The organism is Aquipseudomonas guryensis, assembly GCF_014164785.1.
GTDB classification, from domain to species: Bacteria; Pseudomonadota; Gammaproteobacteria; order Pseudomonadales; family Pseudomonadaceae; genus Aquipseudomonas; species Aquipseudomonas guryensis.
Genome location: NZ_JACJFN010000005.1, coordinates 1 through 57,671 on the forward strand (window position 1 = coordinate 1; position 57,671 = coordinate 57,671).

General features: G+C 62.6%; 38 protein-coding genes (1 of these 38 running past the window's edge). 19 read left to right on the forward strand and 19 right to left on the reverse strand.

The window, feature by feature from the left end; translation table 11 throughout:
* A partial coding sequence (locus H3H45_RS17645; RefSeq protein WP_182835017.1) for a tandem-95 repeat protein occupies positions 1 to 6,223 on the forward strand: 6,223 nt, incomplete at its 5' end.
* Between the two features lie 228 nt (positions 6,224 to 6,451).
* Here H3H45_RS17645 and H3H45_RS17650 read toward each other — a convergent pair.
* On the reverse strand, positions 6,452 to 7,477 hold the full coding sequence (locus H3H45_RS17650) for a glycosyltransferase family 4 protein (protein ID WP_182835018.1): 1,026 nt from the start codon (positions 7,475 to 7,477) through the stop codon (positions 6,452 to 6,454).
* Positions 7,474 to 8,280: a UDP-2,3-diacylglucosamine diphosphatase gene (locus tag H3H45_RS17655; RefSeq protein WP_182835019.1), complete on the reverse strand. Its 807-nt coding sequence runs from the start codon at positions 8,278 to 8,280 to the stop codon at positions 7,474 to 7,476. Before H3H45_RS17655 ends, H3H45_RS17650 begins: the two co-directional genes overlap by 4 nt.
* A 216-nt stretch (positions 8,281 to 8,496) precedes the next feature.
* Here H3H45_RS17655 and H3H45_RS17660 point away from each other — a divergent pair, with 216 nt between their 5' ends.
* From H3H45_RS17660 to H3H45_RS17670, 3 genes are read left to right on the forward strand one after another with little or no spacing between them, the layout of a single operon-like run.
* On the forward strand, positions 8,497 to 9,258 hold the full coding sequence (locus tag H3H45_RS17660) for a helix-turn-helix transcriptional regulator (protein WP_182835020.1): 762 nt from the start codon (positions 8,497 to 8,499) through the stop codon (positions 9,256 to 9,258).
* A gap of 58 nt (positions 9,259 to 9,316) precedes the next feature.
* Positions 9,317 to 9,652: a tRNA-binding protein gene (locus H3H45_RS17665; protein ID WP_182835021.1), complete on the forward strand. Its 336-nt coding sequence runs from the start codon at positions 9,317 to 9,319 to the stop codon at positions 9,650 to 9,652.
* Positions 9,649 to 10,515: a DMT family transporter gene (locus H3H45_RS17670; RefSeq protein WP_182835022.1), complete on the forward strand. Its 867-nt coding sequence runs from the start codon at positions 9,649 to 9,651 to the stop codon at positions 10,513 to 10,515. Before H3H45_RS17665 ends, H3H45_RS17670 begins: the two co-directional genes overlap by 4 nt.
* 18 nt (positions 10,516 to 10,533) lie before the next feature.
* On the opposite strand, the gene H3H45_RS17675 is transcribed toward H3H45_RS17670, so the two are convergent.
* The 6 genes from H3H45_RS17675 to recQ all read right to left on the reverse strand — a co-directional run bounded on the left by H3H45_RS17675 (position 10,534) and on the right by recQ (position 18,876).
* A complete protein-coding gene (locus H3H45_RS17675; RefSeq protein WP_182835023.1) occupies positions 10,534 to 10,812 on the reverse strand; it encodes a SelT/SelW/SelH family protein in 279 nt (92 codons plus the stop codon).
* Positions 10,813 to 10,908: 96 nt separating this feature from the next.
* Positions 10,909 to 13,053 (reverse strand): FimV/HubP-related protein, encoded by a 2,145-nt coding sequence (locus H3H45_RS17680; RefSeq protein WP_235983802.1) that lies wholly within the window; start codon positions 13,051 to 13,053, stop codon positions 10,909 to 10,911.
* A gap of 381 nt (positions 13,054 to 13,434) precedes the next feature.
* Positions 13,435 to 13,869 (reverse strand): MarR family transcriptional regulator, encoded by a 435-nt coding sequence (locus H3H45_RS17685; RefSeq protein ID WP_182835024.1) that lies wholly within the window; start codon positions 13,867 to 13,869, stop codon positions 13,435 to 13,437.
* A gap of 132 nt (positions 13,870 to 14,001) precedes the next feature.
* On the reverse strand, positions 14,002 to 15,018 hold the full coding sequence (locus H3H45_RS17690; RefSeq protein ID WP_182835025.1) for a DUF2804 domain-containing protein: 1,017 nt from the start codon (positions 15,016 to 15,018) through the stop codon (positions 14,002 to 14,004).
* Positions 15,019 to 15,252: 234 nt separating this feature from the next.
* Positions 15,253 to 16,413: a GGDEF domain-containing protein gene (locus H3H45_RS17695; RefSeq protein WP_182835026.1), complete on the reverse strand. Its 1,161-nt coding sequence runs from the start codon at positions 16,411 to 16,413 to the stop codon at positions 15,253 to 15,255.
* A gap of 339 nt (positions 16,414 to 16,752) precedes the next feature.
* Positions 16,753 to 18,876, reverse strand: a complete 2,124-nt coding sequence (recQ, locus tag H3H45_RS17700) for a DNA helicase RecQ (RefSeq protein WP_407926705.1) — start codon at positions 18,874 to 18,876, stop codon at positions 16,753 to 16,755.
* Positions 18,877 to 19,021: 145 nt separating this feature from the next.
* Between recQ and H3H45_RS17705 the strand changes: the two genes are divergently transcribed.
* The 4 genes from H3H45_RS17705 (at position 19,022) to lapD (ending at position 22,901) form a co-directional block, all read left to right on the forward strand.
* Positions 19,022 to 19,609, forward strand: coding sequence for a UPF0149 family protein (locus H3H45_RS17705; protein ID WP_182835028.1), 588 nt, complete (start codon positions 19,022 to 19,024; stop codon positions 19,607 to 19,609).
* Between the two features lie 154 nt (positions 19,610 to 19,763).
* Entirely contained in the window at positions 19,764 to 20,165 is a 402-nt protein-coding gene (locus tag H3H45_RS17710) for a YbaN family protein (protein ID WP_182835029.1), read from the forward strand.
* 81 nt (positions 20,166 to 20,246) lie between these two features.
* A complete protein-coding gene (lapG, locus tag H3H45_RS17715; protein ID WP_182835030.1) occupies positions 20,247 to 20,945 on the forward strand; it encodes a cysteine protease LapG in 699 nt (232 codons plus the stop codon).
* Positions 20,946 to 20,954: 9 nt separating this feature from the next.
* Complete coding sequence (gene lapD, locus H3H45_RS17720) at positions 20,955 to 22,901, forward strand: cyclic di-GMP receptor LapD (RefSeq protein WP_182835031.1); 1,947 nt, start codon at positions 20,955 to 20,957, stop codon at positions 22,899 to 22,901.
* A 167-nt stretch (positions 22,902 to 23,068) separates the two neighbouring features.
* Here lapD and H3H45_RS17725 read toward each other — a convergent pair whose 3' ends face one another.
* Together H3H45_RS17725 and H3H45_RS17730 are read right to left on the reverse strand one after the other, a co-directional pair.
* Positions 23,069 to 23,410, reverse strand: coding sequence for a tryptophan synthase subunit beta (locus H3H45_RS17725; protein ID WP_182835032.1), 342 nt, complete (start codon positions 23,408 to 23,410; stop codon positions 23,069 to 23,071).
* A gap of 144 nt (positions 23,411 to 23,554) precedes the next feature.
* Complete coding sequence (locus H3H45_RS17730) at positions 23,555 to 34,192, reverse strand: retention module-containing protein (protein WP_182835033.1); 10,638 nt, start codon at positions 34,190 to 34,192, stop codon at positions 23,555 to 23,557.
* A gap of 456 nt (positions 34,193 to 34,648) precedes the next feature.
* Here H3H45_RS17730 and H3H45_RS17735 point away from each other — a divergent pair, with 456 nt between their 5' ends.
* The 3 genes from H3H45_RS17735 to H3H45_RS17745 all read left to right on the forward strand — a co-directional run bounded on the left by H3H45_RS17735 (position 34,649) and on the right by H3H45_RS17745 (position 39,615).
* Positions 34,649 to 36,004, forward strand: coding sequence for a TolC family outer membrane protein (locus H3H45_RS17735; RefSeq protein WP_182835034.1), 1,356 nt, complete (start codon positions 34,649 to 34,651; stop codon positions 36,002 to 36,004).
* A gap of 78 nt (positions 36,005 to 36,082) precedes the next feature.
* On the forward strand, positions 36,083 to 38,230 hold the full coding sequence (locus H3H45_RS17740) for a type I secretion system permease/ATPase (protein WP_407926707.1): 2,148 nt from the start codon (positions 36,083 to 36,085) through the stop codon (positions 38,228 to 38,230).
* Positions 38,231 to 38,256: 26 nt separating this feature from the next.
* Positions 38,257 to 39,615 (forward strand): HlyD family type I secretion periplasmic adaptor subunit, encoded by a 1,359-nt coding sequence (locus tag H3H45_RS17745; protein WP_182835036.1) that lies wholly within the window; start codon positions 38,257 to 38,259, stop codon positions 39,613 to 39,615.
* Positions 39,616 to 39,686: 71 nt separating this feature from the next.
* Here H3H45_RS17745 and H3H45_RS17750 read toward each other — a convergent pair whose 3' ends face one another.
* The 5 genes from H3H45_RS17750 to H3H45_RS17765 all read right to left on the reverse strand — a co-directional run bounded on the left by H3H45_RS17750 (position 39,687) and on the right by H3H45_RS17765 (position 46,374).
* Positions 39,687 to 40,286 (reverse strand): tRNA-uridine aminocarboxypropyltransferase, encoded by a 600-nt coding sequence (locus H3H45_RS17750; protein WP_182835037.1) that lies wholly within the window; start codon positions 40,284 to 40,286, stop codon positions 39,687 to 39,689.
* Positions 40,287 to 40,515: 229 nt separating this feature from the next.
* Entirely contained in the window at positions 40,516 to 42,081 is a 1,566-nt protein-coding gene (locus tag H3H45_RS17755) for a methyl-accepting chemotaxis protein (protein WP_182835038.1), read from the reverse strand.
* Between the two features lie 211 nt (positions 42,082 to 42,292).
* The gene (locus H3H45_RS20310; protein ID WP_268939376.1) at positions 42,293 to 42,427 is read right to left on the reverse strand and encodes a PA1414 family protein; all 135 of its coding nucleotides are present in this window, start codon (positions 42,425 to 42,427) and stop codon (positions 42,293 to 42,295) included.
* Positions 42,428 to 42,541: 114 nt separating this feature from the next.
* A complete protein-coding gene (aceK, locus tag H3H45_RS17760; RefSeq protein ID WP_182835039.1) occupies positions 42,542 to 44,275 on the reverse strand; it encodes a bifunctional isocitrate dehydrogenase kinase/phosphatase in 1,734 nt (577 codons plus the stop codon).
* 803 nt (positions 44,276 to 45,078) lie between these two features.
* Positions 45,079 to 46,374, reverse strand: coding sequence for a dicarboxylate/amino acid:cation symporter (locus tag H3H45_RS17765; protein ID WP_182835040.1), 1,296 nt, complete (start codon positions 46,372 to 46,374; stop codon positions 45,079 to 45,081).
* A 346-nt stretch (positions 46,375 to 46,720) separates the two neighbouring features.
* On the opposite strand from H3H45_RS17765, the gene H3H45_RS17770 reads away from it, so the two are divergent.
* The 4 genes from H3H45_RS17770 (at position 46,721) to arsJ (ending at position 50,271) form a co-directional block, all read left to right on the forward strand.
* Positions 46,721 to 47,077, forward strand: a complete 357-nt coding sequence (locus H3H45_RS17770; protein WP_182835041.1) for a metalloregulator ArsR/SmtB family transcription factor — start codon at positions 46,721 to 46,723, stop codon at positions 47,075 to 47,077.
* 30 nt (positions 47,078 to 47,107) lie between these two features.
* The gene (gene arsH / locus H3H45_RS17775; RefSeq protein WP_182835042.1) at positions 47,108 to 47,821 is read left to right on the forward strand and encodes an arsenical resistance protein ArsH; all 714 of its coding nucleotides are present in this window, start codon (positions 47,108 to 47,110) and stop codon (positions 47,819 to 47,821) included.
* A gap of 9 nt (positions 47,822 to 47,830) precedes the next feature.
* Entirely contained in the window at positions 47,831 to 48,835 is a 1,005-nt protein-coding gene (locus tag H3H45_RS17780) for an ArsJ-associated glyceraldehyde-3-phosphate dehydrogenase (RefSeq protein WP_182835043.1), read from the forward strand.
* A 209-nt stretch (positions 48,836 to 49,044) separates the two neighbouring features.
* The gene (arsJ, locus tag H3H45_RS17785) at positions 49,045 to 50,271 is read left to right on the forward strand and encodes an organoarsenical effux MFS transporter ArsJ (protein ID WP_182835044.1); all 1,227 of its coding nucleotides are present in this window, start codon (positions 49,045 to 49,047) and stop codon (positions 50,269 to 50,271) included.
* A 198-nt stretch (positions 50,272 to 50,469) separates the two neighbouring features.
* Here arsJ and H3H45_RS17790 read toward each other — a convergent pair whose 3' ends face one another.
* The 4 genes from H3H45_RS17790 to H3H45_RS17805 form a co-directional block, all read right to left on the reverse strand.
* The gene (locus tag H3H45_RS17790; RefSeq protein ID WP_182835045.1) at positions 50,470 to 50,781 is read right to left on the reverse strand and encodes a chaperone modulator CbpM; all 312 of its coding nucleotides are present in this window, start codon (positions 50,779 to 50,781) and stop codon (positions 50,470 to 50,472) included.
* Positions 50,782 to 50,784: 3 nt separating this feature from the next.
* Positions 50,785 to 51,729: a DnaJ C-terminal domain-containing protein gene (locus tag H3H45_RS17795; RefSeq protein WP_182835046.1), complete on the reverse strand. Its 945-nt coding sequence runs from the start codon at positions 51,727 to 51,729 to the stop codon at positions 50,785 to 50,787.
* A gap of 62 nt (positions 51,730 to 51,791) precedes the next feature.
* A complete protein-coding gene (locus tag H3H45_RS17800; RefSeq protein ID WP_182835047.1) occupies positions 51,792 to 52,028 on the reverse strand; it encodes a thioredoxin family protein in 237 nt (78 codons plus the stop codon).
* 18 nt (positions 52,029 to 52,046) lie between these two features.
* Positions 52,047 to 53,051, reverse strand: coding sequence for a permease (locus tag H3H45_RS17805; RefSeq protein WP_182835048.1), 1,005 nt, complete (start codon positions 53,049 to 53,051; stop codon positions 52,047 to 52,049).
* Between the two features lie 586 nt (positions 53,052 to 53,637).
* On the opposite strand from H3H45_RS17805, the gene nirB reads away from it, so the two are divergent.
* The 4 genes from nirB to modB all read left to right on the forward strand — a co-directional run.
* Entirely contained in the window at positions 53,638 to 56,193 is a 2,556-nt protein-coding gene (gene nirB, locus H3H45_RS17810; protein WP_182835049.1) for a nitrite reductase large subunit NirB, read from the forward strand.
* Positions 56,193 to 56,570, forward strand: coding sequence for a nitrite reductase small subunit NirD (gene nirD, locus H3H45_RS17815; protein ID WP_182835050.1), 378 nt, complete (start codon positions 56,193 to 56,195; stop codon positions 56,568 to 56,570). Before nirB ends, nirD begins: the two co-directional genes overlap by 1 nt.
* Before the next feature lie 163 nt (positions 56,571 to 56,733).
* Positions 56,734 to 57,498 (forward strand): molybdate ABC transporter substrate-binding protein, encoded by a 765-nt coding sequence (gene modA, locus H3H45_RS17820; protein ID WP_182835051.1) that lies wholly within the window; start codon positions 56,734 to 56,736, stop codon positions 57,496 to 57,498.
* A gap of 90 nt (positions 57,499 to 57,588) precedes the next feature.
* Positions 57,589 to 57,671, forward strand: partial view of a molybdate ABC transporter permease subunit gene (gene modB / locus H3H45_RS17825; protein ID WP_182835052.1) — the beginning only. 598 nt of this gene lie beyond the right edge of the window; 83 of the gene's 681 nt are visible here — the first part of the coding sequence; it begins with the start codon at positions 57,589 to 57,591; its stop codon lies off the right edge, out of view.

Here is a 57,671-nt window from a genome sequence, read left to right on the forward strand (position 1 = left end):
GGCCGGTAACGACACCGACAGCGACGACGGCATCGACCCGAGCAGCATCGTCATCACCGGTAATCCGGCCAATGGCACCGTCACCGTCAACGCCGACGGCACCGTCAGCTACCAGCACAACGGTTCCGAAACCACCGGCGACAGCTTCACCTACACCATCAAGGACGCCAGCGGCCAGACCTCCAACCCGGTCACCGTCACTGTCGGGGTCACCCCGAGCAACGACGCGCCGGCCGCCGTCGCTGATGCCGCCACCGTCGCCGAAGGCGGCAGCGTGCTGATCGACCTGGCCGGTAACGACACCGACAGCGACGACGGCATCGACCCGAGCAGCATCGTCATCACCGGTAACCCGGCCAATGGCACTGTCACCGTCAACGCCGACGGCACCGTTAGCTATCAGCACAACGGTTCCGAAACCGCCGGTGACAGCTTCACCTACACCATCAAGGACGCCAGCGGCCAGGTCTCCAACCCAGTCACCGTCACCGTCGGGGTCACCCCGGGCAACGACGCGCCGTTGATCCGTGTACCGGATGCGCAGACCACGGCAGAAGACACCAGCAAGACCTTCTCCCTGCTGACGCAAAATGCCCTGGGTGTATTCGACCCCGAACAGGCCAACCTGAGCGTCACTCTCAGCGTCGAGCATGGCGTCCTCAATATCGGTCTCAACCTGCTCGGCGCCAGCCACACGGGCAGCGGCACAGCCACGCTTACCATTACCGGTAGCGCGGCCGCCATCAACAACGCCATGGCCCAGCTTACCTACGTCCCAGAGGCCAACTACTTCGGCCCGGACAATCTGCAAGTCAGCGCCAGCGATGGCCAGACAACGGTTAACGACGCGGTAGCCATCACCGTAACGCCGGTCAACGATACGCCAGTGGCCAGCCCGGACAGCGCGGACGTTTTCGAAGGCGGTGCCAGCATCAGCGGCCAGATTGTCGCGAGCGATATCGATCAAGCGCCCGGCGTAGCCCTGCAATTCAGCACCTCGGCCAGTGTCGCCGGCCTGACCTTCAACCCCAATGGCAGCTGGAGTTTCGACCCTAGCAACCCGGCCTATGACTACCTGGCCGACGGCCAGGAGCTGGTAATCAGTGTTCCGTTCACCGTCACTGACGACCAGAACGCCAGCACGGCCAACAGCCTGACCATTACCGTGACGGGCACCAATGACGGCCCGGTGGTTGACGTCGCCGGCTCCGACACCAGCGCTGCCTTGAACGAAACCAATGCACCGCTCAGCGTCAGTGGCACCCTGCTGTTCAGCGATGTCGACAGCGGCGACACGCCGGCCACCACGCAAACCGCCAGCACCATCAGCGCCACTGGCATCGCCCTCAGCGCCGCCCAGCAAACTGCCATCACCGATGCCTTCATCATCGATGCCGACGGCAACTGGAGCTTCAACCTGGCTTCGCCGGACTACCTCGCCGACGGTGATGTGGTCACCGCCGTGTTCACCGTTACCGTCACCGATGACAACGGCGAAACCACCATCCAGGACGTGACTCTGACCATCACCGGCAGCAACGACGCGCCCGTGATCGACGTCGCCGGTTCCGACACCAGCGCCGCCCTGAATGAAACCAATGCGCCGCTCAGCGCCAGCGGTACTGTGCTGTTCAGCGATATCGACAGCGGTGACACGCCGGCCACCAGCCTCACCGCCAGCACCATCAGCGCCACCGGCATCGCCCTCAGCGCCGCCCAGCAAACTGCCATCGCCGATGCCTTCAGCATCGATGCCGACGGCAACTGGACGTTCAACCTGGCCTCGCCGGACTACCTCGCCGCCGGTGATGTGGTCACCGCCGTGTTTACCGTTACCGTCACCGACGACAGCGGCGCAACCGCCACCCAGGACGTGACCCTGACCATCACCGGCAGCAACGACGCCCCCACTGTCGACGCCAGCCTGGCAACCGTTACCGGTGTAGAAGACACGGCCATTACCCTGACCTGGACGAACTTCGGCATCAGCGATGTCGATTCGCTGGACAGCGACCTGGGCGTAATCATCAATCAGCTCCCAGCCGCCGGCAGCCTGAGTTTCGAGCAAAGCCCGGGCAACTGGGTCGCCGTTACCCCGGATCAGCTCATCAGCAAAGCCGATATCGAAGCGGGCAAGCTGCGCTTTGAACCGGCGGCGCATGAGTCGGGGCACGACGGCTTTGCCGGCAGCGGCCTGGGCAACCTGCAGGCCGACTATGCACAGATCGGCTTCACGCCCTTCGATGGTACGGATGCGGGCACCGCCAGCAGCCTGAGCCTCGATATCAGTCCGGATGCGGACGCCCCCAGCCTGATTCTGAACGGCACGTCAGTCGCTGCCGCAACCGACTTCCAGAGTGCGCCACTGAATGGCGCCAGCTGGTCAGCCAACATCAACGCTTCCAGCCTGAACACCGGACTGGGCAGCACCTGGAACACCAGCAACCCGGGAGGCCTGCTGGAGATCGGCACCCAGAACACTTACCTCGGCGGCGGCAGCACCAACCAGGTGATCGAGCTTGAACGCGTCAGCGGGGATGCGGCCAACCTGTTCACCGACATTACCGCCAAGGCAGGCAGCTCTTACTCGCTCGACTTCGACTACTCGCCACGCGCCGGCCAGACCAGCAACTCCGCAATCCAGGTGTTCTGGGGCGGCAATCTGATCGCCACCCTCAATGCCTCGAGCGTGGGCTTCCAGCACTTCCACTTCGACCTGCCGGCAGACGCAGACGGCACCTATCGTCTCGAGTTCAGGGCTAGCGACAGCAATAGCCTGGGTGGCGTGCTGGACAACATTCAACTGCTGGATGTGCGCAATACCGGCAACGAGGACAGCTGGATTCGTCTGTCCAGTATCGATGCCCAGCTGGTTGACGGCGACAGCTCGGAAACGCTTGCGATCAGCATCGACAATATCCCTGTTGGCGCAACGCTGAAGGACAACCAAGGCAACAGCTTTACCGCTGCGCCTGGCAGCACGCAGACGGATGTGACCGGCTGGGATCTGTCGACCCTGTCGATTCTTCCCCCGAGCAACTACAACGGCAGCTTCAACCTCGAGATCAAGGCCACCTCGACCGAAACCAGCAATCTGGATTCCGCCGAGACCACCCAGAGCCTGACCGTGATCGTCCTGCCCGTGAACGATGCTCCGGTCGCCGTAGCCGATGCTGCGACTGTCGCCGAAGGCGGCAGCGTGCTGATCAACCTGGCCGGTAACGACACCGACAGCGACGACAGCCTCAATCTGGCCAGTATCGTCATCACCGCCAATCCGGCCAACGGCAGCATCACCGTCAACGCTGACGGCACCGTCAGCTACCAGCACAACGGCTCCGGAACCACTGGCGACAGTTTCACCTACACCATCAAGGACGCCAGCGGCCAGGTCTCCAACCCGGTCACCGTCACCGTCGGCGTTACCCCGGTCAACAATGCACCGGTCGCCGTCGCCGACAACATCACGGTTGCTGAAGGCGGTACCGCGACCATCCTGCTGGGCGGCGCTAGCAGTGTTCTAGCAAACGACAGCGATGCCGAAAGCAATCCATTGAGCGCGATTCTGGTCACTGGCCCCGCCAACGGTACCTTGACGCTCAACGCCAACGGCACGTTCAGCTACACCCACAATGGCAGCGAAACCACTACCGACAGCTTCACCTACAAGGTCAACGACGGCACCACCGACGGCAACACCGTGACCGTCAATATTGGTGTAACACCCATCAACGACGCCCCCGTCGCCGTGGCCGACAGCGCCAGCGTCGCCGAAGGCGGCAGCATGCTGATCGACCTGGCCGGCAACGACAGTGACAGCGATGACGGCCTCGATCTGAGCAGCCTGGTCATCACCAGTGGCCCGGCTAACGGCAGCGTCACCGTCAATGCCGACGGCACCGTCAGCTACCAGCACAACGGCAGCGAGACCACGGGCGACAGCTTCACCTACACCATCAAGGACGCCAGCGGCCAGACCTCCAACCCGATCACCGTCACCGTCGGCGTTACCCCGGTCAACGATGCCACCGTCGTTGCCAACGACAACGTGACCACCAACGAAGACAGCGCCGTCATCATCAACGTGCTGGCCAACGACAGCGATGTCGACAGCACCAAGAGCCCGGTGACCGGCGTCACCCAAGGCGCCCACGGCACGGTTGCGATCAACGGCGACGGCACCCTCGCCTACACCCCGACGGCCAACTTCAACGGCAGCGACAGCTTCACCTACACCAACGCCGAGGGCGCCAGCGCCACCGTCAACGTCACCGTCAATGCGGTCAATGACGCCCCCGCTGGCGCCAACAAGACCCTCACCACCCTGGAAGACACCGCCTACACCCTCACGGCAGGCGACTTCGGCTTCAGCGACAGCGAGGGCGACGACTTCGCCGGCGTGCTCCTGCAGGCGCCGAGCCTGGGTAGCCTGACCCTGGATGGCGTGGCCCTGACCGGCCCGACCAGCGTATCGGCAGCGGATATCAGCGCTGGCAAACTGGTTTACACACCCGCGAGCAACGCCAGCGGCACGGGCTATGCCAGCTTGAGCTTCCAGGTGCAGGATGACGGCGGCACCGCCAATGGCGGCGTGAATACCGATCCCACGGCGAATACCCTCACGTTCAACGTCACGCCGGTGGCCGATCCGCTGACGGCGCCGGGCGGGATTACCGTGGTAGTGGGGCCGTCTTTTGACTTCAACCTGCCTAGCGGCGAAAACGGCCAGTCGTATACCGACCCGCTGACGGGCATTACGGTCAGCGTCCCGAACGGTATGACCCTGGGTGGAAACGGCGGCCTGGGCGTTGGCGTAGACACCACGACCGCCGGCGGCGGCGAAGAAGCCAACCGCATCGATCCGGGCGAAAGCCTGAACTTCAGCTTCCCTGCCGGACTCGACGTGCAGAGCATCTCGATGGCCGTGAAGAACACCAGGAACGAGACGGTGGAAATCACCAGCAAGCTGGACGCCAGCGGGGTAAACGCCGGCAGCATCTCGCTCAGCGGCAGCCTGCTGGACAGCGGTGCGGCCCTGCAAAATCTTGCCCATGCGCGTATCGAACTCACCGTCACCAGCACAACAGGCAGCCTCACTTCCCTCCCGGCCACGCTGAATGCCAATGGCACTTGGTCGATCAGTGGATTCGATGCCAGCAGTGTCGGCACCATCACCGGCATGACGCTGAAAACCAGCATCGACGGCGATGCATTCAGCAATGGCGGAGACTTCCTGAGCCTCACGGTCAACCGCAACATCAGCACCATGACCGTCGCCAATGGCACGGCATTCGGCAACTCCGACGGCTATCAGGTGGAGTTCCTCTCGTTCGCACCGACCAACAGTGTGGGCTTCAGCCACCCAATCGATATCAACGCGGCACTGCATGACGTCGACGGCAGCGAGACCCTGACCAGCCTCTCCCTGAGTGGCTTCCCCAGCGGCTCGACCCTGACCCTGCTCAACAGCGCGACAGGCCAGCTGACCACGCTGAGCAGCAGCGGCACAGACGCAGACGGCAAGCCGCTGTTCAGCCTGGACACCGCCCTGCTGCAAAACGCCTTCAGCAGCGGCAGCTTCAATGACCAGCTGTATGTCAGCAATGCCACGGAGCTGCCCAGCGGATTCGCACCGACCCTGAGCATCACGACGCAGGATGCCAATGGCAGCATAGCCATCAGTACCCTGGGCGGCAGCGGCAACAACAGCATCAATGGCGGCAGCGGCAACGACTACCTGAATGGCGGCGCCGGCACTGACACGCTGAACGGCGGGGCCGGCGGCGACATCCTGGACGGCGGCAGTGGCATCGACAGCCTGCTGGGTGGCGAGGGCGACGACCTTCTCATCGGCGGCACCGGCAACGACACGCTGTGGGGTAACGCAGGACGCGACACTTTTGTCTGGAAGAGCGGCGACACCGGTACTGATGTGATCAAGGACTTCAATCTGGCGCAGGACAAGATCGACCTCAGCGACCTGCTGCAGGGCGAAGAGCATGCCAGTGATATCGGTAGCTACCTCAAGCTCAGCGCCAGCGGCGATACCCTGCTGGTGAGCAGCACCGGCGTGCTCAATGCCACCGGCAGCAATGCCGATGTCAGCATCCAGCTGGAAGGGGTCAACCTCAGCGATACAAGCCTGAGTCTGGGTGCCACCCCGGCCGCGATCATCAACTCGCTGATCGCTGGCTCCGACCCGACCGTGAAGCTGGACCACTGACCCGCCCATCCGGGCAGCAAGGCCAGTGCTAAAACAAAGCCGGCCTGCCAAATGGCAGGCCGGCTTTTTCATGGCCATTTACCCGTTCACTGCTGCACCACACACAAGTCTTTTTGGCAGCAGACTCCCATGCAAAGGTACCTGGCCATCAAACTTTATTTAGAGGCGCCGGCTGACCTGCAGGGGCGCCGTGCGCACGGGCCCTGTCAGGCGATGCCGCGGCGCAACCTAGGCTCCGGCAAACTGCTCGACCACTACCAGCTCGCCATCAAGCAACGGCTGCTGGGCCAGGAACTCCAGCGCCGAGGTACGCCAGGACTGGCGCGCCGCCCGTGCGGCACATTGCCCGCGATCCAGTTGCAAGGCGTCCAGGCAGGCCTGGCGCAGATCCTCGCTCATCACCCCGGTCAGCCCTTGCTCCAGCACATCCAGTGGCCCCGCTACCGGAAAAGCCGCCACCGGCGTGCCACAGGCCAGCGCCTCGAGCATCACCAGACCATAGGTATCGGTGCGCGAGGGGAACACCAATACGCTGGCCGTGGCGAAGGAGTGCGCCAGCTCGGCGCCCTGCTGGTAACCGAGAAAGCGCGCCTGCGGATAGACCGCCTGCAACTCGGCGCGCTGCGGTCCATCGCCAACCACGCGCTTCTCTCCCGGCAGGTCCAGGTCGAGAAAGGCGCGCAAGTTCTTCTCCGCCGCCAGGCGCCCGACATAGAGAAACACCGGTTCACCTGGCACATCGTCCCGCGATTGGAACAGCCGGCAGTCCACGCCCTTGCGCCACAATTGCAAGCGGCGCAGCCCCTGGGCCACAAATTCCTCGCGCATGCGCTCGGTACTCACCAGCACGGCCTGGCTGGGGCGGTGGAAGCGACGCAGGTAGGCGTAGCCCCAGCTCAAGGGAATCCGCGGCCAGCGGCTATGCACATACTCTGGGAAGCGCGTGTGAATGGCGCTGGAGAAGGCCAGCCCACGCTGGACCAGCCAGCGCCGGGCAGCCCAACCAAGCGGGCCCTCGGTGGCGAGGTGCACGCAGTCTGGGCGGAACTCGCGGATCGCCGGGCCGACCTTCCATAGATTCCAGGCCAGCGGGATCTCCGGGTAACTGGGACAGGGCACCGCGCGGAAATCGACCGGTGACAGCAGCTTGACCAGATGGCCCAGGCCGCGCAGTTCACTGACCAGCGCCTGCAGGCTGGTGACCACGCCATTGACCTGCGGCAGCCAGGCATCGCTGACGATAAGAATCCTCATGCCACCTGCCCGATGGCCAGCTCGGCCTCGCGCGCCTGCGCCTCGGCCAGGCGGTACAGCTCGATGCTGCCGTCCAGGTGTTCGATCAGCGCCGTGCACGACTCCACCCAGTCGCCACAGTTGAGGTACTCCACCTCGCCGACCTTGCGGATCTCGGCGTGGTGGATGTGCCCGCAGACCACGCCGTCGAAGCCGCGTTTGACGCACTCGTGGGCGATGGCTTCCTCGAAGTCGCTGATAAAGCTCACCGCCGTCTTGACCTTGTGCTTGAGGTAGGCCGACAGCGACCAGTAGCCGTAGCCGTAACGCTCGCGCCAGTGGTTGAGCCAGCGATTGAGGGTCAGGGTGAACTCGTAGGCGCTGTCGCCGAGAAAGGCCAACCAGCGGTGGTAACGGGTGATCACGTCGAACTGGTCGCCGTGGATCACCAGCAATTTGCGCCCGTCGGCGGTGACGTGCTCGGCCTCGTCGACCAGCTGGATATTGCCGAGGATCAGCGTCGAGTAACGACGGAGGAATTCATCATGGTTACCGGTGACGTAGATCACCTCGGTGCCGCGCTTGCTCATGGTCAACAGGCGGCGGATCACGTTGGTATGAGCCTGTGGCCAGTAGATACCGCTGCGCAGCTTCCAGCCGTCGATGATGTCGCCGACCAGGTAGACCTTGTCCGCCTGGTAGCGCTTGAGAAACTCGGCCAGGCGTTCGGCCTGGCAGTCGCGCGTGCCCAGGTGCACATCGGAAATCCACAGAGTGCGGACTCGTTGCTTGCGGCTGGGTGTGCTGCGCTCGGCGATGCTCATCGGCGTTCTCCGCTGGGTTTAGCGCGAGCGTGCACGCCAGCGGTGAAGGCACTGTGACAGCCCGATGGCAATGCGGTGACAAGTGCCAGGGCGCGAGCACGGTGTAGACTGCGCCCTTGTTTCAGAACCTGCTTAGGATCTTTTGAGCTAGAGCCCAACTTCAATGCAGCCTGGCCGACGATCAAGAGATCCTCAGCAGGTTCTCAGGAGCCTGCAATGCACCCGATTTTATCCCTGCGCCATTACCGCCACGAACAGATCGCCCACAGCCACGAGCATGCGCAGCTGGTGTTCGGCCTGAGCGGCTGCCTGGATTTCGAAGTGGCCGGCCAAGGTTGCCAGGTGCTCAGCCACAGCCTGGCCGTGGTACCGCGCACGGCCCACCATGCCTGCGCCAGCCCGGCGAGCAGCCAGTGTCTGGTGCTCGATGTGCCGGCCGATGGCTGGCTGCAACAGCGCCTGGGCCGGCATGCCGACGCGAGCCGGCGCCTGCTCGACCGCCCCGGCCGCCTGCTGCTCAACCCGGCGCAGAGCCAGCTGGTCAACTGGCTGGCAGCCAGTCCGATCAACGATGATGTGATCGCTCAGCAAGGCGCGGCGCTGCTGCTCGCCAGCCTGAGCAGTAGCGAGCCCTTACCCAGCCATGGCCTGCCGCTGGCAGTCATCGACGCGCATATCGAGCGCCACTGCGCCCACCCGCTACAGGTTGCTGATCTGGCGCGGCTGTGCGGCCTGTCGGCAGCGCGCTTCCATGCGCGCTTTCTCGCCGAAACGGGGCACACGCCGATGGAGCATGTGCGCAATCGCCGCCTGCAGCTGGGCCGTGAGCTGCTACTGAGCAGCAACCTGGCCGTCGGCGAGATCGCCGCACGGGTTGGCTACGCCTCGCAGAGCGCCTTCACTGCGGCCCTCGCGCGCCAATTGGGCAGTACGCCGCGCCAGTTGCGCCGCGAGTGGCGCGATAAAAGCCGCGACTAGCGCGACAGACTGACGGCGCCGCGCCTGCCTAGACTCTGCGCATCGTCAGGGAGTTTTTATGCACACCATCGAATGGCAGGATTTTGAGCGCGTGGAACTGCGCGTCGGCACCCTGCTCAGCGCAAGGCTCAACGAAAAAGCTCTTAAACCCGCCTACATCCTGGAAGTCGATCTCGGTGAATGGGGGATCAAGACCTCCAGCGCCCAGCTCACCGCCCACTACGCCACCGAACAGCTGATTGGCCGCCAAGTGCTCTGCGTGTGTAACTTCGCGCCCAAACGCATCGCCGGCATTCGCTCGGAGGTGCTGGTCACCGGCGTCTATGACGCGGACGGCAAGGTGGTGCTGGCCAGCTTCGAGCATCCCCTGCCTAATGGCGCACGCCTGGCATGAACCGGCGCAAGGCACTCCTGGCCCTGCACCTGGGCGCATTGCTGTTCGGCCTTTCCGGTATTTTCGGCAAGCTAGCCCTGGCCGCTCCGGTGGTCATCGTGTTTGGTCGCGCACTGTTCGCCGTACTCGCCCTCACCCCCTTCGCCCGCTCCGGCGCGGCACGGCCCAGCCATAGGCGCCTACTGGCCCTGGCCGGTGCAGGCCTGCTGCTGGGCGGGCACTGGTGGAGTTTCTTCATTGCGATCAAGGTGGCTGGCGTGGCGGTGGCGACCCTGGGCTTCGCCAGCTTTCCGGCCTTCACCGTGCTGCTCGAAGGGCTGCTGTTCAAGGAGCGGGTACGGCGCAGCGAATGGGCGGTGGTCGGCCTGGTGTGCATCGGTCTGATCCTGGTGACCCCGCACTTCGACTTCGCCAGCGAAGCCACCCTGGGCCTGTGCTGGGCCGTGCTGTCCGGGCTGTTGTTCGCCCTGGTGTCGGTAAGCAACCGGGCCACCACCCGCGGCCTCAACCCGGCCCAAGCGGCACTGTGGCAGAACATCGGCATCCTGTTGTGCAGCCTGCCCTTTGCCTGGAGCCTGCTGCCTGAGGTACGGGCGCTGGACTGGCTGTGGATCGGCCTGCTTGGCGTGCTCTGTACAGCCCTGGCGCACAGCTTGTTCGTCGCCAGCCTGCGCACGCTCAACGCCCGCAGTGCATCGGTGGTGTTTGCCCTGGAGCCGGTCTACGGCATCGTCTTCGCCTGGTGGCTGTTCCACGAGCAACCGGGGCTACGCATGCTCTGTGGCGGCGCGCTGATCGTTCTGGCCACGCTGATCTCGGCACGCATGAGCAAGCATGCTCCCAGCGTGGAAGACCTCGGCTGAGGCGCTACTGCCTAGGGCTTAGCGGTCGTTATGGCCCAGATCGCGCGCGGGATCGATCAGATCACGCAGGCGCTGCTTGAGCACCTTGGCTTCGGGAAAGCCGCCATCAGCCTTGCGCTCCCACAACTGAACGCCGTCGCAGGCAATCCGGAACACGCCTCCCGTGCCGGGTTCCAGGCTGACCTTGCCCAGCTCGTCGCTGAAGGTGCTGAGCAGTTCCTGCGCCAGCCAGGCGGCGCGCAGCAGCCACTGGCACTGGGTGCAGTAGGTGATGGTGACTTCGGGTTTGCCGGACATGCCGCGGGCTCCGTTACGCAAAAGGCGCCATGATAGCGCCGCCCAAACGACAGCGCCGCGAAGTCTCCTGCGCGGCGCCGTGGTTTGGGCAGTAACTCAGGCGATCTGGGCCAGCAGCTCCCGCGCCCGCGCCTTCTCCTGATCATCGCCCTCGTCGATTAGTGCATTGAGGATGTTGCAGGCCGCACCCAGGTTGCCCTGCTCGATATAGGCCAGGGCCATGTTCAACTGGGCCAGGTGCTCACGGTTACCCGCCAGATGCTCGAGGTTGGACTCCAGGGGCTTGTCGGCACGCCCCTGCGGTTCACGGGAGAACGCATCGACGAACTCCTCATGCAAGACCTCATCAGCGGTGCTCTCAGGCAGAGGCATGTCGCCGAAAGGACTGAGGCTGTCCTTGTCGACGGTCATTTCGAACACTTCGGGCAGCTCGCGCAGGTCCGAGCGGAAGGAAGGATCGAGCGCATCCGCGCTGGCAGCCTTGGCTCGCAGGGGGGCTTCATTTTTGAACGGGCTGACCAGATCCCAGTCGGCATCCAGTGACAGGTCATCGAGATTGAGCTGGAAGTCATCCGCCGCCGGCTGAGCGGCGGGTAGCGGCTCTGGCACCTCGTCGAGGGGCAGCACGGCGACCAGTTCATCTGCCTGTGTCGGGCGTTGCAGGTTGGCATAACGCACGCGGATCTGATCGACCTGCACATGGCTGGCCCCCATATCCAGCAACTGCTGCTCCTGGGCAAAGAAACCGTTGGCGTCACCCAGCTCGCCCAGCACCGCGAACAGGCGCAGGCGCAGGTCGATGCGCTGCGGCTCCTGTTCGACAGCCCTGCGCAACACGGCAAGGGCTTCACCAAAGTGGCCATAGGCGATGTAGATATTGGCGCCCTCGATCGGGTCAGCCGGCACACTCGGCATACGTACCGGCGCCACGGGCTTGGCCTGCACTGGTTCAGCGGGGCGTACCTGCTGGGTCGGCACCTTGACAGCCGGGCGTACCTGCACCTGAGGCCGCCGGTAGGGTTCGGGCTCGTGACTCTCCACCTTGCGCCGCAACAGCCATATACCGCCGATAAGCACCAGGCAGAGGCCACCCGCACTCAGCCAGAGAGGCCAGGCAGAAGATTCCTGAGCCACTGGCAAGTCACCGGTTGGTGCAGCCGGGGCGCTCTGCAGCACAGGTGCCGGGCCGTCTGCCGGCGCAGGCTGGCGCTGCTGCGCCAGCTCGGCGCGAATGGTCTGTAGCTGCCGATCCTTCTCCGCCATCTGCGTCTGCAACTGCGCCAACTGGGCTTGCAGATCCACGATAGCCGTCTGCAGCTGCTGATTTTCTGCGGTCTGGCTGGCCAGCTCGCCATCCACCTGCAGTTGCGCCGCCTCGATCTGTTGCAGCTCGGCGGCTGCCTCGGCAATCGGAGCAGACTCTGCCGCGGGTGTCGGCTCTGCCGCGGGCGCCAGGGCCAGCGACGCGGCGACCGGTGGATCGACAGCAACGGGGGCCTGCGGCTGACTGGGTGCTATCCACTGCGGCACGGCGCTATCCGGCAACAACAGATCAGCGGCAAGGCGCAGTCGATCGCGGTCACCGGCGATGAACGCGCCGGGGTTCAGTCTGTGGATATCGCTCATCAATACCGAACGCGATGCTTCGCTGCCGGCCTCACGCAGGCGACCGGCAATGCTCCACAGGCTGTCACCAGGCTGTACGCGATAACGCTGGCCCTGGGTGGCCGGCGGCATTGGCGTCTGCGCTTGTGCCTGCTGCGGGGTGGCTGCCCGGGCTGGCGGGGGCGCTGCAGCGTAACGCGGCTCATCCAGCGTACTGGCCACGGGGCGGTAGGCAGAAGACCCGGGCGGGTCGATCAGCAAGGTGTACTCACGCAGCAGGCTGCCGCCGGGGCGCACCACTTCGACGATGAAATTGAGGTAGGGCTCGCGCACCGGTTTGTTCGACACCACGCGGATCATGCTCTGGCCGCCGCGCAAAACCGGGGTGAAGCGCAAGTCATTGAGGAAGACGAAACGGTCGACGCCGGAGCGACTGAAGTCTTCGGCCGAGGCCAGGCGCACCTTGATCTCGTCGGCGTTCAGATCACCAATCTGCAGCAACTCGATCTCGGCTTCCAGCGGCTGATTAAGCGCCGAGTGCAGGCTGATTTCACCCAGGCCGAGAGCTGGCACCATGCCGGAATAGAGCGCTGAGCCCGATGCCAGGGTCAATAGAAGTTGACGTACCCGAGCCATACACCCTCCACGGATTTCCAGCTCGCACGCTGCCCTCAGTAGCCTCCTGAATCCCTGGCTAGCGGGCAACGCAACGCTGTTTTGTGTCGGGAGGGCGTCCCTGTCACCCGGCTTCGCAATGCCTCGACAGACCAACGGGTAGCAAAAGTACCAACTGATCACATCGCCCAAGGCATAGAGCCAGCATAGGAAATAGGTACCTAAAAATGCCAACTATCTCTCATTCTGTATTGAGATAAGTCGGCTACAGCTAACAACTAAATTGACTAGAGAGGGTCTGGGGAAACCCGTCCGGTACGCAGGCTGCCCCTGCTAACCAAAGGGTTACAGGGGCGTTATCTGGGGCAATCTTGACTGCGAACTGCAGCTGACTGAAGCGTCTCAGCCCTTCTCCAGATTGGCCAGAACCTGGGCATGCACCCGCTGGCAGAGCTGCATGTCTTCCTCACTGACGCCGGCGAACAACTCTTTGCGCAGCCCCAGGGCGATGCTTTCGATCTGTTCGATCAGGGGCCGGGCCTGCGGGCTCAGGACAATCTTCTTTGCCCGCCGATCTTCCGGTACGGCATGGCGCTGCACCAGGCCCTGGGCCTCCAGGCCATCGAGCAGACGGGCCAGGGTCGGGCCCTCGACGCCCACCGTCTTGGCCAGTTCGCGCTGGGTCGGTGGCTCTTCCAGCAGGGCCAGATGCAACAACACCAGCCAGCGGGCCTGGGACAAACCGAGGCCGGAGAGCCGTCGATCCAGTTCAGCGCGCCAGGCGCGGGATAGCTGAGCCAACTGCATGCCGAAACTGTGTTGCGCAAAGGTGTGCATAGCGATTCGCGGACCGTGTCATGGCGGTTTTTGCCCCTGCCTGCACGCCCCTACACTGCGCAGACAGCAGAAAAACCTAATTATTAGTCGCCTAACCATAACCCCGTGGCGCGCCCGTCGCCAAGTCCGTTTTCACCATTTGACGTACTGGTCTTCGACGAAGCCCCAGAGGTTGTCGATCACCAGCGGAGCCCGGCCCGGTGGGCGCAAGGTGCCCTGAAAACAGCCGAATACCTGCTTGAAGTTGCTCGCCAGAAAACCCAGATTGAGCCGCTCACGGTGCAGGCCATGGCCACGGAAATTCAGCTCGACCTGGCCATCGGCAGAGAGGATCCGCCAGGGTTGCAGCGGCTCATCGCGGTTGAACTGGAAATGCACGCCGCTGACCGGCAGCAGCTCGCCATCCAGCCAGTAGCAATTCTCGCTGAAGCTGGTCTCGTTGACCCCACAGGATAGGTTGAGACCGACCCGCGTACCGGCCACTTCGCCGGACAGGCAGGCCCAGTTCCAGAAGGTTTCCGGGCGCATGTAGCCGGCCGACCAGTCGTGGTGGGCGAAGGCGTCGATCTGCGTCAGATCGAAGTCGCCCAGGGCACTCTGCACCGAGCCCTGGCAGCGTACCCCGGCGACCTTCTGCGCATAGACCCAGCCATTTACCGCCGTGGGCGTGCAGATGCACATCGGCTGGAAGGCCGGCTGCTGCTCGGAGAAGTGCGCCTCGATGCGCGTGCCATCGTCCAGCTCCACCAGCAGGCGTTTCTCCCTGGACTGCGCGCTGTTCTCCAGGCGTAGCAGGTTGCCGCCACTGCGCAGCTCACAGATGCCGCTATCTGGCTGCTGCGAGAAGCTGCTGCCAAAGCCCAAGGGCAGACGGAACTGGCGCTCGATCATGCGCCCGCTGGGCGGATGGAACAGGTAGACGAAGCCGATACCGAGCAGACTCAGGTTGCCCAATGCACAGCCGCCGATCAGCTCGCGACTGACCAGGCCGAAATACTGGAACTGGTGAAAGCGCCGCCATTTGGCCAACGCACCGAGTCGACGGCCCATCGGTGAGCGGAAGTCGAAATCGCGGTAGTTCACCTCGCCCGGTGGCGCAGGGAAGATGCCGTAATGGGGCTGGCCGTTGGCCTGGATCAGTCGTTCCATCGTTACTGCTCGGCGGGAAAGCGCTGATCCTAGCAGCCGGCTCTCAGCGTTGAAGCGACGATTCGCGCCAGTGCAGCGGACAACTGACGCCTCAGAATCTGTTCACGATCTTTTGGACTAGAGCCAGACAAGGCAAAAACAGGCGAGGAAGCGGAGTTTACGAGCTGTAAATGAGCATTCCGAGCCTGTTTTTAACGCGGTATGGCTGACGGAGAGGAGATCGTGGACAGATTCTCAGGTCACTACCTGGTTGCGGCCAAAGGCCTTGGCCTCGTACAAAGCCCGGTCGGCATGCTCGAACAGCAGATCGAGCGCCATTCCGTCTTGCGGGCGCAGGCAGGCCACCCCGACGGAGATGGTCAACACCGCCGCGGTCGACGAACCGGCGTGGGCCAGCTGTTGATCCTGTACGGCCTGGCGCAGCGCTTCGCCGCGTTGGCGCGCCTCGGCGGCGCCGATGCCATACAGCAACACGGCAAATTCCTCGCCGCCCAGACGTACCGCCATGTCCAGCGGCCGCCGGGCCGAGTCGGAGAGCAGCGCACTGACCCGCTGCAACGCACGGTCACCCGCCTGGTGGCCGTAGTGGTCGTTGTACGCCTTGAAATGGTCGACATCGCACAGCAGCAAAGCCAGCTCGACCCCTTCGCGCTGCGCCTGACGCCACAGTCGAGCCAGCTGGCGATTGAAACTGCGTCGGTTGTGTAGGCCCGTCAGGCTGTCGTGATCGGCCAGCACACGCATCAGTCGGCTGACCAGGAAATGCTCGCGCGACTTGAACTCGAGCAAATAACAGCCCACCGCACCGATCAGGTTGCCGAACAGCAGGAACAACAGATTGTTGAACAGGCGCTCCGCCGGTAAACCGCCGAGCCATTCGAACAGGCCGTAGGCAAACAGCACCAGAAAGGAAATGGCCAGCGCCTCGACCAGGCGCAGCCCTACCAGGAAGTAGGCGGCAATGCAGACCAGCAACAGGCCTTCATAGGGGAAAAATGGATTCTGTCCATGGCCGATGGCGATGATAGCGGCGGCCCCCAAGCCCATTGCCCCGATGCAGGCGAGGCTCAGGGGCACCATCAGGCGTGGCTGGCGGTTCAGCAGGATCAGGCGGCCACAGGCAATCAGCAACACCGCCACACCCAGGCGAATGGCCAGCAGCGTGTAGAGCAACGGCGCATTGATCATCCATACGTCCACCACCAGGAAGGCCATCCAGACGATCAGGGCAAACACCACGGAAACGCGCTTCAGTACAACACTGTCACGCTGCGCATAGGAGCGGTATTCCTGCTCCAGCGACTTACTGAAGCGCAGCCGACGATAGCCCTGGGCAAGCTGGTCGGCGTAGGGATTGGGACGTACATCGTCAAGCCAGGCGAGATGGGATGACACCAGAACCTCGATAATGGGCGGTACGGCGCCACCATAGCGATTTGTGACATGCGTCACAAGTTTGTCACCCACCCGCGCCGATAGTTTGGCGCGCAAAGCCACACCGTCCGTCGCTCTAGCAGGCTGTTGAAAACGTAGGCGAGGCAGCCAGCGCAAGGCGCAACGTTAGTAACAGCCTCCGGCTGGTCAAAACGGCGAAAAAGCGCAGTTTACGAGTTGTAAATGAGCATTTGATTCGCTGCGCTCACCCCTTCGGGGCCGTGCTTAAGCACGTTCAGCCGTTAGCTGTGAGCTGTTTTTAACGCCGCGATGGCAACGCAGGTAGTTTTCAACAGCTTGCTAAACCTCGAACTCCGCCTGCAGGGCCGCCCGCACGCAATACAGCACGCCCTCGGGCACCCGCCCGGCGAACTGCTCGGCGATGGCCGCCACCGCTGGCAGCTCGCCTTCGCCATCGAGGAAGGCATCCTGGATCTCGCCGAGCAGGTCGTCCGGCAGGTCCAGCGCCTGCTCCAGGCTCAGTTGCTGGCGGCCGATGGCTTCGGCTAACAGGCTGTAGACGTTCTTCTCGGTGCACTTGAGCTGGGCGGCGATCTGCAGCGGGGTCATCCCGGCGCGCGCCAGGCTGACCAGCTCATGGCGCAGGTCGACCACCACCTGCGGCGCTTCGGCGGCGCCATTGAGCACTTCGAGGAATGCCTCGCCGTAGCGCTCCAGCTTGCGCGCGCCAACGCCACTGACCTGCGCCATGTCGCTCAGCGAGGCCGGCTTGCTGCGCAGCATCTCCAGCAGGGTGGAGTCGGGGAAGATCACATAAGGCGGCACGCTGTGCTCTTCGGCCAGCTTGCGACGCAGGCTGCGCAGGGCCTCCCACTGTTCGCGCTCCTCAATGCGCACCAGCTGGCTGGCGCTGCTGCCGGAGGCCTTGGCCGCCTGCTGCGGCTTGAGGTCACGACGCAGTTGCAGAGTCACCTCGCCGCGCAGCAGCGGCCGGCAGCTGTCGGACAGGCGCAGGCCGCCATAGCCATCGAGGTCGACATCGGCCAGACCTCGGGCCACCAGCTGACGGAACAGAGTGCGCCACTCGCCTTCGTTGAGCGCCTTGCCCATGCCGAACACCGTCAGGTGCTGGTGGCCGGGAGCGCGAATCTTCTCGTTTTCGCGACCGAGGAGGATATCCACCAGATGGCCGACGCCATAACGCTGGCCGCTGCGGTAGATGGCCGACAGCGCTTGGCGTGCCGGTTCGGTGGCATCCCAGGTCTGTACGCCGTCGATGCAGTTGTCGCAATGCCCGCAGGGCTGCGGCAGCTCCTCGTCGAAGTAGGCCAGCAGCGCCTGGCGGCGGCAGCGGGTTTCCTCGCAGAGGGCGAGCATGGCATCCAGTTTGTGCTGCTCGACACGCTTGTGCCGCTCGTCACCCTCGGAGTTGCTGAGCATCTGCTTGAGGAAGATCACGTCCTGCAGGCCGTAGGCCATCCACGCATCGGCCGGCAGGCCGTCCCGCCCGGCGCGGCCGGTTTCCTGGTAATAGGCTTCCAGCGACTTGGGCAGATCGAGGTGGGCGACGAAGCGCACGTTGGGTTTGTCGATACCCATGCCGAAGGCGATGGTGGCGACCATGATCAGGCCTTCCTCGTTGAGGAAGCGCTTCTGGTTGTAGGCGCGAAGTTCATTGGGCAGACCGGCGTGATACGGCAGCGCCGGGTAGCCCTGACCACTGAGAAACTCGGCAACCTCCTCGACCTTCTTGCGCGACAGGCAATAGACGATGCCGGCATCGCCCTTGCGCGCAGTGAGAAAGGCCAGCAACTGCTTGCGCGGCTGATCCTTGGGCAGGATGCGATAGAAGATGTTCGGTCGGTCGAAGCTGGAGAGGAAGCGCTCGGCGTTCTCCAGGTGCAGGCGCTGAACGATCTCCTCGCGGGTACGCATGTCTGCCGTGGCGGTCAGGGCGATGCGCGGCACATGGGGAAACAGTTCGGCGAGCTGGCCCAACTGCAGGTATTCCGGACGGAAATCATGGCCCCATTGCGACACGCAATGCGCTTCGTCGATGGCGAACAGGCCGATCTGCAGCCCCTGCAGAAAGGCCAGCATGCGCGGCTGAACCAGGCGCTCGGGGGCCACATAAAGGAACTTGATCTCACCGCGACGAATGCGCTCGGCGATATCGCGCTGCTCATCGTTGCTCAGGGTGGAATTCAGCGCCACGGCTGCCACACCTAGCTCGTCGAGGGTGGAGACCTGATCTTCCATCAGCGCAATCAGCGGCGATACCACCACCGCCAGGCCTTCGCGCAGCAATCCCGGCACTTGGAAGCACAGCGACTTGCCGCCGCCGGTAGGCATCAGTACCAGCGCATCACCGCCTGCCGCCACGCGTTCGATGATCGCCGCCTGCTTGCCGCGGAAGGCGTCATAACCGAAGACATCTTTGAGAATGCGGAGGGCGGCGGACATGAGTGGCGGGATCATCCGAAGACTGAAGAAGCGGGCGCGCAGTATACGCGAGCCAGCCAGCTGCGGCGCCCTCGCCCGTCGGCCGTGCTTTTGCCGGCCCGGGCGGCTAGAATCCCGGTGTTTACTCACTCAAGGTAGTGCCACGATGTCCTTCGCCGAGCAATTGTCCCGCCTGCAAGCCTTCCTCGATGCCGATGAACTGCACGAGGAGGCCCTGGACTACGTGGCCGCCCACGGCTACCTGACTGCCCTGTCGATCTGCCCCGACCAGGTGCCGGAGCGCGAATGGATCGACGCCCTGTTCGCCGAGCCGCCGCACTACCGCAGCGACGCCGAGCGCGTGGACATCGAAGCCACCCTGCAACAGCTCAAGGCCCATATTGGCCGTCAGCTGGCCAGTGACGATGACCCGGAATTCCCCTGCGACGTTGACCTCGGCGAAGACCCGGACGACTCCGACCTGCGCGGCTGGTGCATCGGGTTCATGGAAGGCGTGTTCCTGCGTGAATCGGTGTGGTTCGAAGACGCCGAAGACGAAGTCAGCGAACTGCTGCTGCCGATCATGGTGGCCTCCGGCCTCTTCGACGAACAACCCGAGTTCGCCGAAATCGCCCGTGACCGCGACCTGGTGGACAGCATGGTCGACCAGATCCCTGAACTGCTCACCGCACTGTTCCTGCTCTGCCATGCGCCGGAAGAGAAGCCGGCACTGCTCAAGCCCCGCCACCACTAACTTCTAAACGATAAGTGCCTGCACTCGATCATGCGTCGTTAAAAAGCGGTTCGGAATGCTCATTTACTACTCGTAAACTGCGCTTCCTCACCGCTTTTTGCCTCGCCTGCTCTTCGCTCGGCGACTTCTCGTTTAGAAGCAAGGCCACCCGTTAATGCCGCACCGCGACATCCCGCAAAGCCGCCACCGTAGCGTACGTTATGTATTGCTGGCGGTCGGCTGGCTGAGCGTGGTGCTGGGGGTGATCGGCATCTTCGTGCCGGTGCTGCCGACTACGCCTTTCCTGCTTCTGGCAGCTGCCTGTTTCGTACGCAGCTCACGGCGTTTCTACCAGTGGCTGGTCAATCACCAGCACCTCGGGCCGTGGATTCGCGACTACCTGGAAGGCAATGGCATTCCGCTCAAGGGCAAGGTCTACGCCATCGGCCTGATGTGGCTGAGCATCGGCCTGTCCTGCTACCTGGTGCCGCTACCCTGGGCCCGCGCCTTCATGCTCACCAGCGCGGTGCTGGTCAGCGTCTACATCCTCAAACAGAAGACTCTTCCGGTTCGCTGAACCCGGTGGGGCGGTAAAGAAAAGCGGCAAAAGTGTGACGCAGCACCTAAACTTTTGGCACTTTCAGCACAGAGACAGTCCATGCATTTTCGGTCGAGCATTCAAGGACGAGCGCAGCGCCGGCCGGTGGCCTGGCTGGCGCTCGGCCTGTTGCTGGGCTTGTTGCTGGGCGTAGCTGCCAAGGCCAACTGGGACTTTGGCCTGGTCATCCAGAATGCCGAGCAGCGCTATGGCAAGCTGGGGGTCGCCAAGGGCCGTATCGAGGCCTGGGACGAACTGATCCAGGCCAGCGCCAACCTCTCCGAAAGTGAAAAGCTCGCCACGGTAAATCGCTTCTTCAACCGCCAGTTCCGTTTCTCCGATGACATCCGCAACTGGCGCCAGGAGGACTACTGGGCCACCCCGGTAGAAGCGCTGGTGAAAGGCGCCGGGGATTGCGAGGACTACTCCATTGCCAAGTATTTCACCCTGCGCCGCCTCGGCGTGCCCAGCGACAAGCTGCGCATCACTTACGTCAAGGCCCTGAAATACAACCAGGCACACATGGTACTGACCTACTACTCAAGCCCTGGCGCCGAACCGCTGGTGCTGGACAACCTGATTGGCGAAATCCGCCCGGCGTCCCAGCGCAAGGATCTGCTGCCAGTCTACGCCTTCAATGCCGAAGGCCTTTATCTACCGGGTTCTACCAGCCGCAAGAGCGATGCCAAGAAGCTGTCGCGCTGGCAGGATCTGTTGAAAAAAATGCGGGCCGAAGGCTTCGCCATCGGAGAGGGTTAGGAGAACTCTATGTCTCTGTTAAAGCAGCTATTTCTCGCCATCTGCCTGTTCTTGGTAGTGGCCTTCACCGGCAGTTTTATCGCCGGGGTGGAGAGCTCACGCGAGCAACTGCTCAGCCAGCTGCGCTCCCATGCCCAGGACGCTGCTACCGCCCTTGGCCTGTCGATGACGCCGCACATCGATGATCCGGCGATGATCGAGCTCATGGTCAGCTCCATCTTCGACAGCGGCTACTTCGCCACCATTCGCGTGGTACGCATTCCCAGCGAGGAAGTGATAGTCGAACGGCGCACCACCACCACCTCGGATAATGTCCCGACCTGGTTCGTCGACATGGTCGATCTGGAGCCCCAGGGTGGTGACGCCCTGATCATGCGCGGCTGGGAACAGGCTGCACGGGTCGAGGTACTCAGCCACCCGCAATTCGCCCTGGCCAAGCTGTGGGACAGCGCCATCGGCAGCCTGCTCTGGCTGCTGTTGTGCGGTGTGGTCAGTGCCATCCTTGGCGGCTGGCTGCTGCGCACCCAGTTGCGCCCTCTCGACAATATGGTGCAGCAGGCCCAGGCCATCAGCCGGCGCGAGTTTCTCTCCCTGCCCAAGGTGCCGCGCACCCCCGAGCTGAAGCGCGTGGTCATGGCCATGAACCAGATGGTCGAGAAGCTGAAAAACCTGTTCGCCGAAGAAGCTGCCCGCAGCGAGAAACTGCGCGAAGAAGCCTATCAGGACAGCCTTACCGGCCTGGCCAATCGCCGTCTGTTCGATATCAAAATGGCCAACCAGCTCACCGTCACCGAACAGAACGCTGAGGGCTATCTGATGCTCCTGCGGGTAAACGACCTCGGCGGCCTCAACCAGCGCCTAGGCGGACAGCGCACCGATGCGCTGATCCACGAAATCGGCGAAGTGTTCAAGGAACTGCTGGCCGAGCACGGCAAGCCCGACTGGCTGGCTGCACGCAGCCGCGGCGGCGAGTTTACCTTCCTCGCCCCAGGCCTGGCCGCCGAGGAGGTCGAGCAGCGGGCAGAACGCCTGAGCCAGCGCCTAGAGAACCTGCGCGCCACCGGTGCCAGCGACTGCACGCCGGTGGCACACATGGGCATCACCGCCTTTCGACCGGGAGAAGAAGCCGCCCAGGTATTTGCCCGCGTCGATCAGGCCCTGGCTCAGGCACAAAGCCGCCCGGCTCAGCCCTGGGCGAGGGTCGACGACTACCAGGCGCAGAGCGGTCAGGGCCTACACCAGTGGCGCGAATGGGTCGATCAGGCCCTCAGCCACAACCAGCTACAGCTGTACTTCCAACCGGTAGCCCAGTGTGCAAACACAGGCCAGATACTTCACCACAAGGTTCTCGCACGCCTGCTGGATCCTAGCGGCGAGGCTATTGCCGCCGGCCGCTTCCTACCCTGGATCGAGCGCCTGGGCTGGATGGCGCGTTTCGACCTGGCCATGCTCGAAAACAGCCTGGCACACCTCGAACAGCACCCTCAGCCTCTGGCCATCAGCCTGTCGGCGGCCACCCTGTACGACGCCGACAGCCGTGCAAAACTCTTGACCATATTGCGTGCCCACCCGCTACAGGCCCCGCTGCTGACCCTGGAAATGGATGAGACCCAACTGCCCTCGCCAACTGATCTGGAGCGGGTTTGCCAGGTGCTCAACGAGACCGGCTACCACCTGGGTGTACAGCACTTCGGTGGGCGCTTCAGCCTGATCGGCAACTTGACTCACCTGGGCCTGGCCTACCTGAAGATTGACGGCAGTTACATCCGCGCCATCGACCAGGAAAGCGACAAACGCATGTTCATCGAAGCCATCTTCCGCGCCACCAACAGCATTGACCTGCCGTTGATTGCCGAGATGGTGGAAACCGAAGGTGAACTGACAGCGCTGAACGAACTGGGTATCCACGGCGCCATGGGTCGCCTGATTGGTGCACCGGCACCCTGGCAGGGCTAGCAAGTAGCCCGGATGCAATCCGGGAGCGGCCAGCTCATAAGTTTGTTGGGGATATTGCCCACTCCTCATAGCAGGAGTGGGTTTAAAAAGGCTGTCAGCTGCCCAAAAGACTCAGGCAGAGCAAGGACCATAAGCAAAGAGGATCACCCTGGCGTGCAAACGAACACTCAAATCAACTGATGTTCATCATCGCCCAGCAGGCCGCTCAGGCCTTCTATCTCGGCACGGGTCACCGCCCGCTGGTCGAGTTTGCGCCGTGCCGGCTCGGGCAGGTCGGTGTAGCGAATCACGCCCTTCTGCACCAGCACGCTGACCACGTCTTCCAGTACCCGTACCAGTTCGAGATCTGACTCTTTCAGGCTGGTAAGGCGCGACTTCACCTCTTCCCTGGCTGTCAGCCAGCTTTCCAGCTCCGGACTTTCAACCGCCAGGGTTTCCGTCATGCCCTCGAAAGGCTCGTACTCAACCCGCAGCAGCCGTCCATCCTCGTCCCTCAGCACATACACCATGCGACATCCTCCAGGCATGAAAAAGCCCGCTCCCCGGTAAGGGTAGCGGGCTGATCATATAAGTGCAGTTCGCACGGTGTCGAATGCATCACGCGGCCTGGCGAGCCCAGCGCCTCCACGCTGGGCTCGGATATGGCCTAAGCGCTAGGCCACATCCACCTTGAGGGTGCCATCGCCGAGCATGCCCAAGATCACGCTGCCCTCACTGCCAGTGGAGTAACTGGTGTAGAGGTTGACGTCCTGCAGCACGATGGTTTGCTCGGTCGAGGTCGCCGGATCCGCCGCAGAGGTAGCGCTGACCTTGATCACCGTATCCAGCGCCCCGCCGCCTCCCAGGTTGGCCGTACTGATGTCGATGAAGTTCAGCAGGTTACCGAGACCTCCATTGCCGATCTGGTTCTCCCCACTGAGCAGATCGGAGAGATCCAGACGATCACCATTAGCGTTGCCATTGAAGTTATGGACAAAGCCCTGGATCGTATCCGTCCCGGTCGTGCCGGCTTTCCACAGATAGGTATCGTTGTCGGCACCACCAATCAGCGTGTCATTACCCAGCCCGCCAATCAGCACATCGTCACCCGCCAGACCGGACAAGGTGTCGTCGCCCGTGCTGCCCTGAATGGCATCTGCCAGTGCCGATCCGGTGAAGGTGGTTCCAGCTTCGATGGTCACATGCAGGTTCACACTGGAGGTGGCATCGTTGTCGGCATCCTGCACCGCCACCTGGAAGTCCAGTTCGGCATCCAGAGTGGTGTTCTCCGAAGTGATCAGACCAATGTCGGAGACTTTCACCACATCGCTGTCGGTCTGGCCAGTGAAGGTGGTAGTCGAATTCGAACCACCCGTATCGCCGAAGGCCGCATTGAAGTTCAGCGCGGACGAGGTAGTGATGTCTTCCACACTGGTCAGAATCTGCGCACCGTAGATCTGCCAGTTTTCACCCACACCGTTGTAGTCATTACGCTCGATAACGATGGCACCATCGTTGTTATCCAGCGTGATCCCGTAGGCCAACAGTGCCGCCAGGGTTGCTGCACTGCTGCCGGATGTGGCGATATCGCTATTGCTGATCACCAGAGCGCGGGTGGTTTTTACGCCACCGTCGCCAATCAGCTTGAGCACCACCACCAGGTCTTCGTTGTTGATGCCGTCGAACTTGAGATAGATGCCCTCCGCCCGGCCATCGGGATTAGCCACCACGGTGCCGGTCGGGTTAGTGGTATGGAATGTCAGATCCAGCACCTCACCCTTGCCAATGGTGTCACCGGCAACGCCGTTCGCCGTATTCGAGACGCTGACCCAAGACGCCGCTTGAGTGAACTGCTCGCCGTTGACGAATATGTTGGTGTTAGCCCCACCCGTCTGCAGGTTATTACCACCTGTACCTGCTCCTGGCTCTGCGGCACTGCGGAACTGGACATAGAAGTCATTGTCTAGCTTGGCCACCGACACGGCCGGCTGGGTGTTATCCAGCACACCGCCTCCCGACTCGTAGCCCGTGATGCTCAACGAGGCACTGGTTTTCAGGACACTAAAGCCCTCGAGTGGCTCGTTCAGCGATACCGTGTAGGTACCGTTGACCTTGTCGAATACCAAGGTGCCCGTGGCTTCCACAGTTGTTCCCGGGGTAGCCGGGTTCGGCGCATAGTTGAACTCGACCTCGAAGGTTGCCGTAGTGGCACTCTCCGACAGCCAGGTCACCGACTGCGAACTGATGGCTGTGCCGCCCACAGTGCCGCTCAGGCTGATCGCCTTGAAGTCCGAATCAATTGCACTGAATGGGCCTGTGCCACGGGTATCGGCACCAGTGCTGTAGTCGAAAATCCCAGTGGCCCCTGCCGGGTTGCTGCTGTTGGCGTATACCAGATTGGAGGTAGCCAGGATGGCCGGAACATCATCCTCAACCTGGATCAACAGGCTACCTGCCAGCGGCAGCGGGTTGACACCATCGGAAGCCTGAATGGCTCCGGTCAGGTTCAGTGTCAGGATCTCGTTGTCGTCGCTGTTGTCGTCGGGGTGATCCAGCGGCCCGAGCAAGGTGAACGTGTAGGCGCCATTGCTCTGCACCACCAGGGTGAAGATGGTTGTCGCCCCAGCCATTGCCGTCAGCGTATTGCCAGAGAAGCCATAGGTAACGGCCACCCCGTCCGAGGTCAGCACTGGCATGCCAGTCGGCGTGTTGTCCAGGCTGAACTGCCCACTGTTGGTGCCCACCAGCAGCTCGACCAGGCTACCGGAGACGGTGGTGGTCTGAGCATCGTTATCGGTAATGCCGCCGGGCAGCTCATCCTCGTCGACCTTGCCGATCACCGGAGCGGTATCCTCGACATGGATGCTGAGGGTCGCTGTCGAAGGATCACCGTCCTTGTCAACGATGACGTACTCGAAGCTCTCGGCCTGATCCCCGACCACGTTCGACGGAGCCCGATAAGTCCAGGCACCCGTGGCGAAGTTGAAGGAGAAGGTGCCACCCAGATCCGTTGCAACATTGGTCAACAGGTGATCGCCGTCAGCAATACCATCCCAGGTATAGGTGGTGCCATCGACCTCGATGGACAGGATCCGACCGGGGCCATCGGCACCAAAGGCATCGTCGTCGCCGCCGCCAACAGCGTTGTTATCGCCCAGCAGGACGTTGCCGTTGACCACCGCTCCGAGTACCGCGTCGAGCAGGGTGTCGACCAGCTCGTCGAAGTCATCTACCCGCAGCGGATCCTTGTTCGGGTTGGCATCGAGATCTACATCCTCCAGGCGAGCATCAACAATGCCGTCACCAATACCGATGGTGGTGACATTGACCGGGTTGGCCGGATCGTTGAGGAAGGTGCTCCAGTCAGTGGCTGTGCCAGTCAGCAATGAGGTGCCACCAGGGCCGTTCTGCTGGTTGGGGTTACCGTCACTGACGAAGACGACCTGATTGCTCCAGCCCGGCAGCGGATCATAGTCATCCATGGTCTTCTCGATGGCATCGGTGAAGTCCGTGCCATTGCCGATGGTATTGGGACGAACGCCACCCACCTCAAGTGGGTTAAGGGCGTTGACCTGAGCTGTGAAGGACGCCGCGGTGGTAAACGGACCGAACGACAGCGCACTCTCCGAGAACACCACCAACTGGATCTTCACATCACCCGTAGCGCTGGAGAACAACGCCTGGCCGGCAGTGCGCACAGCATCAAGCATCTGGTTCAGCTCGGTATTGCTGATACTGCCGCTGAAGTCCAGCACGAAGACCAGGTTGATGTCCTCGGTATTGCTGTCCTGGGCTACCGCATGGTCGTCCTGGGCCACTGGAGTGTCGTCGTCGACGTTGATCGATAGGGTGCCATCCGCCTTGTCACCATCCTTGTCGGTCACCTGATAGTTCAGGGTGAACGCCTGATTGTTCTCCAGGTCGGCATCGGCATGCTGGATCGGTGCATTCTGGGTGACGTTATAGGCACCCGTCGCGCTGTCCAGGGTCACCGTCAGTACTGTGGTGGTGCCCTGTTTGACCAGCAGCGAACCTGCAGGGCCAGCTTCATAGGTGAAGCCTAGCGGAGCTCCCGTGGTCAGCCATTGCACCGTACCGGCACCATCAGCACCGAAGTTGTGAACGAGAACGCCACCGGTATTGAGTCCGTCGGCATCGTCGGTACCACCGGGACCGCCTGGGATGCCATTGGCCAGTGCATCATCGTCCAGTTGCACCATGAGGTTGCTGCCCACGGACGGACCGTCGTCGTCGAAGGCAATCTTGCCACCGAGATCCAGGGTCTTGTCGACACTGGCGAAGTCGCCGTCACCGTCAGTGATGCTTGCGGTCAGGGTCAGGCCGATCTTGCCGGCCAGCAGCACCTCTTCCTGATTGCTGTAGTTGCTGTTGACGCCGGGCAGATCGTGGGAAATCTCCTGGAATTGGGTCAGGGTCACCTGCCCGGTTCCGGCATCCACCGCCAGCGAGAAGACGGTGTTGCCGACTGCAACTCCAGCCAGAGTCGCTGACGAGGAGCCGATGATTTCACCACCGATCTTGTACAGATAGATCGGGCCGGCGGCGCTGTTCATGCCTGAGGCCAGCGGGCCATTACCACCTGCAAGCAGGTTGAGGCTGTACGTCTGAGTGACCGTACCGGGGCCATCCGCGCCATGGTTGGGCGTTACGACGAAGGCACCCGAGAAGCTGCCGGAGTCGGTATCGGAAGCCCCACCTATGGTCTGGGCATCCTGGGTGTTCAGCGACGGATTCGGTGCAGTGCCGAAGACCACGCTGATGCTCGGCCCATGGTCGTCGAAGGCTACCCGGCCACCGAGATCGAGGGTCTTGCTGTCGGTGGCGCTGTCACCATCACCATCGGTGATGACGACCGTACCTTTCAGCCCCACCAGCCCTGCACCGAGTAGAGCTTCCTGCGCGTCATAGTTACTGCCGACGCCCGGCAGGCTGTGGTCGACCTCCTCGAACTGAGTCAGGGTCACTTGACCAGAGCCATTCACCGACAGGCTGAAGATAGTGTTGCTTGGATCGACACCTCCTTCAGTGGCGGAAGTCGAACCGTAGATCACCCCACCCGTCTCGTAGAGGTAGATGGTCGCGCCATCACTGCTGAGACCGGACGAACTGCCTTCCGCCGCCAGCAGCACCAGCGCATAGCTGGCACTCACGGTGCCAGAACCATCTGCACCGTAGCTGGAGCTGGTCACACTGAACGCGCTGGAGAAGCTGTCGCTGTCAGTGTCCGAGGCGCCGCCGATAGTCTGGGCATCCTGGGTATTGAGGACTTCGGTGTTCTGGCCGAAGCCCAGGCTGATGCTCGGACCGTCATCATCGAACAGCACTTTGCCGCCCAGATCCAGGGTCAGGCTGTCGCTGTCAGTGTCCTGGTCGTAGTCGGTGATGGTGGCAGTACCCTTCAGGCCCACCAATCCGGTATTGAGTACGCTTTCCTGGGCACCGTAGTTGCTGGTATCGCCCGGCAGGTCATGGTCGATCTCCTGACGCTGGGTCAAGGTAACCACGCCGGTAGCGCTGTCCACCGACAGGGTGAAGATGGTGTTGCCGAGAGTGATCGCACCTTCGCTGCCTGCGGTGGAACCAACTATCTGCCCACTGCCGTCCTGATAAAGCCGAATGGCATTGCCATCGCTGCTCAGCCCGGACAGGGTACCCTCGGCCACCAGCAGCGCCATGGAGTAATTCCAGGTTACCGTGCCGGGGCCATCGGCTCCGTGGTTGGGCGTCGCCGTGAAAGCGCCGCTGAAGTCACTGGTCGCGGTATCGGAAACCCCAGACCCAATGGTCTCGGCATCCTGGGTATTGAGATCGTCGGCATCCTGCCCACTGCGGCCGACATCGATCAACGGCACGTCATCCTCGACGTGGATCAGGAAGTCACCCGACAGTGTCAGTGGATCGCTGCCATCGTTGGCCTGCAGGATGCTGGTGAAGTCGAGGGTCAGCAACTGATCGTCATTGCTGCCATCCAGCGGGTGATCCAGGGACTGTTCCAGGTTGAAGATATAGCTGCCGTCGTCCGCTACCTGCAGGGTGAACACCACCGGACCAGCCGGGCCGGCCGTAGCCGTCAGGGTGTCGCCAAGCACGGTGTAGACCAGGGCCACACCACCCGAGGTAGCAGGGGTAACGCCACTGGTGTCGGTGGACAGGGTGAAATGCGCACCGGCATCCGGCCCTACCACCAGCTCGGCCACACTGCCGGTGGCGACATCGGTGACGCTATCCAGGTCGTCGATGCCGTCGGGCAGATTGTCTTCGTCCACAAAGCCCTCAACCGGACCCGTGTCTTCAACGTGAATCGTCAGGGTGGCGGTCGAGGGGTCGCCGTCGTTATCGACGATCACGTACTCGAAGGTCTCGGTCTTGTCGCCATCGATATCCCCGGCCGCCTGATAGCTCCAGGCGCCAGTGGCGAAGTTGAAACTCAGCTTGCCGCCTTCGGCAGTAGCAATATCGGTCAGCTGTTCGTCACCGTCAGCTGTGCCGTCCCAGGTGTAGGTAGTGCCATTGATCTCGATGGAAAGGATCTGCCCGGGGCCATCGGCACCAAAGGCGTCGTCATCGACTGTATTCGGCGCTTCATCGTTACCCTCAAGCACATTGCCGTCCACCAGGCCGCCGAGCACGGCATCCAGCAGGGTATCGATCAGATCATCGAAATCGCCCACCAGAATCGGTGCTCCGCTGCCATCGAGGTCGACATCCTGCAGCCGGTCCTCGTCGATGCCGCCCCCCACACCGATGGTGGTGACGTTGAGGTCGTTATCGTTGATGAAGTCCAGCCAGTCGCTGGCGGTACCGTCCTCAAGGGAGTTGCCACCCGTGCCCAATTGCTCATTGGGATTACCGTCGCTGATGAAGAACACCTGGTTACTCCACCCCGGAATCGGCGTGTAGGCGCTCATGGTTTCTTCGATGGCGGCGGTGAAGTCGGTATTGCCGTTGAACGGCCGGGTTCCGCCGTCATCCGGATTGATGCTGTCGATCAGCGCGGAGAAGCTGGCGAAGTCGCTGATCACCGGATAGGACAGGGCCGTACCGGAGAAGGCCACGATCTGCACGTTGACGTCGGATGCGCCGTTGAACAGCGCCTGAGCCGCAGCACGCACGGCCTCCAGCATCTGGTTCAGCTCGGTGTTGCTGATGCTGCCACTGAAGTCCAGCACGAACACCGCGTTGACGTCGAGCGGTTGCCCAGACTCCACCACGGCGTAATCGTCCTGCGCCTCGGGCACATCGTCCTCGACATTGATGACGAAGCTGCCGGGTACGAAACCGTCTACCGGGTCGCCGTCGCCGTCGGTGGCAGTCAGCACGCCGGAGAAATCGATCGGCAGGCCGAGCAACTGGCCATCGTCGGTGCTACCCGGCAGCGGGTGATCCAGCGGCCCGAGCAGTTCGAAGGAATAACCGCCACCTGCCGTCACGGTCAGGGTGAAGACCGGATCGACACCGGCCATGGCAGTCAGCACATTGCCCACCACCGAGAACGTCAGTGGCGTACCGTCCGAGGTCAGTCCCTGGGCTTCGAGGGTCGCGATATCCAGCGGATCGTCGCTCAGGCCGAAGTCGCCAGCGCCGTCGGCGCCGAAGTTGACCAACGCGTCCAGGGTGCCGTCAGGCGCACTGGTACTGGTGCCAGTGGCGTCACCGTCACCGATGCCACCGGGCAACTCATCCTCATCCACCTGACCGGAAACCAGTGGTATCGGCTGCTGAGTCTGGTCGTACTGTGGCGGCACGGCGACCGGCACATCGTCTTCCACCTGGATCACGAAGCTGCCCGGATTGAGTCCGCTCAGTGGGTCACCATCGCCATCGGTGGCGGTGACCAAACCAGAAAAGTCGATCGGCATGCCGAGCAGTTGGTCGTCGTCGGTGCTACCCGGCAGCGGGTGATCCAACGGACCTTGCAGGGTGAAGGTATAACCGCCGTCCGGGTCGATCTGCAGGGTAAAGACCGGTTGGCCACCGGCGGTAGCAGTCAGCAGATTGCCCACCACGCTGTAATCCAGTGCCACACCGCCGGAAGTCAGATTCTGCGCTTCCAGGGCGTCCAGGGCATCAGGGTCGCTGCTCAAGCCCACACTGCCGGGGCCGTCTGCCCCGAAAGCGATGGCGTTATGCAGGGCACCTGCGGCGCCCACCACCACGTTGGTGGTGCCATCGCCGTCAGTGATACCTGCTGCAGTTTCGTCCTCGTCGACCTGGCCGCTGACCCAGGGCCGCTGACCGACTACCCGAGCCTCGGGCACGTCGTCTTCGACATCAATGGTGAAGCTGCCTGCGTCCAGATCGACCGCCAGCGGGTCGCCATCGCCATCGGTGGCGGTGATCAGGCCGGAGAAGTCGATGCCCAAGCCAGGCAAGGTCTCGTCATCGAGACTGCTGTCAGGGATCGGATGGTCGAGCGGGCCGCTCAGCACGAATTCGTAGCTACCGTCCGGCTCAACCGTCAAGGTGAAGATGGTATTGCCGTTGGCCGATGCGGTAAGCACATTACCCACCACCAGATAACTCAGTGCAGTGCCTTCGGAGGTCAGCGACTGGGTCTCCAGCGAGCTGACATCGGTCGACAGGCCCATGCTGCCGGGGCCATCGGCGCCGAAGTCAACCAGTACAAACAAGGCCCCCGGAGCGCCAGTGATAGTCGTAATCTGGCCACCTTCCGGATTGCCCTCGTAGGGGGCGCCGTCCACCACGGCAAGAGCGTCTTCCTGCACTTGCTGATTGACCACGTCCTTGGCGTCCTGTCCCGGCAGCGGCACATCATCTTCAACGTTGACGGTGAAGCTGCCAGCCGGGAAGCCGCCGGCCAGCGGATCACCATCGCCATCGGTGGCAGTCAGCACACCGGAGAAATCGATGCCCAAGGCCGGCAGCAGTTCATCGTCGAGCGTGCCATCGGGGATCGGATGATCCAGCGGGCCGCCAAGCTCGAACTCCCAGCTGCCGTCGCCGTTCACCGTCAGAGTGAAGATGGTGTTGCCATTGGCCGTTGCGGTCAGCACATTGCCCACCACCGCGTAGCTTAGGGGGGTACCTTCAGAGGTCAGCGCCTGGGTTTCCAGAGAACTGACATCCGAGGACAGGCCCATCGCACCGGGACCGTCCGCCCCGAAGCTGACCAGGCCGAACAGGGAGCCAGCCAGGCCGCTGGTCACAGTGACTTGGCCGCCTTCCGGATTACCGTTATAGGGCGCACCGCCCCCTGTGCTCAAGGCATCTTCTTGCACAACACCGCTAACGGCACCCACCTCGCCAGTGGCGGCTAGTGGTACGTCATCCTCGATGTCCACGGCAAAGCTACCGGGCGGGAAGCCACCCACCAATGGGTCGCCGTCACCATCGGTAGCGGTGAGGATGCCGGAGAAATCAACGCCCAGGCCGGGCAAATCCTCCGAATCGAAGGAGCCATCGGGGATCGGATGATCGATGGGCCCCTCGAGTACGAATTCCCAGCTGCCGTCATCATTCACCGTCAGGGTGAAGATGGTTTCGCCGCCAGCACTGGCGGTCAGTACATTACCCACCACGCTGTAGGTCAATGCCACGCCGCCCGACATCAGGCCCTGCAGATCCATCGAACTGACATCGCTGGACAGGCCGAACGCGCCAGGACCATCAGCCCCGAAATTGACCAAAGCGGACAGCGAACCGGCTGCACCACTGACCGTGGTGGTCTGGCCACCTTCCGGATTTCCGTCATTAGGCGCACCCGCACCGGTGGTCAGGGCGTCTTCGTGGACGATGTCCCATACCGATGGAATGAACTGCTCTTCGCCATCACTGCGGCTGGCTAGCTGCGGCACGTCGTCCTCGACATCGATTACGAAGCTGCCAGGAGTGAAAGTACCTACCGAGTCGCCATCACCGTCAGTGGCCGCCAACACACCAGAGAAGTCGATCGGCAACTCAAGCAGCTCGTTGTCATTGCCATCGGGGGTCGGATGATCCAACTGACCAACCAATGTGAAGGTAAAGCTGCCGTTACCACCTACCTGCAGGGTGAAGATGGTTTCCCCTCCGGCAGACGCGGTCAGTACATTACCAACCACGCTATAGCTAAGAGCGGTGCCGCCAGAGGTCAATCCCTGAGCCTCCAGGCTGGCAATCGCGCTCGGACTTCCAGAGAGCCCGAAGCTGCCAGCACCATCGGCGCCGAAATTGACCAGGGCACTCAGGGTGCCTGGGCCACCGGAGGCCACGTTGGTGACCGCGTCGCCATCGGTGATGCCGTCGGAAGTCTCGTCCTCGTCGACGATGGCAGCCACCTGAGCGCCCTCGCCTTCAGTGAGGATGGGGCCATCATCATTGACCAGCACATTGAGCTGTACGGTCGGTGACACATCGCCATCGAGGTCGAACATCCGCACCGAAAAGCTTTCGCCGACCTGGTCGGCTGCACCCGTGGCATTGGGGTTGCCATGGTCGAAGGTGTTGTCAGTAAGGGTGTACGTCCAGCCACCGCCAGCACTGACCGTGAGAACACCATACTGCCCCTGAACCACGCCACCGTTGGTGACGTCGATCCAGTTACCGTTTACATCCTGCACCTGCAGCGACGACAGGCCATCCGGCGAATTGATGACAATGGTTCCGCTGGCCTGCTCGGCATTGCTGCCAGGATTGGTACCATCGGCCAGGCCTTCCTCATCGACAATGGCCGGCCCGGCAATCAGCGTACCGCTCTGATCCTCGTATTCGATGTCGATATCCGGGGTGAAATCCGGTATTACAACCGGCGCTTCCGGGTCAGGGGTGACAATGGGTTCGGCATCCGGGAACTCCGGACCGCTACTCAACCCCTCGGTGGGGAAACCAATCACCGGGTCGAGTGCTCCGCCGGTCTCACCCAGCAGCACGAAGCTGTGGCCGCCACCAACGCCACCCGCACCGCCAGCGCCACCGCCACCGGCGCCGGGACCAGCTGCAGTCGCTTCGCCCTCAAGGGTCGGGTCGACACCTGCCTCGATCGCGGCCTGCAATTGTTCGACGTCGGTCAGTTCGGAATCGGAGGGGGCGACAGCTTCATCTTCGGGTGAAGCTGGCGGCGTACCCTCTGCGCCAGCGAGCATCTGCTCGTTGAGGGTCATCGTGCTATCGCGCCCGACGGTCAGTTCCTGACCGTTGGTCATGGTGATGGCAATTGCGCCATTGGCGCCGGTTACGAGCTGCTCACCGGCATAGACACGATCACCCTCGACTAGCGGCCGACGCGTTCCATCGCCAGCTACCGCATAGACCTCGCCGACAACCTGGCTGACGACACCAATCAAAGTAGCCATGATTCCTTCCTCCACACCACACCGTCGACCATTGTCGACACGTTTCAAAAGGGTCAATCGCCTTTCGAATCAGAGGATTGTGCGAAGAAAATTGCCGGAAAAAGCTACGGTGCTATCAACCTATCTCGCCAACGCGACAAAAAAGTGTCGCCCCAACTGCACCAGCCTATTCCCTCAGATACATCTTCGCCCTTATGCTCCAAACTGCGCTTGACCACCAACCTTTACCGCAAAATGAGCTGAAAGCCTCATTTCTTGCGGCTCACGGAAGAAACAATGTGCTGGTTTTCACAGAGTGCATAAGACTTTTTTCTCATAAATCTTGCGCCAATTTTTTCTTAGCTACTCTTAAAGATGTTCTTAGCTGTGATGTTACAGACCTGAAGCGCTTTTTCAGGAAAAAGCGTCATTATTCTGGCGACAGGAACTGAGCATATAAACAAGGAGAACTACCCCATGCGCGTTCTTACACCGCTCTGCCAAGGCATATTGCTAGCGATTGCCTGCACCCAGGCACAGGCAATGACCCTATCCGAGGCGATTCAAAGCACGGTAGACAACCACCCTGAACTGCACGCCAGCATGAATGACCGGCTTGTCTCCGATGAAGAGGTCAAGGTTGCCAAGGGCGGCTACCTGCCGACCGTCGACCTGCTGGTCGGCTATGGTCGCGAGCAAACCGACAGCCCAAGCACTCGTGCCCTTGGCGATCACAACAAGGAAACCTTGAACTATCGCGACGCCGAACTGCGCCTGCGGCAGATGCTGTTCGATGGGTTCAACACCCCAAACGAGGTAGCCCGCACTGAGGCCGTGGTGAACTCCCGCGCCTACTATGTACTGGGCACCTCCGAAAGCCTGGCTCTGCGCACCGTCGAGGTATACTTGGACGTGCTCAAACGCCGCGAAATGGTGACCCTGGCCGAGAACAATCTGCAGGCGCACCAGCGTATTCATGATCAGATCCGCCTGCGCAGCGAGCGGGGCGTGGGCAGCACTGCCGACCTCGATCAGTCCGAAGCGCGTTTGGCGCTGGCGGAGAACAACCTCTATACCGAGCAAGTCAACCTCGCCGACGCTCAGGCCAACTTCTTCAGCGCCACCGGGCGCATGCCCGACGAACTGGAGCAACCCGGTACGATCAAGGGCGAAGTACCCGCAGACCTGGGCGTAGCCCGACAAACGGTGATGGATAACAACCCCTACCTGAAATCGGCACAAGCCGATGTGCATGCCGCAGAGAAGCAATATGAAGTGGCCAAGTCGCCCTTCTATCCGCGCTTCGATCTGGAACTGGCCACCACCGCCGATGACAACACCCAGGGCGATGAAGGTCACTACAACACCTGGCGTGCAGCCGTGGTGATGAACTACAACCTGTTCAACGGCATGCGCGATAAGGCCCGCCTGCAGTCGGCAGCGCACCAGATCAACCAGTCGATGGACATTCGCAACAATGCCCTGCGTGTGCTCAACGAGAACCTGGCCCTGGCCTGGAACGCCATGGAGAACGCCCGCCTGCAAACCCCCAAGGCGCGCGACTATGCTGATTACACCTCACGCGTACGCGAGGCGTATCAACAGCAGTTCAGCCTCGGCCAACGCACCCTGCTCGACCTGCTGGACAGTGAAAACGAACTCTTCACCGCCAACCGCCGTTACACCGAGGTGCGCTACACCGAAGAATTCTCCATGTACCGCGTGATCTCCGCCACGGGCGATCTGTTGAAGAAGCAGAACGTCGTACTCCCGGCTGAAGCTGTAGCACTCACCGAGGTCAAAAGTGAGGCACGCCTGCCGGAAATGAAGTAAACCCGGCGAAGAGATTGCCTGGAAACAATTCACCCGCTGTTTCCAGGCAACCTCTCAGGAGTAGTGACCTTGACCACCATGGAACGGAAGCCTTCCGACGACCAGCGGCAAAGTCACGACGACCCGCTGCTGGATGGATTACTGATTCTCTGCAACCTGCATGAATGCTCCGCCAGCCGAGCCAGTCTCACCGCTGGCCTGCCGATGCCGGAACAATGCCTGACACCTGAGCTACTGCCGCGCGCAGCTGCCAGAGCGGGCCTGCAAGGGCGCATCTTGCGCCGCGACCTCAATGCCATCTCACCGCTCAACCTGCCCGTACTGCTTTTGCTGAAAGACGGTCGCAGTGCCGTGCTGCGCAAGTTCGGGCCAAAAAACCAGCTACTGATCCTGCCGTGCGAAGCAGAAGGTGGCGAGCAATGGGTCAGCCGTGAACACCTGCTGCTGGAATACTCCGGCCAGGCCTTCTTCGCCCGTCCGCGGCATGAACTGGAAGATGTCCGCACCCCCCTGGTGCCACGTATAGATGCCTGGTTTCGCGACACGCTCAAGCTGTCCCGCTGGCTCTATACTGACGCGGTGCTCGCCAGCCTGCTGATCAACCTGCTGGGTTTGATGGTGCCGTTGTTCGTCATGCAAACCTATGACCGCGTGGTGCCCAACCAGGCCACGTCGACCTTGTGGGTGCTGGTCATCGGCCTGTTCATCGGCAGCGGTTTCGAACTGCTGCTGCGCGTACTGCGAGCACATCTACTTGATATTGCCGGCAAGAAGACCGACGTGGTGTTGTCCGCCACCCTGTTCGAGCGCATCACCGGCATGTCGATGAAGGCACGCCCCGCCACAATCGGCGGGTTCGCCCAGAGCATCCACGACTTCCAGGGCCTACGCGAATTCCTCACCGCTGTCACCCTGACCAGCCTGATCGATCTGCCCTTCTCCATACTGATGATCGTGGTCATTGGCCTGCTGGGGGGGTGGCTGGTGGTTATACCGCTGCTGGCGTTCCCGATTACCGCCATCTTCGCCTTGGTGATCCAGGCCCGCCTGCGCGACACCGTGCAGAAAAGCCTCGCCCTGGGCGCCGAGCGCCAGGCGCTGCTGATCGAGACCCTCAGCGGCCTGGAAACTCTCAAGGCCTGCAGTGCCGAAAGCGAGCGGCAGCATCACTGGGAAAAAACCCATGGTGCCCTCACCCGCCTGGATAACCACAGCCGCTTCCTCGCCTCACTGGCCACCAACGGCACCATGTTCTTCCAGCAGTTCGCCGGCATGGCCACCATAGTCGCCGGGGTCTATATCATCATCGCTGGCAATCTGAGCGTAGGCGCTCTGGTGGCCTGCTACATGCTCGGCAGCCGCGTGCTCTCGCCGCTAGGGCAGATTGCTGGCCTGATTACCCGTTACCAGCAAGCGCGCCTGACCATGACCAGCACGGATGCGCTGATGGCATTGCCGCAGGAACGCGAAGCCAAGCAGCGCCCATTGGAACGCACCCATCTGAAAGGCGCCCTCGACATGCGCCAGGTTACCTTTAGCTACCCAGGACAGGACACTCCAGCCCTGACCAAAGTCAGCCTCCGCATGAATGCCGGTGAACGCGTCGGCATAATCGGTCGCAACGGCTCGGGCAAAAGCACCCTGGCAAGGCTGCTAATGAACTTCTACACCCCGAGTGAAGGCCAGATCCTCCTTGACGGCCTTGATCTGCGCCAACTGGATGTCGCCGACCTGCGTCATCAGATCGGCTATGTCGCCCATGACCTGCCTTTATTGTCCGGCAGCCTGCGCGACAACCTGACCCTCGGCGCCCGCTATGTCAGTGACACACGCATGCTTGAGGTGGCTGAAATGACGGGGGTTTCCGAACTCGCACGGCAGCATCCGCAAGGCTTTGACCGACCGGTGGGTGAGCGCGGCCAATTGCTTTCCAGCGGGCAACGGCAAACCGTCCTGCTGGCCCGCGCCCTGCTACTCGACCCACCGATTCTGCTGCTCGATGAACCGACCAGCTCCATGGACAACACCAGTGAAGATACCCTGCGCAACCGCCTGCACAGTCTGGCGCAGGGCAAGACCGTACTACTGATCACCCACCGCGCCTCGATGCTCAGCATGGTCGATCGCCTGGTGGTACTCGACAATGGCCATGTCGTCGCCGATGGCCCTAAAGAAGCCGTGATCGAGGCCCTGCGCAAGGGTCGCGTCGGCCCGGCGGCGGTATAAAGCGCGCCATCCAGTGGAGGTCGTGCATGGAACTGACTCAGTCGATCCGCGATTACTTCGGCAGCCTGCAGAAACACAAGCAGGACACCGAGTTCATGCCCGAAGTCGACGGCGCCATCCTGGAAGACTCGCCCTGGCTGGCCCGGGCCACGGTGTGGTCGGTCAGCGCCTGTCTACTGGTGGCGCTGATCTGGGCCAAGTTCGCCGTACTCGAGGAAGTCACCACCGGCGAAGGCAAAGCCATTCCGTCGAGCAAGGTACAGGTGATCCAGAACTTGGAAGGCGGCATCGTCACCGAGATTTTCGTGCGCGAAGGCCAGGTGGTGAATAAGGGCGATACCCTGCTGCGTCTCGACGACACCCGTTTCCTCTCCAACCGTGGAGAGACCGAAGCCGATCGCATGGCCCTGGTCGCCCGCGTGGAGCGTCTCAGCGCCGAAGCCGAGGGTCGCCCACTGGCCTTGCCAGAGGAGCTGGTGAAACAGGCCCCGCAACTAGTTGAAGACGAGATGGCGCTGTATCGCTCACGCCAGCAACGCCTGCACAGCGAGCAGAACACCCTGCAGGAACAGCTGCAGCAGAAAACCCAGGAACTCGCCGAATTTCGCGCCAAATCCCAGCAATATCGCTCCAGCCTCGGCCTGCTCCAGCAGGAACTGAATATGTCGCAGCCACTGGTGGAAACCGGCGCGATCTCCCAGGTAGAAATCCTCCGCCTGCGGCGCAGCGCCGTGGAGGTACGCGGCTCTCTGGATGCAACCAACCTGGCTATTCCGCGTGCCGAGTCGGCCATCGAGGAGATCAAGAGTCGCATTCAGGAGTCCGAGCTGGCCTTTCGCTCGGACGCCTTCAAAGAGCTGAACGAGATGCGCACCGAGCTGAAGAAAATCACCTCCACCAGCGTGGCCATCGACGACCGGGTAACCCGCACCACCGTGGTATCCCCCGTGCACGGCATCATCAAGTTGCTCAAGGTCAACACCATTGGCGGCGTGGTGCAGCCCGGTGATGCCATGGTCGAAGTGGTACCGCTGGAAGACAACCTGCTGATCGAGGCCAAGGTACGCCCGCAGGATGTGGCCTTCCTCCACCCCGGCCAGAAGGCCATGGTCAAGTTCACCGCCTACGACTACACCATCTATGGCGGGCTGAAGGCCAAGCTGGAACTGATCAGCGCCGATACCATCACCGACGAGGAAGGCAACAGCTTCTACCTGATCCAGGTGCGCACCGACCAGAGCCACCTCGGTACCAAGGAACATCCCCTGCTGATCATTCCAGGCATGGTGGCCACCGTCGACATCATCACCGGCGAAAAGAGCGTGCTGGACTACCTGCTTAAGCCCGTGCTCAAAGCGCGCTCGGAAGCCCTGCGCGAGCGCTGAATCCTAACGTAGCCGAATGCAATCCAGGGCCCTGCCGAACTCAACACGAAAACGCCCGGATTGCATCCGGGCTACGATTTCTGGTGATTACGCAGAAAGGTTTCCTCGCCCATTGCGGCGATCTGCCCCTCGATCAGCGCCTCGAACGGGCGCAGCAGTTCATCGAAACAGGCTGGTGCTTCCTGCAGGTTCAGGGCCACAGTGATCGCCTCGATCGTGGCCAGCGCCCCCTCTCCCGGCGCCTTGCGCAGGCGATAGCGTGACTGCAGCCCTGCCGGCAAGCAGACCCGTGGCAACTCAGCCAGTAGCGGATTCAGATGCAGCAACTTGCGCGCCTTGCGCCAGGTGCCATCGGGCACCACCAGCAGTAGCGGACGATCATCCCCCGGCGCGCTGGACAACGGCAGCTCCTGCGCCTCTTCCCCAGGGAACAGCAGACAGGCGCGGTACTCACTGCTCAGCCACTGGTGCAAGTCGACAAACACCTCGCCCACCTTGAGTTCGGCATTCAGCAGCCCCAATGCAGCCAATCGAGCGGTGTTGAGGGCATGCACCACCTCATCCGGATGCTGCAAGATCAAGACCCGTGTACGGCTTGGCAGGCTCGGAATCAGGTGACACAGGCAATGGCTCTGCGGTCGAGCACAGCGCTCGCAGCGGGATCGGGACATACGCACACTCCTTGGGCCGTGCAGTGTGCCATATGCCATAGCCGCTTCAGCTCACGCATTTACAGCACAGCGACCGCTCACCAGCCGCGCGGCAAACTCTATTCGGCAAGTCCGAACACATATCGCCCAGCCAGCACCTAAGCCAAGGATTATTGGCAAAAAACACAATTACGCAGCTTAAAAAACAAAACCCGGCCAAAGCCGGGTCTTGTCGTATAACGCCTCTGGTTCAGCGATTGAATCGCTCCGCCAAACTGTGCAGATACTCGGCCATCTGCTCCAACTCCCGCCCAATCGTTGCCCCTTGCTGCGCCTGGCCCGCGCTGTGATCGGAGAGCTGGGCAATGCGGGTAATCTGCCGGCTGATATCTTCGGCGACATGACTCTGCTCTTCCGAAGCCGCGGCCATCTGCTGACTCATGCCAGTGATGCGGGTTACCGCCGTACTGATGCCCACCAGCGCCTCACGTACCTCCTCGACGCTCTGCACGCTCTCGCGCGAAATTGCCTCGCCCCTGCCGGCAGTTTGCACCGCTCGCTCCGCGCCACTGCGCAGGGAAGAAATAATTTGGTGGATCTGTTCCGTGGACTCACGCGTACGCCCGGCCAAGGCCCGCACTTCATCGGCCACCACAGCAAAACCTCGGCCCTGCTCACCGGCACGCGCCGCCTCGATCGCCGCATTGAGGGCGAGCAAGTTGGTCTGCTCGGCAATCGAAGTGATCACATCGGCCACGCTGCCAATCGACTGGGTCGAGCTGGCCAGGTCATTCACTGCCTGGCCGATCTCCTGCACGGCACCCGCCATATGCTGCATGGCCTGCAGACTGCTATCGGCAAGATGACGACCCTGTTGCGCCAGGCGATCCGCCTCTTCGGCAGCATGCGAGGTGTTCTGCACGTTGTGCGTCACCTCCTGGATGGTGGCTGCCATCTGGTTGATGGCCGTGGCCGACTGGTCCGTTTCGCTGCGCTGCTGATCCAGCAGTTCGGCACCGGAACGCGACAACTCGGCAGACTGCGCGGCCCGCTTGCGCACGCTCTCGCCGGCATCTTCAAGACGGGTCAGGGCGGTCTGCAAACGCGCCTCCTCACTGATCATGGCCATGTCGAGCAGTGCCTGGGCGCCGCGGTTGTCGCTATAGGTCAACGCCACCAGTGCACTGGTAAATGCCTTTGGGTGCTCGGCCAGAGTGTTACGAATCAATTGGCGCTTGCTGTACAGCTGGTAAGAGCCAAGGCCGAACATCACTACACAGATGAATAGAAGTAACCAGAAACCGCTCAGCACTGAGTGACCCGCCAGAATGACCAGGCCGGCCAGAATCAGCGGCCAGGAACGCAACAGGTCATAGGTCAGGTATTCCAGTTTGGGCACAGGCGGCTTGCCGGCACGCAAGCGCGCATAGAGATTCTCGGCGCGCCTCTTCTGCTCCTCAGTGGGTACCGAGCGCACCGACTCATAACCGGACATTTTGCCGTTCTCATAGATCGGCGTGACATAGGCGCTGACCCAGTAGTAATCGCCATTTTTGGAGCGATTCTTGACCACACCCATCCAGGGTTTGCCCTGCTTGATGGTTTCCCACATATGGGCAAACACCGAAGGCGGCATATCCGGATGGCGCACTAGGTTGTGGGGCTGGCCGACTAGCTCTTCGCGGGTGAAGCCACTGATCTCGACAAAAGCGTCGTTGCAATAGGTGATCTTGCTGTTCAGGTCGGTCGTTGAAATCAGGCGCTCTGTTGCGGGGAAAGTTCTTTCCCGCTGGGATACAGGGAGATTTTGACGCATGGGGATCATCCTTGGACAAGGTTGATGGTGGACTTCCAGCTCACACAAATAGGGTCTAGCACAGCCATGCCAAAACACCATTTAAAGTGTGCCATCAGCTCAACATCACCCGAGCCATGCCTCACACCGCAGGCAAACCATTAGTCTCTGCAAGGCAGAGAGCAACCGACCATGGACAGGTAGGTCTTGCACCTACCTTCCTGCTGGCGGTCTAGGGTAAATGCGTAACTTTGCGCGGGTCGCGCGGTGGTTCTCTACGCACCGGGATCGGCTGCATGCGCGGCGGCTCGATCAGACCCAGTACGGTGAGAAACTGGCGAACAGCATTGTGCAATCTGGCTTTCATGCGACGTCCTCCTGCCATGAACCAAGCGGCGTGGGCTACAACTGCAGCCACTACCCTTTGAGCATAGGCTAGCTCGCGCCGGAACGACGTCACTTGTCGCAGATCAGTGACACCTCACTGAATGCTGTCGGCGAACTCCTTGCGCCGGTAGGGGAACACGTCGATCACCTTGCCGGCGCGAATTGCCTCCTGCAGGCCCTTCCAGTAGTCGGCGTCGTAAAGGTCGCCATGCAGCTGGCTGAACAGACGGCGCTGGCCGATATCGGCGAACAGGAACGGCGGGAACTCCTCGGGGAAGACATCCAGCGGCGCCACCGAATACCAGGGCTCGCTGGCCATTTCGTCCTCCGGATAACGCGGCGGTGGAATCCGCCGGAAGTTGGCCTCGGTCAGGTAGCAGATCTCGTCGTAGTCATAGAACACCACACGGCCATGGCGGGTGACGCCGAAGTTCTTCAGCAGCATGTCGCCGGGGAAGATATTGGCCGCAGCCAGTTGTTTGATGGCCAGGCCGTAGTCCTCCAGGGCCTCGCGCACCTGGGCCTCGTTGGCGCTCTCCAGGTAGATGTTCAGCGGGATCATGCGCCGCTCGGTCCAGCAGTGGCGGATCAACACGGTGTCATCGTTCTCGATAGCCACGGTGGACGGCGCCACTTCCAGCAGTTCGGCCAGGCATTCCGGATCGAACTTGGCCTTGGGGAAGCGGAAGTCGGCGAATTCCTGGGTGTCGGCCATACGCCCGACCCGGTCGACACTCTTCACCAGGCGGTACTTCTCGATCACCGTGGCACGGTCGACGTTCTTCGACGGCGAGAAGCGATCCTTGATGATCTTGAACACCGTGTTGAAGCCCGGCAGGGTGAACACGCTCATGACCATGCCGCGCACGCCAGGCGCCATGATGAACTTGTCATCGGTGCTGGCCAGGTGATTGATCAGCGAGCGGTAGAACTCCGACTTGCCGTGCTTGTAGAAACCGATCGAGGTATACAGCTCGGCGATGTGCTTGCCCGGCAGAATGCGCTTGAGGAAGCCGATGAACTCCGCCGGAATCTCCACCCGCACCATGAAGTAGGAACGGGTGAAGGAGAAGATGATCGAGACTTCGGCCTCGTCGGTGATCAGCGTATCGATCTGGATGCCCTGCCCCTCGCGGTGCAGCAGAGGGATTACCAGCGGCCATTGCTCGTCGCGGGTGAAGATGCGTCCGACCAGGTAGGCGCCCTTGTTGCGGTAGAGGGTGAAGGAGAACAGCTCGATGGTCAGCTCCGGATCCTTGCACACCCAGTCCGGCAGGTTGTTGCGCAGCTGTACTTCCAAGCGGTTGATATCGCGCTCAAGGTTCTCGAAGCCGACGCTGAAACGGTAGTCACTGAACACCGCATGCAGAGCCTCCTGCAGATTGCCCTGCGGCTTGTAGATACGGGTTTGCGGGGCGCTGGCCTGGGGACGCAGAGACGGCCGCGTGGTGTGGATGAACATGCAGCCATCACTGATCTGGTCATGGCTGAACAGACCGCAGAAGATCGAGTTGAACCAGGTTTCCGCCAGCTCATCGTCGAAGCGCTGGTCGATCAGGGTGATGTAGGCGCTTTTCACCAGCGGCCACAGCTCAACATCCAGCAGGAATTCGTCGCTGAAGCTGGCACGCAGCCGCTCACCCACTTCGCTGACTTTCTCTTCGTAGAGGTTGATCCGCGCAGCCGAAGCGGCCTGCGCCTCCTGCCATAGCGCCTGCTCGAAGCGCGCCCGGGCGCCATTGGTGATCTCACGGAAATGCTCGCGATAGTCGTCGAAGCCGTCGAGGATCAGACGGGCGATATCTGCGGCTGGCCGTTGCTGCGCCATGGGAAAGCCTCTGCTGCGTATGCGGAAACGCGAGCTTAGCCAGAGCCGCGCGCCAGGGAAAGCCACAAACCACTCCCTAGGGTCTGTTCCCGTTTCGTTCACGGCCGCGACGGAGCCTGTTTTTGCGCGGGGCTAGGCGCGAGACGCGAGGTTTGGTCGTCCAAATGAGCCGTCGAGTAACGACGTTCCGCGCAAAAACAGGCCCGTCCCTTCGGGTTGCGCGCAAAACCGCGCCATGCGTCGTTGCGGGACTTGCCAAGGGAATGACCATTGCCTGCGTCCCGCGCCTAGCCTGGCGCGATTTTGCGCAGCAACGCGGTTCGCGAACGAAACGGGAACAGACCCTAGCGCCTGGATTCGCTTTTAGATACGTAGTCATCGGGCAAAAAGAAGGCGGTGTCCGGGGAGAGGAGCACCGCCTTAAATACTGACGAATTGAACCCTGGGTTCAGATCAGCAGCAGATAGACCGCCGAACCACCCGACAAGCTGCCAGGTCGGCCGGATAAAAGTGTTAGATCAGGACGTGGACCTCAATCAGGCGAGGTCGCGCAGCGCATCCGCAGGGAAGGCATGGCAGAACAATCAGGAGAGGGGCCGCGCAAGGCGCAGGCGAGTGCAGCGAAGTCGACATGGCATCCGTTCCAGAGTCGTTCTTGAAGGCGGCGATTTTAAGCGCACTATTGATGGCCGCGCCAAGGGATGTGGCCAGGCTGTGAGGCATCTCTAACCCTGGCGAAAAAAAGCCCGTCACCAGGACGGGCCAGAAAAGCACCGCCCGAACAGGGGCGGTGCGGGTCGATATCAGGCGGTTTCGCGCGCGAAGCTCACTTCCGGCAGCTCCGGCTTGCCATTCAGCTCACGCTGCAGGGTGTCCTCGTCGAGCTGTTTGCACCACTTGGCCACTACGATGGTCGCCACGCCATTGCCAACCAGGTTGGTCAGGGCGCGGGCTTCCGACATGAATCGGTCGATACCGAGGATCAGCGCCAAGCCGGCCACCGGCAGATGCCCCACAGCAGACAAGGTCGCAGCCAGCACGATGAAACCGCTGCCGGTCACGCCGGCCGCACCCTTGGAGGCGATCAGCAGCACTGCCAGCAGGGTCAGCTGATGGGTGATGTCCATCGGCGTATCGGTTGCCTGGGCGATAAACACCGCTGCCATGGTCAGGTAGATCGAGGTGCCGTCGAGGTTGAACGAGTAGCCGGTAGGGATCACAAGGCCGACCACCGACTTGTTCGCGCCGAGCTTCTCCATCTTGTTCAGCATGCGCGGCAGAGCCGACTCCGAGGACGAAGTACCGAGCACGATCAGCAGCTCTTCGCGGATGTACTTGATGAACTTGAGGATGCTGAAGCCATGGGCCCTGGCGATACCACCGAGCACCACCAGAACGAACAGCAGGCAGGTCACGTAGAAGCAGACCATCAGTTGGCCCAGCTGCACCAGCGAACCCACGCCGTACTGGCCGATGGTGAAGGCCATGGCGCCGAAGGCACCGATGGGCGCGACTTTCATGATCATGTTGATGATGCCGAACATCACCTGGGCGATGCGGTCGATGAACTCCAGAATCGGCTTGCCGTAGTCACCCATGCGCTGCAGGGCGAAGGCGAAGATCACCGAGAAGAACAGCACCTGCAGAATGTCACCAGTGGCGAAGGCACCGACGATGGTGCTGGGGATCACGTTGAGCAGGAAGGCGATAGTGCTCTGCGACTCACCCGCCGCGGCATAGGCAGCAATGCCCTTGGTGTCGAGGGTGGCAGGGTCGATATGCATGCCCACACCCGGTTCGACCAGGTTGACCACGACCAGGCCAATCACCAGGGCCAGTGTGGAGACAATCTCGAAGTACAGCAGCGCGTAACCACCGGTCTTGCCCACCGCCTTCATGTCCTGCATGCCAGCGATGCCGCTGACCACGGTGCAGAAGATGATCGGCGCGATGGCCATCTTGATCAGCTTGACGAAGCCATCACCCAGCGGCTTCAGGGCGACGCCCGCCTCCGGGTAGAAATGTCCGATGGCGATACCGATGGCGATGGCCACCAGCACCTGGGCGTACAGACTCTTGTACAGCGGTTTGCGGGTCATGGCAGTTCCTCTCTTGCCGCGCCGGCCTCGATATCTGCGAGGTGCGCAGCCGCGTTTAGCGCTAACCCTCCTGCACTGGAGGGATTTGTTGTGGGCTCCGCTGGGGAGCTGTAGCGCTAATTGCAGGGCCTGTGCCACCTGCTAAAAATAATTTAAATCCTTTTAAAACAAATACTTAATAAAAATTAGATCAGCACTATCCAAGATTTTTGGCGGAAAACCGCCAAGCCTGCGGCGGGTTTCCCCCACTGCCAGCCGCCGTCAGTCAACTGAGATCCCATCCAGGCTTTACCAAATATTCGAATTTTCATATATTCGAAAAATCGCATATTAGGAGCCGCCATCCATGAGCGAAGCCCTGACCCCGACCAGCGTTTTCAAATGCCTGGCCGATGACACCCGCGTGCGCCTGATGCTGCTGGTCACCGGCGAAGGCGAGCTGTGCGTGTGCGAGCTGACCTGCGCCCTGGACGAAAGCCAGCCGAAGATCTCCCGCCACCTGGCGCAACTGCGCACCTGCGGCCTGCTGGCCGACCGCCGCCAGGGCCAATGGGTGTATTACCGCCTGCACCCCGAGTTGCCGGAATGGGTGCTGAGCATTCTGCGCAGCACCCTGGAAGCCAACCGCGGCTGGCTTACCCCAGTTACCGAGCGCCTGCACTGCATGGATGGCCGTCCCGAACGTGCCGCCGCCTGCTGCTGACGCCACGCCAGACCGAAAAGGACCCGATTGATGCACGACGAGCTACCCCACCTCGACGAAAACCTCTTCGCTCTGCCCGATACCGACCAGCTCTGCAGGCCGCTGCTGGCCACGCACGCGCCGCGCATCCTGCTGCTGTACGGTTCGACCCGCCAGCACTCGTTCAGCCGCCTGCTCACCGAGGAAGCCGCGCGCCTGCTGCAGCGTTTCGGCGCCGAGACGCGCATCTTCGACCCGCGCGGCCTGCCGCTGCCGGACGATGCCCCGGACAGCCACCCCAAGGTGCAGGAACTGCGCGAACTGATGCAGTGGTCGGAAGGCCAGGTGTGGTGCTCGCCCGAGCGCCACGGCGCGATGACCGCCGTATTCAAGGCTCAGATCGACTGGGTGCCGCTGGCCATGGGCGCCATCCGCCCGACCCAAGGTAAGACCCTGGCCGTGATGCAGGTCTGCGGCGGCTCGCAATCGTTCAACGTGGTCAACCAGCTGCGCGTGCTGGGCCGCTGGATGCGCATGTTCACCATCCCCAACCAGTCCTCGGTGCCCAAGGCCTTCCTAGAATTCGATGCGGACGGGCGGATGAAGCCTTCGGCCTATTACGACCGGGTAGTGGATGTCATGGAAGAACTGGTCAAGTTCACCCTGCTGCTGCGCGAGCGCGCCGACTACCTAGTCGACCGCTACTCCGAACGCAAGGAGTCGGCCGAACAACTATCGAAACGTGTCAATCAATCTGCCATTTGAGGAACCCGCATGACCATCAAAGTCGGTATCAACGGCTTCGGCCGCATCGGACGCCTGGCCCTGCGCGCCGCCTGGGGCTGGCCGGAGCTGGAGTTCGTGCAGATCAACGACCCGGCCGGCGACGCTGCCACCCACGCCCACCTGCTCAATTTCGATTCGGTGCACGGCCGCTGGCAGCATGAGGCGAGCAGCGCCGGCGACTGCGTGGTGATCGACGGCAAGTCGATCAAGGTCACGGCCAACAAGGCCATCGCCGACACCGACTGGAGCGGCTGCGACCTGGTGATCGAGGCCAGCGGCAAGATGAAGACCGTCGCCGTGCTGCAGAGCTACCTGGACCAAGGTGTGAAGCGCGTGGTAGTCAGCGCCCCGGTGAAAGAGGCAGGCGCACTCAACGTGGTGATGGGGGTCAACCAGCAGTTGTTCGACCCGGCCGTGCACCGCATCGTCACCGCCGCTTCCTGCACCACCAACTGCCTGGCGCCGGTGGTCAAGGTGATCCACGAAAACCTCGGCATCCGCCACGGTTCGATCACCACCATCCACGACCTGACCAACACCCAGAGCATCCTCGACCAGCCGCACAAGGACCTGCGCCGCGCCCGCGCCTCAGGCATGAGCCTGATCCCCACGACCACCGGCTCGGCCACCGCCATCGCGGAGATCTTCCCCGAGCTGCGCAGCAAGCTGAACGGCCATGCCGTGCGCGTGCCGCTGGCCAACGCCTCGCTGACAGACTGCGTATTCGAGGTCGAGCGCGTGACCACGGCCGAGGAGGTCAACGCCCTGCTCAAGGCGGCGGCCGACGGCCCGCTGGCAGGTATTCTCGGCTACGAGGAACGCCCGCTGGTGTCCATCGACTACCGTACCGACCCGCGTTCCTCGATCATTGATGCGCTGTCGACCCTGGTGGTCAACGGCACCCAGGTGAAGATCTACGCCTGGTACGACAACGAGTGGGGCTACGCCAACCGCACTGTGGAGCTGGCGCGGATGGTCGGGATGGCTGGCTAACACCTTACCCGGAGGCAATCTGGGAGAGCGCACGGACCTGCCCACGGATTACATCCAGGCTACCGCCCTCTCCCCCGGCCCCTCTCCCGTGAACGGGAGAGGGGAGACAAGCCCACGCGGCATCCAGCCCACACGAACAACTCCCACTCCCCCTGGGGAAAAGGTTGGGGAGAGGGGCTCAAGCCCCACTTAACGCTCAGGAAACTCTCATGCGCCCGTTCTCGCAGCTCTCGCCCGACGTCCGCCAGTACCTGCTGGTAACCGGCAACTACTGGGCCTTCACCCTCACCGACGGCGCCCTGCGCATGCTGGTGGTGCTGCATTTCCACAGCCTCGGCTACTCGCCCCTGCAGATCGCCGCACTGTTTCTGTTCTACGAAATCTTCGGTGTGGTCACCAACCTGGTCGGTGGCTACCTCGGCGCGCGCCTGGGCCTGAACCGCACCATGAACCTCGGTCTCGGCCTGCAGGTGGCGGCGCTGCTGATGCTCACCGTGCCGGCCGCCTGGCTGACGGTGCCCTGGGTGATGGGCGCGCAGGCGCTGTCGGGCATCGCCAAGGACCTCAACAAGATGAGCGCCAAGAGCTCGATCAAGCTCCTGGTGCCCGATAGCCAGCAAGGCACGCTGTACAAGTGGGTGGCGATCCTCACCGGCTCGAAGAATGCGCTCAAAGGTATCGGTTTCTTCCTTGGCGGCGCCCTGCTCGCTTTGCTCGGCTTCACCGGCGCGGTTCTGGCCATGGCCGCCGTGCTGGCGCTGATCTGGCTGGCCAGCCTGTGGCTGCTGAAGAAAGACCTGGGCAAGGCCAAGGCCAAACCCAAGTTCCGCGAGCTGCTGTCGAAAAGTCGGGCGATCAACATCCTCTCGGCCGCCCGCCTGTTCCTGTTCGGCGCCCGCGATGTGTGGTTTGTGGTGGCCCTGCCGGTGTACCTGTCCAGCGTGTTCGGCTGGGACTTCTGGCTGGTCGGCGGTTTCCTCGCCTGCTGGGTGATCGGCTACGGCATCGTCCAATCGTTCGCTCCGGCGATTACCGGCAAGCGCAGCGGCCAGGTCCCGGACGGCCGCGCTGCCTTCGTCTGGGCCGCGCTGCTGGCCGGTCTGCCGGCGGCCATCGCCCTCGGTTTGCAAGCCGGCGCCTCGGCACACTGGGTGCTACTCGGCGGCCTGCTGCTGTTCGGCGTGCTGTTCGCGGTGAATTCCTCGCTGCACAGCTACCTGATCGTCAGCTACGCCAAGGAAGACGGCGTGTCGCTGGACGTGGGCTTTTACTACATGTCCAACGCCCTCGGCCGGCTGATTGGCACCCTGCTTTCCGGCTGGGTGTATCAGGTTTATGGCCTGGAGGCCTGTCTGTGGATTTCCTCGGCTTTCGTCCTGGCAGCGGCGCTGATCTCCCTAGGCCTACCCAGGCATGCCGAGGGGCTGAGCCGCTAAGGCGCAGCTCAACGGCGCTGTAATTCAGCAAAACCCTTTGTAGGAACCAGATGGACGCCCAGTTCTTGCTGGCAATCAGCGGGGTTTGTAGGAGCCAGCTTGCTGGCGATCAAAAGCATCGCCAGCAAGCTGGCTCCTACAGGATCAGGCCGTAGGGTGGATAACGCTGTGCTTATCCACCAACACCAGCAAACAGGCTTATTCCAAGCCGGCAGCCCTGAGCCGGCGCTTGAGCCGCGCCACTTCCTCGATCAGGTCCGCCACCAGTGCGGCCAGTTCGGGGTTGGCGTCGAAGTCGCGCTCCAGCGCGGCAAGGCGCCGGGCACGGGCCAGTTCGGCGCTGCTGAAGCGCCAGGTGGCCGGTTGCTGTCGATTCAACGCATCCAGCAGACCAGCCTCGACCCGCTCGACGATCCACACCGACTCCACGGCGCAGGCCCGGGCCAGTTCGTCGAGGTCGAGGGTGACTTCATCGACGACAACGCTGGTAATGATCTCGATCGACGGCATGACTCACGCTCCCATGGACTGACGCGGGTTGAAGGGCAACTCCTGGGCCATCATTTCGTAGAGCTGGCGGGCCTTGTCCGTATCCGCTGGCGGCAGGACCACCTCCAGCAGCAAGTACAGATCGCCCGCCGGCTCGCCGGGAATACCACGCCCCTTGAGGCGCAGCTTGCGTCCCGTCTGCGAGTGGGCGGGAATCTTCACCTGCACCTTGCCGGACGGCGTCGGCGCCTCGATGCTCGCGCCCAGTGCCGCCTCCCAGGGCGTGACCGGCAGGGTCTCGTAGACATCGCGGCCGTCCACCCGGTAGCGCGCATCCGCCTGGAAATGCACTTCCAGGTACAGATCGCCAGCCGGACCACCGCCGAACCCCGGGCTGCCCTGGCCACTCAGGCGGATCTGCTGGCCCTCGCGGATGCCCTTGGGAATCTGCACATTGAGGCTGTGCTCCTGCATCGTCATCCGGCCCTGGGCATCGGGGCGGGCGCCGCGCAGGGTGATCGTGCGCGTGGCCCCCGCATAGGCATCGCGCAGCTCGATGACGATCTTGGCGTGATGATCCTCGCCACGCCGCGATTCCGCCCAGCCCTGGCGGTGGCGACCACGGCCAGCCTGGCCGAACAGGTTGGCGAAGAAGTCGCTGTATTCGCCCAGGTCGGCGGCGGAGAAATCGCCACCGGAAAACTCGAAGCCGTTGTCCCAGCCCGGTGGCGGCTGGAACTCCTGGCCGTCCTGGTAGCGCCCGCCGAGCTGGTCGTAGGCGGCGCGCTTTTCCACGTCGCCGAGCACCGCGTAGGCCTCGTTGACCTCCTTCATGCGCACCTCGGCGTCGGCCTCCTTGCTCACGTCGGGGTGGTACTTGCGCGCCAGCTTGCGGTAAGCCTTCTTGATCGCGTCGGCATCGGCAGTCTTGTCGACACCGAGCATCTGGTAGTAATCCTTGAACTCCATGAATCAGGCTCCCTTGCAATGGGATGAATGCAGACGCTGTTGCCCAGTATGGCAGCCGGGGTTCAGCCGGCGCGCAGCAGGTCGGCGACCTCGGCCGCCGTGAGCACCTTGCCCACCGACACCACCTTGTCGTCGATGGCCAGCGCCGGGGTCGACATCACCCCGTGGGCGGCGATCTCGGCGAAATCGGTGACCTTCACCACCTGCGCCGTCAGCCCCAGGTTGTGCAGGGCCTGCTGGGTGTTTTCAGTCAGGCTGATGCACTTTTTGCAGCCGGAACCGAGAATCTTGATGATCATGCACTTGCTCCTTGCAGGTCAGATAAGCAGGTAGGCAAAACGGTTGAACAGCACGCCGATCAGCATGATGCCGACCACCACGATGGTGAAGAACAGCGCCAGCAGCGGCCCCTTCACCACCTTCTTGAGCATGATCAGCGACGGCAGCGACAAGGCGGTGACCGCCATCATGAAGGCCAGCGCAGTGCCCAGGCCGACGCCCTTGGCCACCAGCGCCTCGGCAATCGGCAGGGTGCCGAAGATGTCGGCATACATGGGCACGCCCACCAGGGTGGCCAGCGGCACCGACCACCAGCGGTCCTCCCCGAGCAGTGCCAGCACCACTTCCTGGGGAATCCAGTTGTGGATCGCCGCGCCGATGCCCACGCCGATCAGCACATACAGCCAGACCCGGCCGAACACCTCGCACACCTGCTCCCAGCTGAACTGCAGGCGGTCGCGGCGGCTCAGCTGGCTGTCCGGCAGGTCGAGCACCTTGTTGTGCATGACGAAGGCCTCGACATGCCGTTCCATGCGCGCCCGGCCGATCAGGCTGCCGCCCAGCACCGCCAGGACAATGCCCAGCAGCACATAGGCCAGGGCAATCGACCAGTTGAAGATGCTCGCCAGCAGGATCACCGAGGCCAGGTCCACCAGCGGCGAGGAAATCAGGAAGGCAAAGGTCACCCCCAGTGGCAGCCCGGAACTGGTGAAGCCGATGAACAACGGGATCGACGAACAGGAACAGAACGGCGTGAGCGTGCCCAGCAGCGCGCCCATCAGGTTGGCACGCACCCCACGCAGGCCGCCGAGAATGCGCCGCGTGCGCTCCGGCGGAAAGTAGCTCTGCACCCAGGAAATACCGAAGATCAGCCCCCCGAGCAGGATGAAGATCTTGATCACGTCATAGATGAAGAAATGCACGCTGGCGCCAACGCGGCTGGCGGTATCCAGGCCCAGCCCCTCCTCCAGCAGCAGACGCACCAGCGCGGCCAGCCAGTCCATGCGCAGCAACTGGGCATTGAGCCAGGCGAAGAGTTCCATGCTCACTGCACGCCGTGACGGGCGCCCTGGCTCGCCTGGCCAGCGCTGACATTCACCAGATCCAGCCGGTTATCCGTCATCGAGTCGTTATGCCTTGCTGGTTGAGATGGGCCCGAGCATAGCCAATCAGTACGATGCAGAAGCTGATCTACAACAACTCAATGGGCTTCTCGCTAGAGCAAGACGGTCAGCCTCGCCATGGCTCCAGCGCGCACCAACTCAAGGCAGTCGCCCCATTTCTGCACACGCCGCGAACCGATAACCAGAGCCCACGCCACGCCTCAGAACCACACGCGACCACTGAAAAAGCCCGTGCGCAGAGGCTTTAGGCCGCATGAACAGAGCCGTTGGCAAACCTGGCACAAGCGCTGCATAGCTCAGGCAAACCCGGCGCACACAAGCGGCCGGGCCACCCAGCGATCAACGGTGATCGACGGCCCAACGGCCATGGGTGTGGCGGTGAGCGAGGCACAGCAGCCTGGTAATCCATCGCGAATGAACAGGCAAAGGCGCCTGAAACCGCAAGGTTTCAGGCGCTTTTTTTATTGCCGCAGAAAAACCTGATGAGCTTCGGCCGGGAAATGCCATGAACAGCACAGATACCTCCACAGACCAGCAGCGGCTGATCATCATCGGCAACGGCATGGTCGGCCATCACTGCGTCGAACAACTGATCGAGCGCGGCGCACTCGCCCGCTATCAGGTCCATGTGTTCAGCGAAGAGCCGCTGCGCGCCTATGACCGCGTGCACCTCTCCGAATACTTCACCGGCCGCGATGCCGAATCCCTGGCCCTCAGCGCTGCCGAGCTGTACCAGACGCCGGGCGTGAGCCTGCACCTCGGCGTGCCGGTGCTGGAGATCGACCGCGAGCGCCGCGAAGTGATCACCGCCGAAGGCAGCTTCCCCTACGACCAGTTGGTGCTGGCCACCGGTTCCTACCCCTTCGTACCGCCGATTGAAGGGGCCGAAGGCGATTCGCGCCTGGTCTACCGCACCCTGGCCGACCTCGACACCATTCAGGCCGCCGCCAAGAGCGCGCGCCGTGGCGTGGTGGTCGGTGGTGGCCTGCTCGGCCTGGAAGCGGCCAACGCATTGAAGTCCCTGGGCCTGGAAGCCCATGTGGTGGAATTCGCCCCGCGCCTGATGCCGGTGCAACTGGATGATCATGGCGGCCTGGCACTCAAAGCCCAGATCGAAGCCCTGGGCGTCAGCGTGCACCTGTCGCGCGGCACCCAGTCGATCACTCCGGGCAGCGAGTACCGCTACCGGATGAACTTCGCTGGCGACGAGTTCCTGGAAACCGACCTGATCGTGTTCTCCGCCGGCATCCGCCCGCAGGACGCCATCGCCAAGCAGTGCGGCCTTGAACTCGGCCCGCGCGGAGGCGTGGCCATCGACAGCCAGTGCCGCACCAGCGACCCGGCCATCTATGCCATCGGCGAGTGCGCGGCGTGGAACGGTGGCATCTTCGGCCTGGTTGCACCGGGCTACCAGATGGCCCGCAGCGTCGCCACCCAGCTGTGCGGCGAGGACAGCGAGCCGTTCATGGGCGCAGACATGTCGACCAAGCTCAAGCTGCTCGGCGTCGACGTCGGCTCCATCGGCGATGCCCATGGTGCCACCGCCGGTTCGCGCAGCTACCGCTTCATCGACGAAGCCACGGCCAGCTACCGCCGCTTGGTCGTCTCCGCTGACGGCAAGCAGGCCCTCGGCGCCGTGCTGGTCGGCGACAACAGCTACTACGACACCCTGCTGCAGTACGTGCAGAACGGCATCAAGCTGCCGGCCGACCCGTCCTGCCTGATTCTGCCGCAAGGCGAAGGCGCCCCGGCGCTGGGCGCGGATGCCCTGCCGGACACCGCCACCATCTGTTCCTGCCACAACGTCAGCAAGGGCGCGATCTGCTCGGCGATCGACGGCGGCTGCGGCGACCTGGCCGGGCTCAAGGCCTGCACCAAGGCCGCCACTGGCTGCGGCGGCTGCTCGGCGCTGCTCAAGCAGGTGTTCGAGCACGAGCTGACAGCACGCGGTGTGGTGGTCGACAAGAGCCTGTGTGAACACTTCGCCTACACCCGCCAGGAGCTGTACGGCATCGTCCGCGTCGAAGGCATCGAGAGCTTCGAGGCGCTGCTGGCCAAGCACGGCCGTGGCCATGTCGGCTGCGATATCTGCAAGCCGGCGGTAGGTTCGATCCTCGCGTCCTGCTGGAACCGCTCGATCACCGATCCGGCGCTGGTGCCGCTGCAGGACACCAACGACACCTTCATGGCCAACATGCAGAAGAACGGCACCTACTCGGTGGTGCCGCGTATTCCCGGTGGCGAAATCACCCCGGACGGCCTGCTGGCCATCGGCGCGGTGGCGAAGAAATACGACCTCTACACCAAGATCACCGGCGGCCAGCGCATCGACTTGTTCGGCGCGCAGCTGCACGAACTGCCGGACATCTGGGCCGAACTGATCGCCGCCGGCTTTGAAACCGGCCACGCCTACGGCAAGTCGCTGCGCACGGTTAAGTCCTGCGTCGGCAGCACCTGGTGCCGCTACGGCGTGCAGGACAGCGTGGGCATGGCACTGCTGCTGGAGGACCGCTACAAGGGCCTGCGTTCGCCGCACAAGATCAAGTTCGCGGTCAGCGGCTGCACCCGCGAATGCGCCGAGGCGCAAAGCAAGGACGTTGGCGTGATCGCCACCGAGAACGGCTGGAACCTCTATGTGGCGGGCAACGGCGGCATGCGCCCACGCCATGCCGAGCTGTTCGCCACCGATCTGGATGACGAAACCCTGATCCGCTATATCGACCGCTTCCTGATGTTCTACGTACGCACCGCCGACCGTCTGCAACGCACCTCGGTGTGGCGCGAGTCGCTGGAAGGCGGCCTGGATTACCTCAAGGCAGTGATCATCGACGACAGCCTCAATCTCGGCGCCGAACTGGAAGCGCAGATGCAGCTGGTGATCGACCGCTACGAGTGCGAATGGGCCAACGCCCTGAAGGACCCGGAGAAGCTCAAGCGCTTCCGCACCTTCGTCAACGAAAAGGGTGGCGACCCGGATATCCAGTTTGTCGAGGAACGCGGCCAGCGCCGCCCAATCAGCGCCGCCGAACTGCAACGTATTCCAGTCGAGGAGGTGGTCTGATGGGCCAGTCGAGCGCAACCGCAACAGTCGAGCAAACCAGCGTGCAATGGCGCGCCCTGTGCAGCCGTGCCGATCTGGTGGCCAACTCCGGCGTGGTCGCCTGGGTCGACGGCGCCCAGGTGGCGCTGTTCTATCTGCCAGGCGAGGCCAGCGGCAAGCAGCTGTATGCCGTCGACAACCGCGACCCGAAGTCCGGCGCCAACGTCATCGGCCGCGGCATCATCGGCAGCCTGGGTGGTGATCTGGTGATCGCTGCACCGCTGTACAAGCAGCACTACCGCCTGGAAGACGGCACCTGCCTGGAATACCCGGAACAGCAGCTGCGCACCTGGCCGGTGCGCCTGCTGGGTGACACGGTGGAAATCGGCCTGGCCTGATCGCTCCACCCAGTAACTCATCGCGAGCCCGCGGCCCGCACCCTTTACGAGGTGCGGGTTGCGGGCTTTTGCGTTGCATGGTCGTGCTCTGCAAAGCGTATTAGGATGACCACCCAAGCAAACTGTAAGAACCTGGAATCAATACGCCGAAGGAACTTCGCGCATGCGCCGCCCCCGCAACCCGATCCTGCTCGCCCTTTGCCTCGGCCTCAGCCTGAGCGGCATTGCCAGCCTCCAGGCCGAACAAGTCCAGGTGGCCGTGGCCACCAATTTCAGCGCGCCCATGCCGGCCATCGCCGAGGGCTTCGAACAGGCCACCGGACACACCCTGGTCGCCGCCTACGGCGCTACCGGGCAGCTCTACGCCCAGATCAAGAACGGCGCGCCCTTCGAAGTCTTTCTCGCCGCCGATGACAGCACCCCGGCCAGGCTGGAGAGCGAAGGCGAGAGCGTGGTCGGTTCGCGCTTCACCTACGCCATTGGCGCCCTGGCCCTTTGGTCGGCGCAGGAAGACTATGTCGACAGGCAAGGCGCCGTACTCAAGGCCAACCAGTTCCAGCACCTGGCCATCGCCAACCCGAAAACCGCCCCCTACGGCCTGGCCGCCACTCAGGTATTGGCCAAGCTGGGCCTGAGCCAGGCCGTGGCGCCCAAGCTGGTCGAGGGCCAGAACATCGCCCAGACCATTCAATTCGTAGCCAGCGGCAACGCCGAACTGGGCTTCGTCGCCCTGTCCCAGGTATACAAGGACGGCCGCCTGACTAGCGGCTCGGCCTGGCGCGTGCCGGCCGAGTTGCATGAACCAATCCGCCAGGACGCGCTGATCCTCAGCAAGGGCCAGAACAACCCGGCTGCCACGGCGTTGCTCGACTATCTGCGCAGCGAACCTGCGGCAGCGGTGCTGCGCTCCTACGGCTACCAGCTGTAGCCAGCGGCGCACGGCTTCTTGTAGGGTGCGCCGGGCGCACCGCGGCCTAGCACAGACCTGCAGCTGCCTGACGACAAGGAAAACCCCGCGATGCCCCTCACCAGCGCCGACTTCGCCGCGATCTGGTTGACCCTGCAGCTGGCCACGCTGACCACCGTGCTCTTGCTGCTGAT

Coding starts and splice junctions, on each gene's coding strand:
- arsJ (WP_182835044.1), top strand. CDS start 49,045: ATGCGCCCGTTCTCGCAGCTCTCGCCCGACGTCCGCCAGTACCTGCTG.
- H3H45_RS17770 (WP_182835041.1), top strand. CDS start 46,721: ATGAGCGAAGCCCTGACCCCGACCAGCGTTTTCAAATGCCTGGCCGAT.
- H3H45_RS17665 (WP_182835021.1), top strand. CDS start 9,317: ATGCACACCATCGAATGGCAGGATTTTGAGCGCGTGGAACTGCGCGTC.
- modA (WP_182835051.1), top strand. CDS start 56,734: ATGCGCCGCCCCCGCAACCCGATCCTGCTCGCCCTTTGCCTCGGCCTC.
- H3H45_RS17730 (WP_182835033.1), bottom strand. CDS start 34,192: ATGGCTACTTTGATTGGTGTCGTCAGCCAGGTTGTCGGCGAGGTCTAT.
- H3H45_RS17740 (WP_407926707.1), top strand. CDS start 36,083: ATGGAACGGAAGCCTTCCGACGACCAGCGGCAAAGTCACGACGACCCG.
- H3H45_RS17725 (WP_182835032.1), bottom strand. CDS start 23,410: ATGGTGTATGTGCTGAGGGACGAGGATGGACGGCTGCTGCGGGTTGAG.
- H3H45_RS17790 (WP_182835045.1), bottom strand. CDS start 50,781: ATGCCGTCGATCGAGATCATTACCAGCGTTGTCGTCGATGAAGTCACC.
- H3H45_RS17805 (WP_182835048.1), bottom strand. CDS start 53,051: ATGGAACTCTTCGCCTGGCTCAATGCCCAGTTGCTGCGCATGGACTGG.
- H3H45_RS17705 (WP_182835028.1), top strand. CDS start 19,022: ATGTCCTTCGCCGAGCAATTGTCCCGCCTGCAAGCCTTCCTCGATGCC.
- H3H45_RS17690 (WP_182835025.1), bottom strand. CDS start 15,018: ATGGAACGACTGATCCAGGCCAACGGCCAGCCCCATTACGGCATCTTC.
- H3H45_RS17755 (WP_182835038.1), bottom strand. CDS start 42,081: ATGCGTCAAAATCTCCCTGTATCCCAGCGGGAAAGAACTTTCCCCGCA.
- H3H45_RS17685 (WP_182835024.1), bottom strand. CDS start 13,869: ATGCACACCTTTGCGCAACACAGTTTCGGCATGCAGTTGGCTCAGCTA.
- H3H45_RS17650 (WP_182835018.1), bottom strand. CDS start 7,477: ATGAGGATTCTTATCGTCAGCGATGCCTGGCTGCCGCAGGTCAATGGC.
- H3H45_RS17710 (WP_182835029.1), top strand. CDS start 19,764: ATGCCGCACCGCGACATCCCGCAAAGCCGCCACCGTAGCGTACGTTAT.
- H3H45_RS17670 (WP_182835022.1), top strand. CDS start 9,649: ATGAACCGGCGCAAGGCACTCCTGGCCCTGCACCTGGGCGCATTGCTG.
- H3H45_RS17735 (WP_182835034.1), top strand. CDS start 34,649: ATGCGCGTTCTTACACCGCTCTGCCAAGGCATATTGCTAGCGATTGCC.
- recQ (WP_407926705.1), bottom strand. CDS start 18,876: ATGTCCGCCGCCCTCCGCATTCTCAAAGATGTCTTCGGTTATGACGCC.
- lapG (WP_182835030.1), top strand. CDS start 20,247: ATGCATTTTCGGTCGAGCATTCAAGGACGAGCGCAGCGCCGGCCGGTG.
- nirB (WP_182835049.1), top strand. CDS start 53,638: ATGAACAGCACAGATACCTCCACAGACCAGCAGCGGCTGATCATCATC.
- H3H45_RS17765 (WP_182835040.1), bottom strand. CDS start 46,374: ATGACCCGCAAACCGCTGTACAAGAGTCTGTACGCCCAGGTGCTGGTG.
- H3H45_RS17795 (WP_182835046.1), bottom strand. CDS start 51,729: ATGGAGTTCAAGGATTACTACCAGATGCTCGGTGTCGACAAGACTGCC.
- arsH (WP_182835042.1), top strand. CDS start 47,108: ATGCACGACGAGCTACCCCACCTCGACGAAAACCTCTTCGCTCTGCCC.
- H3H45_RS17675 (WP_182835023.1), bottom strand. CDS start 10,812: ATGTCCGGCAAACCCGAAGTCACCATCACCTACTGCACCCAGTGCCAG.
- nirD (WP_182835050.1), top strand. CDS start 56,193: ATGGGCCAGTCGAGCGCAACCGCAACAGTCGAGCAAACCAGCGTGCAA.
- H3H45_RS17750 (WP_182835037.1), bottom strand. CDS start 40,286: ATGTCCCGATCCCGCTGCGAGCGCTGTGCTCGACCGCAGAGCCATTGC.
- H3H45_RS17660 (WP_182835020.1), top strand. CDS start 8,497: ATGCACCCGATTTTATCCCTGCGCCATTACCGCCACGAACAGATCGCC.
- H3H45_RS17655 (WP_182835019.1), bottom strand. CDS start 8,280: ATGAGCATCGCCGAGCGCAGCACACCCAGCCGCAAGCAACGAGTCCGC.
- aceK (WP_182835039.1), bottom strand. CDS start 44,275: ATGGCGCAGCAACGGCCAGCCGCAGATATCGCCCGTCTGATCCTCGAC.
- H3H45_RS17745 (WP_182835036.1), top strand. CDS start 38,257: ATGGAACTGACTCAGTCGATCCGCGATTACTTCGGCAGCCTGCAGAAA.
- lapD (WP_182835031.1), top strand. CDS start 20,955: ATGTCTCTGTTAAAGCAGCTATTTCTCGCCATCTGCCTGTTCTTGGTA.
- H3H45_RS17680 (WP_235983802.1), bottom strand. CDS start 13,053: ATGGCTCGGGTACGTCAACTTCTATTGACCCTGGCATCGGGCTCAGCG.
- H3H45_RS17800 (WP_182835047.1), bottom strand. CDS start 52,028: ATGATCATCAAGATTCTCGGTTCCGGCTGCAAAAAGTGCATCAGCCTG.
- H3H45_RS17780 (WP_182835043.1), top strand. CDS start 47,831: ATGACCATCAAAGTCGGTATCAACGGCTTCGGCCGCATCGGACGCCTG.
- H3H45_RS20310 (WP_268939376.1), bottom strand. CDS start 42,427: ATGAAAGCCAGATTGCACAATGCTGTTCGCCAGTTTCTCACCGTACTG.